The organism is Micromonospora sp. LOL_013 (assembly GCF_048060315.1).
Classification (GTDB): Bacteria; Actinomycetota; Actinomycetes; order Mycobacteriales; family Micromonosporaceae; genus Micromonospora_E.
The window spans coordinates 53856-110260 of record NZ_JBHMIQ010000015.1; the positions used below are offsets into that span (position 1 = coordinate 53856).

Annotated in this window: 55 protein-coding genes and 1 pseudogene (2 of these 56 cut by a window edge); 29 read left to right on the plus strand and 27 right to left on the minus strand. The window is 70.3% G+C overall.

Translation table 11 applies throughout. The features are described from left to right. The 4 genes from ACFHWS_RS12160 to ACFHWS_RS12175 form a co-directional block, all read left to right on the plus strand. Nucleotides 1-97 carry the 3' end of a DM13 domain-containing protein gene (locus ACFHWS_RS12160; protein ID WP_416555311.1) on the plus strand. Its footprint begins 518 nt before the window's first position, so only the last 97 of its 615 coding nucleotides appear in the window; its start codon lies off the left edge, out of view; its stop codon occupies nucleotides 95-97. Nucleotides 98-102: 5 nt separating this feature from the next. After that, nucleotides 103-834, plus strand: coding sequence for a response regulator transcription factor (locus ACFHWS_RS12165; protein ID WP_416555313.1), 732 nt, complete (start codon nucleotides 103-105; stop codon nucleotides 832-834). Next, a complete protein-coding gene (locus tag ACFHWS_RS12170; RefSeq protein WP_416555315.1) occupies nucleotides 827-1933 on the plus strand; it encodes a sensor histidine kinase in 1107 nt (368 codons plus the stop codon). Before ACFHWS_RS12165 ends, ACFHWS_RS12170 begins: the two co-directional genes overlap by 8 nt. Before the next feature lie 83 nt (nucleotides 1934-2016). After that, on the plus strand, nucleotides 2017-2802 hold the full coding sequence (locus ACFHWS_RS12175) for a ThuA domain-containing protein (RefSeq protein WP_416555317.1): 786 nt from the start codon (nucleotides 2017-2019) through the stop codon (nucleotides 2800-2802). A gap of 104 nt (nucleotides 2803-2906) precedes the next feature. Here the strand turns inward: ACFHWS_RS12175 and ACFHWS_RS12180 are convergent. Then, nucleotides 2907-3305, minus strand: a pseudogene (locus tag ACFHWS_RS12180) (ADP-ribosylglycohydrolase family protein); the annotation flags it as partial. Between the two features lie 436 nt (nucleotides 3306-3741). Between ACFHWS_RS12180 and ACFHWS_RS12185 the strand changes: the two are divergent. Further along, nucleotides 3742-4758: a glycoside hydrolase family 11 protein gene (locus ACFHWS_RS12185; RefSeq protein WP_416555319.1), complete on the plus strand. Its 1017-nt coding sequence runs from the start codon at nucleotides 3742-3744 to the stop codon at nucleotides 4756-4758. Nucleotides 4759-4910: 152 nt separating this feature from the next. Here ACFHWS_RS12185 and ACFHWS_RS12190 read toward each other — a convergent pair whose 3' ends face one another. The 3 genes from ACFHWS_RS12190 to ACFHWS_RS12200 all read right to left on the minus strand — a co-directional run bounded on the left by ACFHWS_RS12190 (nucleotide 4911) and on the right by ACFHWS_RS12200 (nucleotide 7392). Next, a complete protein-coding gene (locus ACFHWS_RS12190) occupies nucleotides 4911-6110 on the minus strand; it encodes an RtcB family protein (protein ID WP_416555321.1) in 1200 nt (399 codons plus the stop codon). Nucleotides 6111-6306: 196 nt separating this feature from the next. Continuing rightward, a complete protein-coding gene (locus ACFHWS_RS12195; RefSeq protein WP_416555323.1) occupies nucleotides 6307-6993 on the minus strand; it encodes a phosphodiesterase in 687 nt (228 codons plus the stop codon). Nucleotides 6994-7023: 30 nt separating this feature from the next. Next, nucleotides 7024-7392: an ArsR/SmtB family transcription factor gene (locus ACFHWS_RS12200; protein ID WP_416555325.1), complete on the minus strand. Its 369-nt coding sequence runs from the start codon at nucleotides 7390-7392 to the stop codon at nucleotides 7024-7026. Nucleotides 7393-7683: 291 nt separating this feature from the next. Between ACFHWS_RS12200 and ACFHWS_RS12205 the strand changes: the two genes are divergently transcribed. After that, complete coding sequence (locus tag ACFHWS_RS12205; RefSeq protein WP_416555327.1) at nucleotides 7684-9102, plus strand: GH1 family beta-glucosidase; 1419 nt, start codon at nucleotides 7684-7686, stop codon at nucleotides 9100-9102. A 92-nt stretch (nucleotides 9103-9194) separates the two neighbouring features. Then, on the plus strand, nucleotides 9195-10175 hold the full coding sequence (locus ACFHWS_RS12210) for a sulfite exporter TauE/SafE family protein (protein WP_416555329.1): 981 nt from the start codon (nucleotides 9195-9197) through the stop codon (nucleotides 10173-10175). 19 nt (nucleotides 10176-10194) lie between these two features. Here the strand turns inward: ACFHWS_RS12210 and ACFHWS_RS12215 are convergent, their stop codons facing one another. Continuing rightward, the gene (locus tag ACFHWS_RS12215; protein ID WP_416555331.1) at nucleotides 10195-10371 is read right to left on the minus strand and encodes a DUF3152 domain-containing protein; all 177 of its coding nucleotides are present in this window, start codon (nucleotides 10369-10371) and stop codon (nucleotides 10195-10197) included. 196 nt (nucleotides 10372-10567) lie between these two features. Between ACFHWS_RS12215 and ACFHWS_RS12220 the strand changes: the two genes are divergently transcribed. From ACFHWS_RS12220 to ACFHWS_RS12240, 5 genes are all read left to right on the plus strand, one after another. Then, nucleotides 10568-11470: a nucleoside hydrolase gene (locus ACFHWS_RS12220; RefSeq protein WP_416555333.1), complete on the plus strand. Its 903-nt coding sequence runs from the start codon at nucleotides 10568-10570 to the stop codon at nucleotides 11468-11470. A gap of 23 nt (nucleotides 11471-11493) precedes the next feature. Continuing rightward, on the plus strand, nucleotides 11494-13719 hold the full coding sequence (locus ACFHWS_RS12225; RefSeq protein WP_416568204.1) for a glycosyl hydrolase family 95 catalytic domain-containing protein: 2226 nt from the start codon (nucleotides 11494-11496) through the stop codon (nucleotides 13717-13719). A gap of 3 nt (nucleotides 13720-13722) precedes the next feature. Continuing rightward, on the plus strand, nucleotides 13723-14793 hold the full coding sequence (locus ACFHWS_RS12230) for a FecCD family ABC transporter permease (RefSeq protein ID WP_416555337.1): 1071 nt from the start codon (nucleotides 13723-13725) through the stop codon (nucleotides 14791-14793). Further along, on the plus strand, nucleotides 14790-15905 hold the full coding sequence (locus ACFHWS_RS12235; protein ID WP_416568205.1) for a FecCD family ABC transporter permease: 1116 nt from the start codon (nucleotides 14790-14792) through the stop codon (nucleotides 15903-15905). The genes ACFHWS_RS12230 and ACFHWS_RS12235 overlap by 4 nt, the downstream gene beginning before the upstream one ends. A gap of 73 nt (nucleotides 15906-15978) precedes the next feature. After that, a complete protein-coding gene (locus ACFHWS_RS12240; RefSeq protein WP_416568206.1) occupies nucleotides 15979-17016 on the plus strand; it encodes an iron-siderophore ABC transporter substrate-binding protein in 1038 nt (345 codons plus the stop codon). A 47-nt stretch (nucleotides 17017-17063) separates the two neighbouring features. Here ACFHWS_RS12240 and ACFHWS_RS12245 read toward each other — a convergent pair whose 3' ends face one another. After that, nucleotides 17064-18446: a PQQ-binding-like beta-propeller repeat protein gene (locus ACFHWS_RS12245; protein WP_416568232.1), complete on the minus strand. Its 1383-nt coding sequence runs from the start codon at nucleotides 18444-18446 to the stop codon at nucleotides 17064-17066. Nucleotides 18447-18521: 75 nt separating this feature from the next. On the opposite strand from ACFHWS_RS12245, the gene ACFHWS_RS12250 reads away from it, so the two are divergent. Both ACFHWS_RS12250 and ACFHWS_RS12255 read left to right on the plus strand, forming a co-directional pair. Further along, nucleotides 18522-19214: a SanA/YdcF family protein gene (locus ACFHWS_RS12250; protein ID WP_416555343.1), complete on the plus strand. Its 693-nt coding sequence runs from the start codon at nucleotides 18522-18524 to the stop codon at nucleotides 19212-19214. A gap of 137 nt (nucleotides 19215-19351) precedes the next feature. After that, nucleotides 19352-20494 carry a GDSL-type esterase/lipase family protein gene (locus tag ACFHWS_RS12255; protein WP_416568207.1) on the plus strand — a complete coding sequence of 381 codons (1143 nt, stop codon included), beginning with the start codon at nucleotides 19352-19354 and terminating at the stop codon, nucleotides 20492-20494. A 91-nt stretch (nucleotides 20495-20585) separates the two neighbouring features. Here the strand turns inward: ACFHWS_RS12255 and ACFHWS_RS12260 are convergent, their stop codons facing one another. After that, on the minus strand, nucleotides 20586-21587 hold the full coding sequence (locus tag ACFHWS_RS12260; RefSeq protein ID WP_416555347.1) for an acetylxylan esterase: 1002 nt from the start codon (nucleotides 21585-21587) through the stop codon (nucleotides 20586-20588). A 38-nt stretch (nucleotides 21588-21625) separates the two neighbouring features. Beyond that, nucleotides 21626-22618, minus strand: coding sequence for a LacI family DNA-binding transcriptional regulator (locus ACFHWS_RS12265; RefSeq protein ID WP_416555446.1), 993 nt, complete (start codon nucleotides 22616-22618; stop codon nucleotides 21626-21628). A 391-nt stretch (nucleotides 22619-23009) separates the two neighbouring features. Between ACFHWS_RS12265 and ACFHWS_RS12270 the strand changes: the two genes are divergently transcribed. The 7 genes from ACFHWS_RS12270 to ACFHWS_RS12300 all read left to right on the plus strand — a co-directional run bounded on the left by ACFHWS_RS12270 (nucleotide 23010) and on the right by ACFHWS_RS12300 (nucleotide 32968). Further along, nucleotides 23010-24008: an ABC transporter permease gene (locus ACFHWS_RS12270; RefSeq protein WP_416555349.1), complete on the plus strand. Its 999-nt coding sequence runs from the start codon at nucleotides 23010-23012 to the stop codon at nucleotides 24006-24008. Then, nucleotides 24005-24931, plus strand: coding sequence for a carbohydrate ABC transporter permease (locus ACFHWS_RS12275; protein WP_416568208.1), 927 nt, complete (start codon nucleotides 24005-24007; stop codon nucleotides 24929-24931). The genes ACFHWS_RS12270 and ACFHWS_RS12275 overlap by 4 nt, the downstream gene beginning before the upstream one ends. 59 nt (nucleotides 24932-24990) lie before the next feature. Further along, nucleotides 24991-26634 carry an extracellular solute-binding protein gene (locus ACFHWS_RS12280; RefSeq protein WP_416568209.1) on the plus strand — a complete coding sequence of 548 codons (1644 nt, stop codon included), beginning with the start codon at nucleotides 24991-24993 and terminating at the stop codon, nucleotides 26632-26634. 128 nt (nucleotides 26635-26762) lie between these two features. After that, on the plus strand, nucleotides 26763-28289 hold the full coding sequence (locus ACFHWS_RS12285) for a GH39 family glycosyl hydrolase (protein ID WP_416568210.1): 1527 nt from the start codon (nucleotides 26763-26765) through the stop codon (nucleotides 28287-28289). After that, entirely contained in the window at nucleotides 28286-28975 is a 690-nt protein-coding gene (locus ACFHWS_RS12290; protein ID WP_416555357.1) for a hypothetical protein, read from the plus strand. Before ACFHWS_RS12285 ends, ACFHWS_RS12290 begins: the two co-directional genes overlap by 4 nt. Then, complete coding sequence (locus ACFHWS_RS12295) at nucleotides 28972-31008, plus strand: beta-galactosidase (RefSeq protein WP_416555359.1); 2037 nt, start codon at nucleotides 28972-28974, stop codon at nucleotides 31006-31008. The genes ACFHWS_RS12290 and ACFHWS_RS12295 overlap by 4 nt, the downstream gene beginning before the upstream one ends. 250 nt (nucleotides 31009-31258) lie before the next feature. Then, nucleotides 31259-32968, plus strand: a complete 1710-nt coding sequence (locus ACFHWS_RS12300; protein WP_416568211.1) for an FAD-binding oxidoreductase — start codon at nucleotides 31259-31261, stop codon at nucleotides 32966-32968. A gap of 72 nt (nucleotides 32969-33040) precedes the next feature. Here the strand turns inward: ACFHWS_RS12300 and katG are convergent, their stop codons facing one another. From katG to ACFHWS_RS12335, 7 genes are all read right to left on the minus strand, one after another. After that, the gene (katG, locus tag ACFHWS_RS12305; RefSeq protein ID WP_416555363.1) at nucleotides 33041-35317 is read right to left on the minus strand and encodes a catalase/peroxidase HPI; all 2277 of its coding nucleotides are present in this window, start codon (nucleotides 35315-35317) and stop codon (nucleotides 33041-33043) included. Then, nucleotides 35314-35769 carry a Fur family transcriptional regulator gene (locus ACFHWS_RS12310; protein ID WP_416555366.1) on the minus strand — a complete coding sequence of 152 codons (456 nt, stop codon included), beginning with the start codon at nucleotides 35767-35769 and terminating at the stop codon, nucleotides 35314-35316. The genes katG and ACFHWS_RS12310 overlap by 4 nt, the downstream gene beginning before the upstream one ends. Before the next feature lie 84 nt (nucleotides 35770-35853). Further along, complete coding sequence (locus ACFHWS_RS12315) at nucleotides 35854-36426, minus strand: dihydrofolate reductase family protein (protein ID WP_416555368.1); 573 nt, start codon at nucleotides 36424-36426, stop codon at nucleotides 35854-35856. Between the two features lie 256 nt (nucleotides 36427-36682). After that, nucleotides 36683-37579, minus strand: coding sequence for an ADP-ribosylglycohydrolase family protein (locus ACFHWS_RS12320; protein ID WP_416555369.1), 897 nt, complete (start codon nucleotides 37577-37579; stop codon nucleotides 36683-36685). 63 nt (nucleotides 37580-37642) lie between these two features. Beyond that, nucleotides 37643-38791, minus strand: coding sequence for an RNA polymerase sigma factor (locus ACFHWS_RS12325; RefSeq protein ID WP_416555371.1), 1149 nt, complete (start codon nucleotides 38789-38791; stop codon nucleotides 37643-37645). Then, nucleotides 38788-39195, minus strand: a complete 408-nt coding sequence (locus tag ACFHWS_RS12330) for a YciI family protein (protein WP_416555372.1) — start codon at nucleotides 39193-39195, stop codon at nucleotides 38788-38790. The genes ACFHWS_RS12325 and ACFHWS_RS12330 overlap by 4 nt, the downstream gene beginning before the upstream one ends. A 125-nt stretch (nucleotides 39196-39320) precedes the next feature. Further along, entirely contained in the window at nucleotides 39321-39995 is a 675-nt protein-coding gene (locus ACFHWS_RS12335) for a DNA polymerase beta superfamily protein (protein WP_416555374.1), read from the minus strand. 72 nt (nucleotides 39996-40067) lie between these two features. Between ACFHWS_RS12335 and ACFHWS_RS12340 the strand changes: the two genes are divergently transcribed. Then, a complete protein-coding gene (locus ACFHWS_RS12340; protein ID WP_416555376.1) occupies nucleotides 40068-40493 on the plus strand; it encodes a hypothetical protein in 426 nt (141 codons plus the stop codon). Here ACFHWS_RS12340 and ACFHWS_RS12345 read toward each other — a convergent pair. Next, a complete protein-coding gene (locus tag ACFHWS_RS12345; RefSeq protein WP_416555378.1) occupies nucleotides 40478-41038 on the minus strand; it encodes a GNAT family N-acetyltransferase in 561 nt (186 codons plus the stop codon). The two genes, ACFHWS_RS12340 and ACFHWS_RS12345, sit on opposite strands and share 16 nt — an antisense overlap. Before the next feature lie 16 nt (nucleotides 41039-41054). Then, complete coding sequence (locus tag ACFHWS_RS12350) at nucleotides 41055-41267, minus strand: DNA-binding protein (protein WP_282233911.1); 213 nt, start codon at nucleotides 41265-41267, stop codon at nucleotides 41055-41057. A gap of 59 nt (nucleotides 41268-41326) precedes the next feature. On the opposite strand from ACFHWS_RS12350, the gene ACFHWS_RS12355 reads away from it, so the two are divergent. Continuing rightward, a complete protein-coding gene (locus ACFHWS_RS12355; RefSeq protein ID WP_416555380.1) occupies nucleotides 41327-41533 on the plus strand; it encodes a hypothetical protein in 207 nt (68 codons plus the stop codon). 221 nt (nucleotides 41534-41754) lie between these two features. Here ACFHWS_RS12355 and ACFHWS_RS12360 read toward each other — a convergent pair whose 3' ends face one another. Genes ACFHWS_RS12360 through ACFHWS_RS12370 form a run of 3 tightly spaced genes read right to left on the minus strand, consistent with a single transcriptional unit; the run spans nucleotide 41755 to nucleotide 43056 of the window. Continuing rightward, nucleotides 41755-41946: a hypothetical protein gene (locus tag ACFHWS_RS12360; protein ID WP_416568212.1), complete on the minus strand. Its 192-nt coding sequence runs from the start codon at nucleotides 41944-41946 to the stop codon at nucleotides 41755-41757. Between the two features lie 31 nt (nucleotides 41947-41977). Further along, the gene (locus ACFHWS_RS12365; protein WP_416568213.1) at nucleotides 41978-42175 is read right to left on the minus strand and encodes a DUF397 domain-containing protein; all 198 of its coding nucleotides are present in this window, start codon (nucleotides 42173-42175) and stop codon (nucleotides 41978-41980) included. A gap of 26 nt (nucleotides 42176-42201) precedes the next feature. Continuing rightward, nucleotides 42202-43056, minus strand: a complete 855-nt coding sequence (locus tag ACFHWS_RS12370) for a helix-turn-helix domain-containing protein (protein WP_416568214.1) — start codon at nucleotides 43054-43056, stop codon at nucleotides 42202-42204. A gap of 168 nt (nucleotides 43057-43224) precedes the next feature. Between ACFHWS_RS12370 and ACFHWS_RS12375 the strand changes: the two genes are divergently transcribed. From ACFHWS_RS12375 to ACFHWS_RS12390, 4 genes are read left to right on the plus strand one after another with little or no spacing between them, the layout of a single operon-like run. Continuing rightward, nucleotides 43225-43539 (plus strand): hypothetical protein, encoded by a 315-nt coding sequence (locus ACFHWS_RS12375; protein ID WP_416568215.1) that lies wholly within the window; start codon nucleotides 43225-43227, stop codon nucleotides 43537-43539. 32 nt (nucleotides 43540-43571) lie between these two features. After that, nucleotides 43572-44189 (plus strand): ArsR/SmtB family transcription factor, encoded by a 618-nt coding sequence (locus ACFHWS_RS12380; protein ID WP_416568216.1) that lies wholly within the window; start codon nucleotides 43572-43574, stop codon nucleotides 44187-44189. A gap of 6 nt (nucleotides 44190-44195) precedes the next feature. Then, nucleotides 44196-44954, plus strand: coding sequence for an SRPBCC family protein (locus ACFHWS_RS12385; RefSeq protein ID WP_416568217.1), 759 nt, complete (start codon nucleotides 44196-44198; stop codon nucleotides 44952-44954). A gap of 32 nt (nucleotides 44955-44986) precedes the next feature. Then, on the plus strand, nucleotides 44987-45595 hold the full coding sequence (locus tag ACFHWS_RS12390; RefSeq protein ID WP_416568218.1) for a dihydrofolate reductase family protein: 609 nt from the start codon (nucleotides 44987-44989) through the stop codon (nucleotides 45593-45595). Between the two features lie 229 nt (nucleotides 45596-45824). On the opposite strand, the gene ACFHWS_RS12395 is transcribed toward ACFHWS_RS12390, so the two are convergent. From ACFHWS_RS12395 to deoC, 3 genes are read right to left on the minus strand one after another with little or no spacing between them, the layout of a single operon-like run. After that, the gene (locus ACFHWS_RS12395; protein ID WP_416568219.1) at nucleotides 45825-46667 is read right to left on the minus strand and encodes an aldehyde dehydrogenase family protein; all 843 of its coding nucleotides are present in this window, start codon (nucleotides 46665-46667) and stop codon (nucleotides 45825-45827) included. Beyond that, complete coding sequence (locus ACFHWS_RS12400) at nucleotides 46660-48090, minus strand: aldehyde dehydrogenase family protein (protein ID WP_416568220.1); 1431 nt, start codon at nucleotides 48088-48090, stop codon at nucleotides 46660-46662. The genes ACFHWS_RS12395 and ACFHWS_RS12400 overlap by 8 nt, the downstream gene beginning before the upstream one ends. A 5-nt stretch (nucleotides 48091-48095) precedes the next feature. After that, the gene (gene deoC / locus ACFHWS_RS12405; protein WP_416568221.1) at nucleotides 48096-49061 is read right to left on the minus strand and encodes a deoxyribose-phosphate aldolase; all 966 of its coding nucleotides are present in this window, start codon (nucleotides 49059-49061) and stop codon (nucleotides 48096-48098) included. A gap of 142 nt (nucleotides 49062-49203) precedes the next feature. On the opposite strand from deoC, the gene ACFHWS_RS12410 reads away from it, so the two are divergent. Together ACFHWS_RS12410 and upp are read left to right on the plus strand one after the other, a co-directional pair. Then, complete coding sequence (locus ACFHWS_RS12410) at nucleotides 49204-50505, plus strand: glycosyltransferase (RefSeq protein WP_416555392.1); 1302 nt, start codon at nucleotides 49204-49206, stop codon at nucleotides 50503-50505. Beyond that, on the plus strand, nucleotides 50486-51118 hold the full coding sequence (gene upp, locus ACFHWS_RS12415; protein WP_416568222.1) for a uracil phosphoribosyltransferase: 633 nt from the start codon (nucleotides 50486-50488) through the stop codon (nucleotides 51116-51118). The genes ACFHWS_RS12410 and upp overlap by 20 nt, the downstream gene beginning before the upstream one ends. A 9-nt stretch (nucleotides 51119-51127) precedes the next feature. Here upp and ACFHWS_RS12420 read toward each other — a convergent pair whose 3' ends face one another. The 4 genes from ACFHWS_RS12420 to ACFHWS_RS12435 form a co-directional block, all read right to left on the minus strand. Then, on the minus strand, nucleotides 51128-51619 hold the full coding sequence (locus ACFHWS_RS12420; protein WP_416555394.1) for an NUDIX hydrolase: 492 nt from the start codon (nucleotides 51617-51619) through the stop codon (nucleotides 51128-51130). A gap of 28 nt (nucleotides 51620-51647) precedes the next feature. Further along, complete coding sequence (locus ACFHWS_RS12425) at nucleotides 51648-53609, minus strand: hypothetical protein (RefSeq protein WP_416568223.1); 1962 nt, start codon at nucleotides 53607-53609, stop codon at nucleotides 51648-51650. Between the two features lie 56 nt (nucleotides 53610-53665). Further along, entirely contained in the window at nucleotides 53666-55390 is a 1725-nt protein-coding gene (locus ACFHWS_RS12430; protein WP_416568224.1) for a phospho-sugar mutase, read from the minus strand. A 490-nt stretch (nucleotides 55391-55880) separates the two neighbouring features. After that, nucleotides 55881-56405, minus strand: partial view of a protein kinase domain-containing protein gene (locus ACFHWS_RS12435; RefSeq protein ID WP_416568225.1) — the end only. The gene runs 1512 nt beyond the window's last position; only the last 525 of its 2037 coding nucleotides appear in the window; its start codon lies off the right edge, out of view; it ends in the stop codon at nucleotides 55881-55883.

A 56405-nucleotide genomic window follows, 5' to 3' on the forward strand; every position in this document is an offset into this window, starting at 1 on the left:
GATCCCTGCCGACCTCGATTTGACCAGCCTGACCAGCGTCTCCATCTGGTGCAAACGCTTCTCGGTGTCGTTCGGGGCAGCCGAGTTGGCCGCCTGACAGCCATGGCCGTGCCCACCACCGGCCGACCGTCCCTCCGGGTGCTCGTCGTCGACGACGATCCCACCGTGTCCGATGTGGTCCGCCGGTACCTGGAACGAGCCGGCTACCAGGTCACCCGCGCCGCCGACGGGGTCGCCGCGCTGGCCGCGGTCGACCAGTGCCGGCCCGACCTGGTGGTGCTGGACCTGATGCTGCCCGGGTTGGACGGTCTGGAGGTGTGCCGGCGGCTGCAGCGGCAGGCCAGCGGCGTACCCGTGATCATGCTGACCGCACTCGGGGAGGAGGCCGACCGGGTGATCGGCCTGCAGCTCGGTGCCGACGACTACGTCACCAAGCCGTTCTCGCCCCGGGAGCTGGTGCTGCGGGTGCAGTCGGTGCTCCGCCGCTCCGGGCCGCCCCCCGGCCCGGTCGGCGGTGAACCGCCGGTGGTCCGCGACGGCGAGCTCGCGCTGGACACCGGCCGGCGGTCGGCCCGGCTCGGCGACACCGAACTCGCGCTGACCACCCGTGAGTTCGACCTGCTGCTGCACCTGGTCCGCCACCCGGCGAAGGCGTTCCGCCGGGAGGAACTGCTCGCCCAGGTGTGGGGCTGGAACTTCGGTGACCAGTCCACCGTCACCGTCCACGTGCGACGGCTGCGGGAGAAGGTCGAACGGGATCCGGCCCGACCCCGACGGATCGTCACCGTCTGGGGCGTCGGCTACCGCTACGAACCGGCGGCCGGCAATGCCTGATCTGCCCACCGGCGACGTCCTCGCCGTGCTCGCCATCGGGCTGGGCGCGTCGCTGCTGATCGGCGTGCCGGGCGCGGTCGCGCTGCGGCTGCTACGCCGGCACAGCATCGTCGTGCACCTGACCGTCCTGCTCACCGTCACCGTACTGGCGGTCCTCGCCGGCGTCGTCGGCGCGGCCCAGGCGATGTTCCTGTCCGTCCACGACCGGGACGTGGTGCTGCTGGTGCTCGCCGCGTCCGGAGCGGTCAGCCTGGCTGTCGGCTGGTGGCTGGGCGCCCGGCTGGCCCGGCAGGCGGTCTGGGCCGACCAGCTGCGCCAGCGGGAACGCCAGGCCGAGGCGAACCGGCGGGAACTGGTCGCCTGGGTGTCGCACGACCTGCGGACGCCGTTGGCGGGGCTGCGGGCCATGGCCGAGGCGCTGGAGGACGGCGTCGTCGCCGACCGGGCCACCGTCGCCGACTACCACCGGCGGATCCGGGCCGAGACCGACCGGATGACCCAACTCGTCGACGACCTGTTCGAACTGTCCCGGATCAACGCCGGCGCGTTGCGGCTGTCGCTGCGCCGGGTGCCCCTCGCCGAGGTGGTCTCCGACGCCCTGGCGTCGGCCGAGCCGCTGGCCCGGGCGCGGGGCATCCGGCTGGTCGCCGCCGAACGCGGCTGGCCGTCGGTCACCGCCAGCGAGCCGGAACTGGCCCGGATCATCGGCAACCTGCTTCGCAACGCGATCCGGTTCACCCCGTACGACGGGGTGGTGCAGGTCAGTGCGGGCCGCGACGGCGGCGCCGCCTGGCTGGCGGTGCACGACACCTGCGGCGGCATTCCCGAGGCGGACCTGCCGAGGGTGTTCGACGTGGCGTTCCGGGGCGAAACGGCGCGCAGCCCCGCTCCCGCCGGCCCGCCCCGAGCGGCGTCGCAGGTCGGGGCGGCGTCCCTATCCGGTTGGGCCGTTCCGGGCCGTCCCGAGCCACCACCGGCCGGCGGTGGACTCGGCCTGGCGATCGTGCGCGGCCTGGTCGAGGCGCACGGCGGTCGCGTCGAGGTGACCAACGCCGGCTCAGGCTGCCGGTTCCTCGTCCACCTGCCCGCCGCCGGTTGACCAGCCGCCCGTGGGCCTCGATCATGAGATGTGCCTGATGCACTCGCCGTCCTGCCGTCCGCCGCTGCTCTGCAGCCGGCCCGATGATCGGCGTGCCGGTCCGGCCCGGTTCCGAGCTCACCCGACGGACGGTCGGCACCGGCCTGCTCGGCGGTATCGTGGCGCTGGTGACCACCGGCTGCACCGAGTCGAGCAGCGAGAAGAACCGGTACCGGGTGCTGGTGTACAGCCGCACCACCGGGTACCGGCACGACTCCATTCCGGCCGGGGTCGAGGCCGTCCGCGAACTCGGCGCGGAACACGGCTTCGCCGTCGATGCCACCGAGGAGCCGACCGCCTTCACCCCGGACAACCTGAGTCGGTACGCCACCGTTGTCTTTCTTAACACCACCGGCGAGGTGCTCGACGATGCCGGCCGGGCGGCGTTCGAGGACTACATCAACGGCGGCGGCGGATTCGTCGGTGTGCACGCGGCCGCCGACACCGAGCACAACTGGCCGTTTTACGGTGATCTGGTCGGCGCGTACTTCGCCCAGCATCCGCCGGTGCAGCCGGCCACCGTGGAGGTCGTCGACCGGACCCACCCGGCCACCGCCCACCTGCCGGCCCGCTGGGAGCGCACCGACGAGTGGTACGACTACCGGACCCGACCGACCGACGCCCGGATCCTCGCCGAGCTCGACGGGACCAGCTACACCGGTGGGCAAATGGGGCGCCCGCACCCGCACGCCTGGTGCCGCACGTATGCCGGTGGCCGCACCTTCTACACCGGCGGCGGCCATACCGTTGAGGCGTACGCCGAATTGGCGTTCCGCACCCACCTGCTCGGCGCGATCCGCTGGGCCGCCGACCGGGATGCCACAGGGTGACGGCGGGGCCCCGGGCTCATCCGTACGGTCAGCGCTGACCTCCGAAGGTCGGTAACTATCCAATATGTGATTGAACACGGAGTGTGCCGTGGTGCACGCTGCGGGCTCGCGGCCAGCGCGGTCGGGTGGCCGTGGGTCAGCCCGGCATGCAGCTGCGCGACGCCGGCCGATGTGTCGTCGTCGTAGGCGTCGACCAGACCGACCGGGGCGCCCCGCATGTTCGCCCCGCAGCCCTTCGGCCCGCCGACGGTGGCCTGCTGCCACGGTACGTCGGACAGCCGGCCGCAGGCCCGCAGACAGGTCATGCCGGATGCCCGGTTGTTGTCCGGGCTGGCCACCCAGACCAGGAATCGGGCCCGGAGCAGCGGTTCCAGCCCGTCCGGGGTGGTAGCCGGGGCGTCGTGCAGCGCCCAGCCGACCGCGAGGGTCATCCGGGTGTCGTCGGTGACCAGCGCCGGCTCCCGGCCGTAGACCCGGGCGAGTCCGAGCGCGTGGTCGAGCACGACGTCCGCGTCCGGTGCGTCGGCCGCCGCCTCGGCCGCCGGCAGTCCTCGGCTGCTCCGGCCGTACCCCGAAATACTTCCGGAAGTTCAGGTTGCCGCCTGGGCGGCCCATGCACCCGATTCGCCATGCGGTGTGGAGTGTGCACTGATCGCGCCGATCTTGCGATCTCCCGGGCAGTGCTGCTGGCCAGCTTGAACGGCCACCATGCCGCGAATGCGTGGGCTGGCACTGTGTTTCCGCAATGTTTCCGAAATTTGTTGACAGCCGACCAACTGCCTCCTACCGTCGATTCCATCGACATGTCTCTATGGTTGTCGATCCCCGCCACCACGCGGTACGACGCCGATCCTCGACGGCGGTCGCCGTCCACGACTGGCTGTCGGGTCGTACCGCACCGCTGGCTCCCGCCAGCCACCAAGAGGAGGAAGCACCTACATGAAAGACACTCTCGTCAAGCCGAGGAGTCGCGGCCGTATGCGGCTGCTGATCGGCACCGCGTGCGCCGCCGCGCTGGTCGTCAGCGGCATGATGGTCGCCCCCAGCGCGCACGCCGAGGCTGACCGGACCCTCAGCCAGAACGGCACCGGCACCCACAACGGGTACTACTACTCGTTCTGGAAGGACAGCGGCAACGCCAGCATGACGCTGCGCGAGAACGGCCGGTACTCCAGCCGGTGGGACGGCAGCACCAACAACTGGGTCGGCGGCAAGGGCTGGGCCACCGGCACCCGGCGAACGGTCAGCTACTCGGGCAGTTACCAGCCGAACGGAAACAGCTACCTCGCGCTGTACGGATGGACGCGCAACCAGCTTATCGAGTACTACGTGGTGGAGAACTTCGGCACCTACAACCCGAGCAGCGGTGCCACCCGGATGGGTTCCGTCACCACCGACGGCAGCGTCTACGACATCTACCGCAGTCAGCGGGTCAACGCGCCTTCGATCGACGGCACTCGAACCTTTTATCAGTACTGGAGCGTCCGGCAGCAGAAGCGCACCGGTGGCACCATCACCACGGCGAACCACTTCGACGCCTGGGCTCGGGCCGGTATGCAGCTCGGCTCCAACCACAGTTACCAGGTGATGGCGACCGAGGGCTACCGAAGCAGCGGCAGCTCCGACATCAACGTCTGGGAGGGCGGCGGCAACCCCGGACCTTCCCCGACCAGCAGCCCCGGCAACCCGGGCCAGGGCAACTGCACTGCGGTGTTGTCGGCCGGCCAGCAGTTCGGCGACCGGTTCAACCTCAACGTCTCAGTGCAGCATGTCAGCAATTGGACCGTCACCCTCACCCTGAACGGCAGCCAGTGGATCCAGAACAGCTGGAACGCCTCGGTCAGCGGTACGAGCGGTACCGTCACCGCCAGGCCGAACGGCAGCGGTAACACTTTCGGCGTGACGATCATGGCGAACGGAAACTGGACCTGGCCGACGGTCACCTGTCGAACATGAGCCCGACCAACTGAGCAACGGGACCATCCTGCATGAGTGGGTCGACCTGCTGGGGGTCGGCCCACTCGACGATCGTGTACCTATCGACGGACAATGCGGACATATCCTCTCGATATGTGCAAGATCGTCGAGGGTGGCGGGCGGGGTGGGGGTCAGCCCTTGACGCAGACCACCTGCCGCAGGTGTGCCACCACCTCGACCAGGTCGGCCTGCTCGGCGAGCACCTGGTCCAGGTTCTTGTACGCCGCCGGGATCTCGTCGACCACACCAGCGTCCTTGCGGCACTCCACCCCGGCGGTCTGCTCGGCCAGGTCGTCGACCGTGTAGGTCTTCTTCGCCTTCGACCGCGACATCCGTCGACCCGCGCCGTGCGACGCCGAGCAGTACGCCGCCTCGCTGCCCCGACCCCGCACGATGTAGGAGCCGGTCCCCATCGACCCGGGGATGATGCCCAGCTCGCCCCGCCCGGCCCGGATCGCCCCCTTGCGGGTCACCAGCAGCGGCACCCCGTCGTAGACCTCCTCGGCCACGTAGTTGTGGTGGCAGGAGATCGGCTCGTCGAAGCGGACCGCCGGCACCGCCGTGCGCAGCACCCGGCAGAGCAGCGCCAGCATGACCGCCCGGTTGCGGGCCGCGTACTCCTGCGCCCAGGCCAGGTCCCGCCGGTACGCCGCCATCTCCGCCGTGTCGGCGAGGAAGACCGCCAGGTCGCGGTCGGGCAGGCCGGCGTTGTGCGGCAGCTTCCGGGCCGCCGCGATGTGTCGCTCGGCCAGCTCCTTGCCGATGTTGCGGGAGCCGGAGTGCAGCATTAGCCAGACCCGGCCGGCGTCCGGACCGCCCTGCTCGACGCAGACCTCGATGAAGTGGTTGCCACCGCCGAGGGTGCCGAGCTGACGCTGCGCCCGGGACTCCAGCGCGGCGACCCCGGGATGCAGGTCGGCAAAGCCGGACCAGAACCGGTCCCAGCCGGCGGTGGGCAGGCCGTGCACCCGGCGCGGGTCGACCGGGGTGTCGCGGGCCTGGAAGCCGACCGGGACCGCGGCCTCGATCGCGGTACGCAGCGCGCCCAGGTCGTCCGGCAGCTGCGCGTCGGTCAGGCTGGTCCGCACCGCGGACATGCCGCAGCCGATGTCGACGCCGACGGCGGCTGGGGCCAGCGCCTGGCGCATCGCGATCACCGAGCCGACGGTGGCGCCCTTGCCGTAGTGCACGTCGGGCATCACCGCGACGCCGTGCACCCACGGCAGCGTGCCGATGTTGCGCAGCTGCTGGCTGGCCTGCGGCTCGATGGTTGCCGGATCGGTCCAGACCTTGACCGGGGCCCGGGTGCCGGGCAGCAGCGTATGACTCATGGAAACTCCTGGGTTCGGTACGGGGAGCGTGACGGTGACCCGGTGCCGGCTGCGGTACCGGGGAAGACCAGCGTGGATCGTCAGAAGGATCGGCGAGGGTCAGCGGGACTGCTGGTGGGCGCGGCTCAGCCGCGTCGGGTGGTGGCGAATCTCGCCAGCGCTCGCATCGGTGGCTCCTCGGTCGTCACGGTGCCGTTCACGCTAAAGGCCGCTGACCGGTGGCGGCAATCGGATTGTCGTCGGTGCGGGCGCCCCGGGCGCGCCGGGAGGCGGCATAGGTGACCGTACGGAGCCGTTGGATCAGCCCGCCGGTACGCAGCCGCAGCGGAGGGTGACCGGTCGGATCGAAGGCGAGCGCGGCGTCGACAGCGGACGGCAGTGGCTCGCCGACGTCGATCCGACCGAACGTCCGCCAGTGGCCGGTGCCGGTGGCCGCCGCCAGCCGCAGCACGATCGGGCGACGGGCGGCGGCATCGGCTAGCTGCTCGACCGCGCCGCCGAGGCGGCCCGGGGTGGCCGGAGACACGGCCAGGTAGATCCGGTGCCGACCGTGCCGCAATGACAGGATGCTGCCGTACGTGGTGGCGAAATCGCGCCGGAGTAGTGGCAGGTGACGCAGTACCGGTGCTCGGCCGGCACTGGACACCAGCAGGTCGACCGGGCGGTCCGGGGCGTGGACGCGGACCGCAAGGCCGAGAATGTCCGGCCAGCCGGGCGGGGTCGGGGTGCCCCGGGAGAAGCGGATGACGGCCGGCCAGCGCCCCGCCGGCAGGAACCATTCGGCGAGTGGTCCCCAGAGCTGGACCGCGCCGGTGAACGAGCAGCCGCGCGGGTGCAGCAGCCGACCGCCTCGCACGTGCGCCAGCCAGGCTCCGAAGGTCACGGCGCAAGGCGTACCCAAGTTCGGGGTGATTTACCGCCGATGGTCGGCGTCGGTGCCGTTCTGCTGTGGTTCTCGGCGCTGATCCCGGCGCCCCCGGACCAGCTCGGTGGCGAGGGCGTCGAGCCGCTGAGCCCAGAAGTGCCGGTAGCGGCCGATCCATTCGTCGATCTCCCGCAGCGGTGCGACATCCACGGCATACAGCCGTCGGGTGCCGACGGCGCGTACGGTGGTGAATCCGTTGTCCCGCAGCACCCGCAGATGCTGCGACACCGCCGGCTGGGAGATGCCGAACTCGGCCTGGACGACCGCGCCGAGGTCACCGGCGGAGCGCTCGCCGTCGGCGAGTAGCTCCAGGATCCGGCGGCGGACCGGGTCGCCGAGGACGTCGAACGCGTGCACCGGTCGAACCTATCCGTGATGACTTATATAAGCAAAGGTGTCGGGTCAGCCCAGGCTACCGGTGGCCACTAGCTGCGGCGCTCACCGGCCGGCCGGGTCCATCGCCGGGTCCGGCCGCATCGAATCGGCGACCAGCAGGCATGCTGGAGCCTGTTGATCGTGCGGCGTAGCCGACGTGGGTGTCCGGTACGGGCCCTGCCCCGGAGGCCACCGAGGCGGGCGTCCGGGTCACCGCCGACCCGGGCACCAGCCAGATCGAGATCGTGCTCAGCGCGTAAGGAGAATCCCGACATGCCCGTATCATCACCGTCCGGCCCGGTCTTCCCCGGCAACTTCCTCTGGGGTACGGCGACCGCGTCGTACCAGGTCGAGGGGGCCGCTGCGGTAGACGGCCGGACGCCCTCCATCTGGGACACCTTCGCGCACACCCCCGGTCTGGTCACCAACGGCGACACCGGTGACGTGGCCTGCGACCACTACCACCGACTGGAGGAGGACCTCGACATCCTCGCCGAGCTCGGCGTCGGCGCCTACCGGTTCTCGATCTCCTGGTCCCGGGTGCTGCCGGGCGGCGGCAGCCAGCTCAACCAGCGGGGCGTGGACTTCTACTCGGCGCTGGTCGACGGGCTGCGGGCCCGGGGGATCGCACCGGTCGCCACCCTCTACCACTGGGACCTGCCGCAGGAGCTGGAGGACGCCGGCGGCTGGCCGCACCGGGACACCGCCGAGCGGTTCGCCGACTACGCCGGCCGGATGGGGGAGGTGTTCGGCGACCGGGTGCACACCTGGATCACCCTCAACGAGCCGTGGTGCTCGGCGTACCTGGGCTACGGCTCCGGGGTGCACGCCCCGGCGCGTACCGAGCCGGCCGCCGCGCTCGCCGCCGTGCACCACCTCAACCTCGGGCACGGTCTGGCGGTACGCGCGCTGCGGGCGAGCATCGACCCGGCGGCCCGGGTGAGCGTGACGTTGAACCTGCACCACGTGCGGGGTGAGTCGCCCGGCGACGCCGAGGCGGTCCGCCGGATCGACGCGCTGGCCAACCGGGCTTTCCTCGGGCCGATGCTGGGCGGGGCGTACCCACGGGACCTGATCGACGACACCGCCGCGGTGACCGACTGGTCGTTCGTGCGCGACGGCGACGAGGCGGCCGCGCACGCCCCGCTGGACCTGCTCGGGGTGAACTACTACAACCCGGTGCTGGTCCGCCAGTGGGACGGGGTGTCGCCGCGGTCGACCGCCGACGGGCACGCCGACGGGGCGGCCTCGCCGTGGATCGGCGTCACCGATGTCGAGTTCGTCACCCAGCCCGGCCCGTACACCCAGATGGGCTGGAACATCGACGAGACCGGGCTGACCGAGCTGCTGCTGCGGCTGCACCGCGACTACCCGGGGCTGCCGATGATGATCACCGAGAACGGGGCGGCGTTCGACGACGTGCTCGACGACGACGGCCGGGTCCGTGACCCGCGCCGGGTCGACTACCTGCACCGGCACCTGACCGCGGTGGCCGAGGCGATCGACGGCGGCGCCGACGTGCGCGGGTACTTCGTGTGGTCGCTGATGGACAACTTCGAGTGGGCGCACGGGTACGGCAAGACGTTCGGCATCGTGCACGTCGACCGGCAGACGATGCGGCGCACCTGGAAGGAGAGCGCGCACTGGTACCGGCGGGTGGTGGCCGCGAACGCGCTGCCGGCCGGCCGCTGACCGCGAACTGCCCGGATCCGGTTCACCTATCGACCTGGTAAATCCGATCGACATGCTAGACATTGCCGGTCCGGTCCGGCACCCTCGACAGGGTGGACTGGGTATTGGTGCTGGCCGGTTGCGGCATCGGAATCATCGTCGGGCTGACCGGCATGGGCGGCGGGGCGCTGATGACCCCGATGCTGGTGATCTTCTTCGGCGTACCGCCGCTCGCCGCCGTCTCCAGCGACCTGGTGGTCAGCGCGGTGATGAAACCGGTCGGCGGGCTGGTGCACATCCGGCGGCGGACCGTGCACTGGTCGCTGGTCGGCTGGCTCTGCCTGGGCAGCGTGCCGAGCGCGTTCGCCGGCGTCCTGCTGCTGCGCTCACTCGGCGACGGCGAGCGACTGCAGCAGGGCATCAAGGTGGCGCTCGGGGTGGCGCTGGTGCTGGCCGCCGCCGGCCTGGTCTTCCGCACCTACACCCGGATGGCCGAGCACGCCGCCCGCCGCCGGACCGGCACCGCCGGCCTGCCCGGCAGCGACACCGCGCCGGCCGAGCCGCCGCTGCGGGCCCGGCCGCTGCCGACCGTGCTGATCGGTGCCGTCGGCGGTCTGATCGTCGGGATGACCAGCGTCGGCTCCGGTTCGCTGATCATCATCGCGTTGCTGATGCTCTACCCGCTGCTGCGGCCCGCCTTCCTGGTCGGCACCGACCTGGTGCAGGCGGTGCCGCTGGTGATCGCGGCCGCCGTCGGGCACCTGCTGTTCGGCGACTTCCGCCTCGACCTGACCACCTCGCTGCTGCTCGGGGCGGTACCCGGAGCGTGGCTCGGCGCACAGCTGTCGTCGCGGGCACCCGGCGGCCTGGTCCGTCGGGCGTTGACCCTGGTCCTGCTGGCCAGTGCGATGAAATTGCTCGGCGTGCCGGACATTCCGCTGCTGATTGCCCTCGCCGCCGTCGTTGTCGCCGGGTCACTCGGCTGGATGGCTGCCCGCCGCCGGCACGGCCTGCCCGCGCTGGCCCGTACCGAGCTGCGTGAGCCGCACCGGCCAACCGACCGGGCCGAGCCGCTGCGGGTCGGCGGCCGGTGACGGCCGGGACACGTGACGGTCAGGACGGCTGCCATGGGCTGCTGACGAACCGGCCCTCCTCGTCGAACGGGTACGGGTTGGGCCGGCAACCGTCCAGATCAGTGGTCTGCAGGCCCATCACCGGAGCCAACTGCCCCGGGCCGGCACAGCCCATGTGATCGAAGCCCAGGAAGTGGCCGATCTCGTGGTTGATCACGCTGGTCTGGTACGGCCGTGGTCAGCCCGACCTGACCGCACACTCCGTCGGTGCCGTCGTCAGCGCCGCCCCCAGCCCCAAGCCTCGTAGCGGCTGACTTCGCCTCGAACGCACCTGATCTCCTCTGCCCCGTTCCGTCCACAACGGCTGCCCCGACCGGGTTACGGTCTGGGCCGCCGGCTGACACTATGTCCAGATGGACTCTCGGCGACATCCACTCACCGTGCCGCGGTCCAAGCGGATCCGGCTGGTGGTCGACAGCGACGCGCGCAATGAGGCCGACGACCAGTACGCGATCGTGCACGCACTGCTCACCCCCCGGTTCGACATGCGCGGGCTGGTCGGCGCGCACTTCGGCGTCCGAAACGGCCTGGACACCGCTGCCGCCAGCGTCGCCGAGATCCACCACCTGCTGGAGCTGATGCGACTGCCGGCTCCGCCGCCGGTAACCGCTGGGGTCAGCCGTCCGCTGCGGGACGCGGTCGGCGGAGCACCCGGGGTCGACCTGATCGTCGCCGAAGCCATGCGCGACGATCCACTGCCGCTGTTCGTGGCCTTTCTCGGGCCGCTGACCGATCTCGCCGCCGCGCTGCGGGTCGAGCCGAGGATCGCCGGGCGGTTGACCGCCGTCTGGATCGGCGGTGGCCCGTACCCGGACGGTGGTGCCGAGTTCAACCTGGGCAACGACGTCGACGCCGCCAACGAGGTGTTCGACTCCGAGGTGGAGCTGTGGCAGATCCCCAACGCGGCGTACGGCATGATGCGGGTCGGTCTCAGCGAACTCGCGGTCCGGGTGGCGCCGCGTGGGCCGGTCGGTGCGTACCTGTTCCGGCAACTCGTCGAACTCAACGACGCGATGGGTGACAATGCGAACTGGCCGGCGGGGGAGTCGTGGGTCCTCGGCGACTCCCCCGCCGTCGGGGTGCTGCTGGACGAGCACTGGATGGATCACCGTCAGGTTCCGGCGCCGATCGTCCTGCCCGATCTGAGTTATCAGCAACGGCAGGATCACTCGCGGACAATCCGGGTCTATCACCGCATAGACTCCCGGTTCGTGCTGGAGGACCTGTACGCGAAGCTGACCCTCGCGTACGGCTGAAGACCTTGACTAAGGTCGATCAAATGCACCGGATCGACGACACGGCGCCCGCGGCGCGCTGGGAAGACGCCTTCCTCACCGGCAACGGCGAGTACGGGCTGATGGTGCACGGCGATCCAACCGCCGAGCGGATCGTGGTCGACCATCACCGGTTCGTGCTACCCAACGGCACCCGCGACCTGCGGCCACCGGAGCTGGCCGGGGCCATCGAGCAGATCCGGGACCTTGTCCTGGCCGGCCGACGGGCCGAGGCCGGCCGGCTGCTCGCCGACGGCCGGCAGCTGGAGTGGACCCAGTCGTTCCACCCCGGCTACGCGCTGACCGTCGACGCGCCGGTTGGTCGGGTCGGCGAACCGGCGCCGCTGCCCGCCGACTACCTGCGTACCACGGACTTCACCACCGGCGAGATCACCGTGCGGTGGGCCGGCGACCGCACCCGGCAAGCCTTCGTCTCCCGCGCGGACCGGGTCGCCGTGGTCCGGCTGGATGCCGGCCCATGCCTGCTCGGCGCGACCGGCGACCTGCCCGGCCGGCCGGCCGACGTCACCTACGACATCACCGCCTACCGGCGCGACGGGCACGCGTTCCTGCGGGTCCGGGGCAGCTATCCGGCCGGCCTCGGGGCGTACGGCTTCGAAGGACTGGCCCTGGTGACCGGCGATACCGAGATCGCCGGCGACCGGATCCTGATTGGCGGGGACGCGCTGGTGCTGACCGCGCTCGACCGCTACGACGCGCCCGGCTGGGGCACCGAGGCGCTGCACGCGCGACTCGCCGGGCTGGCCGGTCAGCAGCCGGACGCCGACTACCAGCGGCTGCTGGCCCGGCACGTCGCCCTGCACCGGCCGATGTACCAGCGGGTCGAGCTGCGGTTGCGGATCGACGAGGCCGACCGGCATCGTCCGATCGGTGAGCTGCTCGACGCCCAGCGCGTCGCCGACGAGCGGCTGCTCCCCACGCTGCTGGAACGGTTGTTCCACGCCGGCCGATACCTGCTGATCAGCTCCAGCGGGGTGCTGCCACCCCGGCTGACCGGGCTCTGGCTAGGTTCCTGGGACGCGGCCTGGGCTGGCGACTTCACCACCGACGCCAACCTGAACCTGCAGTTGGCCGGGGCGAACATCGGCGCGTTGCCGGAGGTGACCGCAGCGCACCGACGGTTGGTCGCCGGCCAGGTCGACCACTGGCGACGCAACGCGCGATCGGTGTACGGCGGCCGTGGCCTGCTCGCGCCGGGGCGTACCGACGGCGAGCACGGGCATCTGTTCCACTTCTGTGACGAGTGGCCCTGGCCGGCCTGGCTGCCCGGCGCGCACTGGCTGCTGTACCCGCTCTGGGAGCACCACCTGGTCACCGGGGAGCCGTTGGGGGAGGTGGCCGGCTGGCTGGTTGAGGCGGCCGAGTTCTTCGAGGATTTTCTGACCCGGGTAGGCGACGACGGCCGGTACGTCATCGTGCCGTCGTTCTCCGCCGAGACCGGTCCGCTGGACGAGCAGGGCGAGCCGGTCTACCTGGCGGTGAACGCCACCATGGACATCGCCGTCGCCCGCCATGCGATGCGGGTCGCGGGCGGCTTGACCGGTACGTCCCGGTGGGCCGACCTGATTGCGCGGTTGCCCGGGTATCTGGTGGACGAGCGGGGCGCGCTGGCCGAGTGGGCCTGGCCCGGTTACCGCGCCGATGACGACCACCGGCATATCAGCCACCTCTACCCGGTCTGGCCGCTGCGCGAGATCACCCTGGACCGCACCCCGGAACTGGCCCGCGCGGCCCGCCGGGCCTTGGCGGTGCGCGGCGACGAGAACCTGTCCGCCCACGGCAGCCTGCACCGGGCGTTGGTCGCCGCCCGGTTGCGCGACGCCGACCTGGCCGTCGCCAACCTGCGGAACATTCTCTGCGCGGACATGTTCTTCCGGTCGTTGATGAGCGCCCACAACCCGGGTCTGCAGACCTACAACGCCGACGCCGTGCACACGTTGCCTGGCGTCCTGATCGAGATGCTGGTCGATTCGTGCCCGGGGTCGCTGCACCTGCTGCCGGCGTGGCCGGGCGAGCTGCCCGGCGGCACGCTGCGCGGGGTGACCTGCCGGGGCCGGGTCACTGTCGAGGAGCTGACCTGGGACGCCACGACGCTAGGGGTCCGGCTCCGCTCGGCGGTCAGCCAACAGGTGACGGTCCGCAGCCCGTACGGTGCGAGGGTGGTGGACCTGCCCGCCGATGAGCCGGTGGAGCTTTCCCTGCATACTTAGGCGATGCTTACCTCACTCCGGGCCGGTCGGGGTGAGCGTGCCGGACGAAATGTGACCCAGGGTGGTCGGACGTTCACGATAGGTCGGCGGCTTGGTGGGCTGCTCGTCGCCGTACTGCTGCTGGCCCTGACCGTCTTCGCCAGCCTCGCCCTCGGATCCCGTGACATCGCGCTGCCGGTGGTGGTCGAGGCGCTGGTCGACCGCGACCCGGCGGTCAACGACCACGTCGTCATCTGGGACCTGCGGCTGCCCCGGACCGTGATCGGGCTGCTCGCCGGTCTCGCGCTCGGCTTGTCCGGCGGGCTCATGCAGGGATTGACCCGAAACCCGATCGCCGACCCCGGCCTGCTCGGCATCAATGCTGGCGCGTCACTTGCCGTCGTCGTCGCGATCACCTGGCTCGGCATCGGCACCACCGCCGGCTACATCTGGTTTGCGTTCGGCGGGGCGACCCTCGCCGCGCTGCTCGTCTACGGCATCGGGTCGATGGGCGGCGACGGCGCGACCCCGGTGAAACTCGCCATCGCCGGCTCGGCGCTCACCGCCGTGCTCACCTCGCTGATCACCCTGGTGCTGCTGACCAACCTGCAGACCCTGGAACGCTACCGGTTCTGGCAGGTCGGCTCGCTGGTCGGGCGGGACCTCGACACCGCCCGTACGGTGCTGCTGTTCATCGCAGTCGGCACCCTGCTGGCGCTGGTCTCCGGCCGGGTGCTCAACGCGCTCAGCCTCGGCGACGACGTCGCCCACGGGCTCGGCCAGCACGTGGTTCGGGACCGGGCGGTCATCATGACCGCGACCGTGCTGCTCTGCGGCTCGGCGACGGCGCTCACCGGACCGATCGTCTTCGTCGGGCTGGTCGTGCCGCACGCCGCCCGTTGGGTGACCGGGCCGGACTACCGGTGGATTCTCGCCTACAGCGCGGTGCTCGGTGCCGCCCTGCTGGTCGCGTCCGACGTGCTCGGTCGGCTGATCGCGCCGCCCGGCGAGGTCGAGGCCGGCCTGGTCGTGGCGTTCCTCGGCGCACCGGTGCTGATCGCCCTGGTCCGCCGCTCTCGATTGGCCAGCGTATGACCGGCACCGATACCCGCGATCCCGACCGGAGCAACGCCGACCGGTACGCCGCCGACCGTACCGCCGATCTCGGGCTTCCCACGCTGAGCCGGTTGCGGCGTCGCCGCCGCCGCCGGGCCACCGTCGTGCTGGCCGGGTTGGCCGGGGTCGTCGCGATCTTTGCCCTGCTCAGCCTCAGTCTCGGCGCCTACCAGATCTCGTTGGACGGGGTGCTCCGCACCTTGATCGGGCAGGGCAGCGGCCGCGACGACTTCATCATCCTCAGTCTGCGGCTGCCCCGACTGGTCGCCGGGATTTTGGCCGGCGCCGCGTTCGGCCTGGCCGGCGGCATCTTCCAGACCCTGTTGCGCAACCCGCTGGCCAGCCCGGACATCATCGGCGTCACCGGCGGGGCCAGCGCCGCCGCAGTGTTCGCACTAGTCACGCTCGGTGCCGGCAGCCTCGGCGTGTCGGTCGCCGCGTTCGTCGGCGCGGCCGGAACGGCGACCGCCGTGTACCTGCTCTCCTGGCGAGACGGGCTGACCGGGTACCGCTTCGTGCTGGTCGGCATCGCCGCCGCGTTCATGGCGCACGGTGTCCTCGGCTACCTGCTGACCCGGGGAGAGGTGCGCGAGGCGCAGACGGCGTTGTCGTGGATGGTCGGCAGCCTGGGCAGCGCCCGCTGGCCGGAGATCGCCGTCCTGGCGACGCTGCTCGGCGTGTTGACCCCGGTGCTGCTGGCGTTGCGTCCGGCACTCGGGCTGCTGCAGTTCGGCGACGACACCGCGACCGGCCTGGGGGTGCGGCTGGAACGCAGCCGGATCAGTCTGCTGGCGATCGCGGTGGCCCTCGCCGCGGTGGCGACCGCAGTGACCGGGCCGATCGCGTTCGTGGCGTTCGTCGCCATGCCGATCGCCCGGCGGATGATGCGCTCCGGGGCCCCGGTGCTGCTACCGGCGGCCCTGATCGGCGTACTCGTGGTGACCGGGGCGGACCTGGTCGCCCAGCACCTGCTGCCCGGCAACATCAAGACCCCGGTCGGCATCGTCACCGCGGTGATCGGCGGGCCGTACCTGCTGTGGTTGCTCGCCACCGCTGGCCGGAATCACGGCTCGGTAACCAGAATTACATAGGCTAGCCAAACCTAACTAAACCGTGGTTGCATGTGCTGACCTTCGCGGACGACCCGCGCTCGTAGGAGAGACAGTGATCAGCAAAAGACTCAGCCGCGTCCTTTTCGCCACCCCACTCGCCCTCACCATCGGCCTGGCCGCGTGCGGTTCCGGTGACGATTCCAGCACCGACGACGCAGCGACCGGTGGTGGCAGCTCGGCCGGCTTCCCAGTGACCATCGAGCACGCCCTCGGCGAGACCACCATCGAAGACACCCCGACCCGGGTGGTCGCCTGGGGCTGGGGCAGCGCCGACGCCGCTATCGCGCTCGACGTGGTGCCGGTGGCCATCCCGTTCCAGAGCTACGGCGGTGACGCCAACGGCGTACTGCCGTGGATCGCCGAGAAGCTCGACGAGACCGGCGCCGAGGTGCCCGCCGTACTGCCGGACGCCCAGGAGCCGCCCTTCGACGAGATCGCCGCCGCCGACCCGGACCTGATCCTCGCCGTCTACTCCGGTATCGATCAGGAACAGTACGACCTGCTCAGCCAGATCGCGCCGACGGTCGCCTACCCGGGTGAGGCGTGGGCCACCCCGTGGCGTGACCTGATCACCACCGTGGGCACCGCGCTCGGCAAGAGCGACGAGGCGCAGACGCTGCTGGACGACATCGACGCGCAGATCGCCGCCAAAGCTGCGGAGAACCCGCAGTTGGCCGGCAAGAGCGTCGCCATGGTCTGGGACTCCGCCGGCACCTTCTACGTCTACAAGGAGGCCGACCCGCGGGTCGAGTTCGCCCTCGACCTTGGGATGACCGGCGCGCCCAGCGTCAACGACCTCGGCACCGACGAGTCGACATTCTACTTCACCATGAGCTACGAGCAGCTCGACCAGCTCACCTCGGATGTGCTGGTGTCATTCGCCACCAGCCAGGAGGAACAGGACGCGTTCCTGTCCTCGCAGGCCGCGCAGACCATGCCGCAGATCCAGTCCGGGGCGGTCGCCTCACTGGTCGGTGCCGAGTTCATCGCCTCGGTGTCGCCGCCCACCGCGTTGTCGGTCACCTGGGGCCTCGACGAGTACGTCGCCGCACTCGCCGAAGCCGCCGACAAGGTCGACGCCGCTTCCTGAACGACCATCCGGCCCGGCCCGGCCCGACCGAGCCGGGTCGGGTCGGGTCAGAACTCGTAGTGCCAGATGCTGATTGCGTCGGCACCCAGCCGGCAGACGATCGTGCCGCGGTCGCCGACACAGCCGCCGACCGGTCCGGGAACGCTACCGATCATGCGCACCGTCTCCGGGCCGGCCGGCGACAGCACCGCGAGCCAGGCCGGTCCGGTCTCGGTCGGCTGCCGGTAGCCGACGAACGTGGCGTCGCCGCGCCCCTCCAACTCGGTCTCCCAGGCGCTCAACGGCAGCAGGGTCCGCCCGGTCCCCGGGTCGATGATCCGCCCGCTGCCCGAACCCGCGTCGGCGCTGGCGTCCGCCGCCGCCGCCGCGGGATATCCACGACCATCGCCGTCTGCTGCGGCGCCGGACCCGCCGTCGGCCGACACGCTGTACGCCACCAGGTAGCTGCCGAAGTCGACCACCAGGTCGGCCGGCACCCGCCAGACCGTGCGGCCGGTCCGCGGGTCGACCGCCTCGATCCGGGTGTCGTCCGGGAAGCAGATCAGCTCGCCGCAACCGGTGATCCGGCCCGGTCCGTAACGCACCGGCCGGTGCCACAGCTGCCGCAACGTCGTCGGGTCGAAGCCGGTGACCCCCAGCTCACCGCCGCGCCACTGGCGCAGCAGCAGCGCGCCGGCCATGCTGTCCGGCCGGGACACCTCACCCAGATCGGCGGTACGCAGCACCGTGCCGTCGCGCCCGTCGCGTACCTGCGCCCAGCCGTCGGTGCCGACCAGCAGCGCCTGCCCGGCGGACCCGGCCAGCACCTCGGTCGGCACGGCCAGGTCGGCCCGCCACAGCTCGTCGCCGGTCGCCACGTCGACCGCCCGCAGCGTCGACGAGGTGGCGCCGGCGTCGTCCGGCTCGTCAATCAACGCGGTACGCCCGTCGTCGGTCAGCACCAGCCCGTCCGGTGCCACCCACCGGGTCTGCCCGGTCTGCGCGTCCAGGACCACCGTGGACCCGGTGCCAGGGCCGGACCTCGGGTCGACCAGCACCACGTCACCGATCCGCCGTACCTGGCGTAGCCGCCAACTCGCCGCGTCGAACGGCACCGTCCACTGCAGCGCGCCGTCCGGTACGCCGTACGCGGACAGCTGCCAGGTGGTCGCCGAGCCCTGCGCGGCGGCCGAGGTGACCAGCAGCCGGTCCCCGGCGAGCACGATGTCGCGGGCCTTCACCTGATGACTGGCGACCTGGACGAGCAGTGGGCCGCTCGGCGGGGCCGCGCCGGCCAGGCCGGCCAGCAGCGCCAGGCCGACGACGGCGGCGAGCGGACGCGCCCGGCCGGCGGCCAGCCGTGTCCGCTGCGGCGACCGCCACCACCGCCGGCCGGCCGGCGGCGACGGTGGTGATTCGGGGTGGCGGGCCAGGCCCAGCTCGATGACCATGCGCTCCACACTCTTTCCTGTCGCGGCCGGTGTCCAGTAGCCGGGCGCGATGTGCCCGTCGACCATAATTACGGCATGGACGACGCCCTGGCTCATCCGTCCCGTCGAACCCGGTGGCTGCGCCGCAAACTGACCCTCTGCGTCGTTGCGGCGGTCGCGGTCGCGCTGCTGGTCACCGGCAGCGGATACTGGGTCCGGGCGTCGGCGGCCGAGCACGTCTACGAGCTGGCCAGCGTGCCGGCCGCGCCGGTCGCCTTGGTCCTCGGGGCGCAGGTCCGGCCGGACGGTACGCCGTCGGAGTTCCTGGCCGGTCGGCTGGAGGTGGCCCGGCGGCTGGTCGAAGCCGACCTGGTCCGGGCGGTGCTGGTCTCCGGCGACCACCGGGAGTGGGACTACGACGAGCCGGGCGCGATGCGGCGTTGGCTGATCGACCGGGGCGTGCCGGCGGATCGGATCGTGCAGGACCATGCCGGACTGGACACCTACGACTCGTGTCTGCGGGCGCACCGTGTCTTCGGCGTGGAGCGGGCAATCGTGGTGACGCAGAGCTTCCACATCGAGCGGGCGGTCACGGTCTGCCGGCGGGTCGGGGTAGACGCGGTCGGCGTCGGCGACGATTCGGTGCGCCGCTTCGAGCGCGCCTGGCGCTGGGGCGCGTTCCGGGAGCGGTTCGCCGCGGTCAAGGCCGCGTACGACGTGCTGGTGGGCCGGGATCCGGCGCTGCCCGGCCCACCCGAGACCAGCCTCGACGAAGCCCTGAGCGACTGACTGCACGGCCTGCGCCACCGTACCGCTCGGCGCAGGCCGCTGTCCGTTCGCCGCCGGGGCTCCGGCGGGTCCCGGCCTGGTCCTCCGACCGGCGTATAGATTGATGTACGTAAATGTCTTTCGGAGGGAGTTCGTTCATGACCTCGACCATCCGTCGATGTACGGCGGCGCTGGCGGCGGCATTGCTGGTCGCCGTCGTGCTTGCGGTCGGCAACGGCGCCAACGCCCAGCCGTCGGCCGCGGTGCGGATCATGCCGCTCGGGGACTCGATCACCGACGGCTACAACATCCCCGGCGGCTACCGCATCGACCTGTGGCAGAAGTTCCAGAGCGGCGGGTACACCGTGGACTTCGTCGGATCCAAGTCCAACGGGCCGGCCAGCCTGCCGGACCGGAACCACCAGGGCCACTCGGGCTGGCGGATCGACCAGATCGACGCCAACATCGTCAACTGGTTGAACGCCTCCGACCCGCAGACGATCCTGCTGCACATCGGCACCAACGACGTCCTGCAGAACCGGGACCTGCCAAACGCGCCGAACCGGCTCGCCGCGCTGATCGACAAGATCACCAGTACCGCACCGGACGCCCACCTGTTCGTGGCCACCATCGTACCGGTCAGCTTCAAAGCCGCCCAGGTCAGCGCATACAACGCGGCGATTCCGCAGATCGTGCAGAGTCGGGCGAACGCTGGCCGTCGAGTGCACCTCGTCGACATGTATCCAGCGCTCACCACGGCCGATCTGGCCGACGGCGTGCATCCGAACGCCACCGGTTACAGCAAGATGGCTACCAAATGGTACGAGGCACTGCTCTCCGTACCTGGAAGCCTGAACCCCGGCATCGGACCGAGCCCGAGCCCGACCACTCCGCCCCCGGCGACCACCCCGCCGCCGCCGACCACCCCGCCCCCGCCGACCACCCCGCCCCCGCCGACCACCCCGCCCCCGCCGACCACCCCGCCCCCGGCGACCACTCCGCCACCGGTTGGTGGCTGCACCGCCACTGTCTCGCTGAACCAGTGGAACGGCGGTTTCGTGGCGACCGTCCGGGTCACCGCCGGCTCGGCCGGACTCACCGGCTGGACCGTCGGGATGACCCTGCCCGGCGGTGCCACGATCACCAACGCATGGAACACCGACCGCAGTGGCAACAGCGGTGCGGTTCAGTTCCGCAACGTCAGTTACAACGGCCGGGTCGGTGCCGGGCAGTCGACCGAGTTCGGCTTCCAGGGCACCGGCAGCGGCTCCGGGATGACCCCGTCCTGCACCGCGAGTTGAGCCACCCGTAGCGGTCCCATCTTTACGGGACGACCGGCAGGTGCCACGGCCGTCGTACGGTCGTGGCACCTGCCGCGTCCGGGTAAGCTGATCAGGTAGCCGAGTGGAACAGTTCGCGCAGCCAGCGCAACTGTCGGCGGACCTGCTCCGCCTCGCCGCCTTCATGGCCGTTGAACGGATACGGATGAATTTCCCGACTTGGCGGCTGCGGGCGTCCATTTTCGGCTCCGTACTGGTTGTACGCGGCGAACACCGTGCTCGGTGGGCAGGTGGTGTCGCGCAGCCCGATGCCGAAATGCGCTGGAGCCACAGCGGTCCGGGCGAATGACACTCCATCGAAGTAGGACAGAGTCCGGCGTACCGCCGGCTCGGCGTCGCGGTGCACGGCGAGATACCGGGCCACATCACCGTACGGCTCGTTGTCAGTGATCTCGATCGCCCGCTGCCAGTGACAGCCGAACGGCGCGCTGCAGATCAGCGCGGCCAGGTCGTCGACCAGGCCGGCGACGGCCAGGGCGAGCCCGCCGCCCTGGCTGTTGCCGGCCGCGATCACCCGGGCCGGGTCGACGCCGGGTAGCGCGCGCACTGCGGTCACCGCGCGGACCGCGTCGGTGATCAGTCGCCGGTAGTAGTAGCCGTCGGGCTCGAGTATCCCGCGGGTCACCGGCCCTGGGCCACCGGCGGCGGCGGGGTGCGGATCCGGCGTGTCCCCGCCGTTGCCGTACTGGTCGCCCTGACCACGGGCATCCATCAGCAGATGCGCGTAACCGGCGACCGGCCAGGTCAGCCGCTCGTGCGGCAGGCCCCGGCCGCGCCCGTAGCCGAGATACTCGACGACCGCCGGCAGTGGGGTGTGTACCCCGGCTGGGCGGGTGTACCAGGCGTTGACCGGATCCCCGCCGAAACCGCGCAGCGTCACCTGCCAGGTGTCCAGCAGACGCAGGTCGGTCGGCTCCGGACGGACATTGATCAGCACTTCGCGGCTGGCGGCGTCGTCCAGGGTCGATTTCCAGAACGTCGCGAAGTCGGCCGGTTTGGCGACAGCTGGGGTGTACGTCCGAAGTTGCGGCAACGGCAGATCAACCGAGGGCATCAGATCTCCTAGGTGGACAAAAATCGGTGGACAGTTGTTCAGACGGGCGAGGGCGGGGCGGTGCTCTCCCGGATCACCAACTCGGTGACCAGGTCGATGCGGCTGGTCGACAACTCGGCACCGCGGGTCAGATCCAGCAGCATCTGCGTGGCGGTGCCGGCCATGTCGCGCAGCGGCTGATTGACGGTGGTCAGCGCGGGTACCGTCCAGGCGGCGACCGGCACGTTGTCGTACCCGATCACCGACAGGTCGTGCGGGACGTCCAGGCCGAGTTGGCGGGCGGCCCGCAGCACGCCCAGCGCCTGCATGTCCGATCCGGCGAAGATCGCGGACGGCCGGTCCGGGCGGTCCAGCAGCGCCATCCCGTGCGCGAAGCCGGCATCGACATAGAAGTCGCCGTGCCTGACGAGGTCGGCCGCGACTGGCAGGCCGGCTTCGTCGTGTGCCGATCGGAATCCGGCGGTACGGGCCTGAGCGCACAGCACGTCCCGTGGTCCGGAGATGATGGCGATCCGCCGGTGTCCGAGCTGCAGCAGGTGCCGGGTGGCGATGAGCCCGCCGTTCCAGTTGTTGGACCCGACAGTCGGCACCGACGCCGACGTGGCGCTGTCGGTGTCGATCACCACGAAGGGGATGAGCTGGCGGGCGAGCAGTTCCTGTTGACGTTCGGTGAGGTGGCACAGGACGAAGAGAACGCCGAGGGGACGACGGGCCACCGTGCTGTCCAGCCACTCCGCCGGTGGGCTGTGCCGGCCGCCCAGCTGAGTCAGGTTGAGGCCGATGCCGGCGGCGCTGGCGATGGTCTCCACTCCTTGGATGATCTCCATAGCCCAGAGCGAGTCGAACTCGTGGAAGACCAGCTCGATCTGGTCGTTGCGGATCGGCGGGCGCCGGGCCCGGCGGCGGTACTGGTGCCGGGCCAGGCTGGCCTCCACCCGGGCCCGGGTCTGTGGCGCCACGTCCGTTCTACCATTGAGAACCTTGGATACAGTGGTGATCGACACGCCGACGTCGTCGGCGATGCTGGCGATGGTTGTCGGGGCTGGCGGATCGGTGGCCGGGGTGGTTGTGGGAGTCGATGGAGCGACGGGGCCCGGCTGGGGCGGCGACGGTATCTCTGTCATCCACATCTCACGTTCAGTTACCGGAACTTTCGGTGCTGAACCTGCTAGTAGGCCAGGGTCAGCGTGTGGCAGGGGTGGTGGTGCGCGGGTCGGCGGCGGCGGCGGTGCGGCTTCAAGTGCGCGCTATGCAGTTGGGAGTCCTGGTTCGGTGACCCTTGACACACCTTGCCGGGGAGTTTAGGTTTCCCGCAAGGTAACGCACATATTTCCGAAAGTTTCGAGGGCTGTGTCCCGCGAGGCGTTCCCTGCTGCCGGCAGGGGGCCGGTGGCGGGCCGGACGTGAGGGGCGGCAACTGGGATGAGTACCCCCAGCACGGTCGATGCGTCGCCGCAGGCGCAGGTGCCCTTGCCGCCGGTCGACGGCCTGCCGCGGCGCGGCCGACGCCGGCCCCGGTCACGTACCTGGCGGCGGGCGCTGCGCCGCGACTGGCAGCTCTACTCGCTGGTCGTCCTGCCGCTGTTGTTCTTCTTGATCTTCCGCTACCTGCCGATGCTGGGAAACGTCATCGCGTTTCGCCGGTTCCAGCCCGGTGGCAGCATCTTCGGTGAGTATTGGGTCGGCCTGCGCTACGTCCGGATGTTTCTCGACGATCCGACGTTCTGGCAGGTCTTTACCAACACCCTGATCCTCGGCACGCTCACTCTGGTGGTGGTGTTTCCGCTGCCGATCGTGCTCGCCCTGCTGCTCAACGAGGTCCGCGCCCGCCGGATGAAGCGGTTCGTCCAGTCGGTGTCCTACCTGCCGCACTTTCTGTCGATCGTGATCGTCGCGGCGATGGTGATGCAGATCCTTTCGGTTGACGGCACGGTCAACTCGATGATCCGGGCGTTCGGCGGTGACGCGATCCCGTTCCTGCAGCAGCCGGGCTGGTTCCGCACCATCTACGTCTCCTCCGAGGTGTGGCAGACGGTCGGCTGGGGGACGATCCTCTACCTTGCCGCCCTCACCACGATCGACGAGGACCTCTACGAGGCCGCCCGGATCGACGGAGCGAACCGGTGGCGACAGACCTGGCACGTGACGCTGCCCGGCATCCGACCCACCATGATCACCTTGTTGATCCTCAACATCGGTACCTTCATGGCGGTCGGCTTCGAGAAGATCCTGTTGCTGTACAATCCGCTGACCTACCCGACCGCCGACGTCATATCGACGTATCTCTACCGGATGGGTGTTGTCTCCAGCAACTTCAGCTACGCCGCCGCTATCGGCCTGTTCGAGGCGTTGATTGGGCTGACCCTGGTGCTGTCGGCGAACCTGATCGCCCGTCGCGCAGTAGGAACGAGCCTGTGGTGACCATCGACTCCCCCCGCAAGCTGTTGCACTCGATCCGCCGTCGGCCCCGCCGACCCGACGACACCCGGGGCTACCGGATCTTCCAAGCGGCCAACGGGATCATCCTCACCGGCGTCGTGATCGTTACGCTCTACCCGTTCGTCAACATCATCGCCCGTTCGCTCAGCGACGAGGGTTACATCCGGTCCGGCCAGGTCAACATCATCCCGCGTGGGTTCAACTTGGACACCTACCGGCTGGTCATATCCGACTCGATGTTCTGGATCAACTACCGTAACACCGTCGTCTACACGGTCACCGCCACGGTCATTTCGATCGTGCTCACCACCTGCTACGCCTATGTGCTGTCGAAGAAGGATCTCAAGGGTCGCGGCATGCTGGTCGGCATCGCGGTCTTCACCATGTTCTTTTCCGGTGGTTTGATTCCAAACTATGTGTTGATCACCAGCCTTGGGCTCAAGAACAGCATTTGGGCGATCGTGCTGCCAAATGCCGTCAGTGTGTTCAATCTGCTGGTGATGAAGGCCTTCTTTGAGAGTCTGCCAACCGACCTGGAGGAGGCCGCCGCCGTCGACGGTCTCAGCACGTACGGCATCCTCTGGCGCATCGTGATCCCACTGTCCAAGGCGATCATGGCGACGATGGTGCTATTTTACTCGGTCTCGTTCTGGAATTCCTGGTTTTCCGCGTTTCTCTACATGGACCGCTCCGAGCTTTTCCCGGTGACCGTCTACCTGCGCAACCTGATTGCTGGCGCAACTACCGCGACCTCGGCCGGGAGTAGCAGCGACAACCTCGCCCAGGCGGCCGCGAACATTCAGGCCGTGACCATCATCCTCACCGTACTGCCGATCGTTATGGTTTACCCGTTCATTCAGCGCTACTTTGTGACCGGCATCATGCTCGGTGCGGTCAAGGGGTAGCGCTGCGGTCAGGTCCGCCCCATTCAAGTGAATGCCTTCCGCACACGAGAGGAAACCCGATGATTCATCGATCCCGGCACCGCTTTGCGGCGGTCGCCGCCGGTGTTCTCGCGCTTTCGTTCGGTGTCGTCGCCTGTGGCAGCGACGACGACACCGATCCAGAGAACCTGGATGGCAACAGGGTCGGCGCGATGGAGAGCTACGACGTCGGTGACCAGTTCAAGGCAACCGAGCCCCTGACGTTCTCGATGCTCTACAACAATCACCCCAACTACCCGATCGACAAGGACTGGTTGTTCTGGGATGAGCTGACCGAACGCACCGGGGTGACCATCGACGCCGTCGAGGTGCCGCTCAGTGACTACGAGCAAAAACGCAGTCTGCTGATCGGCGCCGGTGATGCCCCTATGATCATCCCGAAGACGTACCCCGGTCAGGAGTCAGCATTCGTCTCCAGCGGTGCCATCCTACCGGTCAGCGACTATCTCGACCTGATGCCGCACTTCCAGGACAAGGTCGCCAAGTGGAATCTGCAGGGTGACATCGACTCGCTGCGGCAGGAGGACGGCAACTTCTACGTCCTGCCGGGCCTGCACGAGGACGTGTGGACCGACTACACCATCGCGATACGCACCGACATCCTCGCCGAACTCGGCCTGGAGACCCCGTCCACCTGGGACGAGGTGCGCGACATGCTGGCCGCGATGAAGCAGGCATACCCGGACAGCTACCCGCTGTCGGACCGGTTCAACATCCCCACGCCACTCGGCTCGCTGCTTAGCATTCTCGCCCAAGCCTACGAGACCGCGGCTGGCTGGGGCTACCAGAACGCGACCTGGGACCGCGACGCTGAGGAGTTCGTCTTTACCGGAAGCATGCCAGGGTACCGGGCCATGCTGGAGTACTTGCACTCCTTGGTCGAGGACGGCCTGCTCGACCCGGAGAGCCCGACCCAGGACGACGACAGGGCGATCCAGAAGCTCGCCAACGGCAAGTCGTTCGTCATCAGCACCAACGCGCAAACACTGGTCAACGACTACCGGCCGGCGTTGGCAAAGAGCAACCCGAGCGCGACGATCGCCAAGATCCCGGTACCGTCCGGTCCGGCCGGTTCGGTCAAGGCCGGCACCCGGCTGGAGAACGGCATCATGATCTCCACTGAGGCACGGCAGAGTGAGAACTTCGTCGCGATGATGCAGTTCATCGACTGGCTCTGGTACTCCGACGAGGGCCAGGAGTTCGCCAAGTGGGGCGTCGAAGGGGTCACCTACACCAAGGACGCCGACGGTGGGTGGGTGCTCGACCCCGACATCGACTTCGTCGGCATCAACCCGGATGCCAGCAAGCACCTGCAGAAGGACTTCGGCTTCAGTAACGGGGTCTTCGCGTACGGCGGCAAGACCGAACTGCTGCAGTCGACGTTCTCCGCTGAGGAGCTGGAGTTCCAGCAGGCACAGGGGCAAAAGGAAACCTTGCCGGTGTCCCCGCCGCGGCCGTTCAGCGAGGAGGAACGGGAACAGGCCACCCTGTGGGAGACCCCGCTGAAGGACTACGTCCAGCAGCAGACCCTGCAGTTCATCCTCGGCCAGCGCGATCTCGCCGAGTGGGACACCTACGTCGAGGAGCTGAACGCTAAGAACGCCCAGCAGTACATCGACATGGTCAATGGAGCGTACGAACGTTACCAGGAGAAGTACGGCTGACCTACCGGGTACGGTCGCGTTCGTGGCAGGAACGCGGCTGGCAACGGCCGGCGCCGGCCCGAAATCCACCTTGCCCTGGCCGGCGTCGACCGGCGCCACCTGCGCCGACGCTCGACAAAGGAGACGGTATGAGCCGGATCATCGTACCCGACCAGCCCACCAGAGCGCTCTCGGAGGCCTGGCGTGCGTGTATCGGTACCGGGCGGTTCGACCTCGCACTGCACCGTGACTATCAGAACTCGCTTTCCCTGCTTCAGCGGGACATCGGCTTCCGGTACATCCGTGGGCACGGGCTGCTGAGCGACGGCACGGGCATCTACCGACCGTACACCCATGCCGGCCGAGAGGAGGTACGGTACTCGTTCACGTACGCCGACCAGGTCGTCGATGCGTACCTGGAACTCGGCCTGGCGCCCTTCGTCGAACTTGGCTTCATGCCCACCGAGCTGGCCTCTGGTGACCAGACCGTCTTTTGGTGGCGGGGCAACGTCACCCCGCCCCGCTCCGAATCCGGTTGGGCCGACTTGGTCCGCGCCACCGTGCGTAACCTGGTCGACCGGTACGGCCTGGAGCAGGTGCGGAACTGGCCGATCGAGGTGTGGAACGAACCCAACCTGACCTCCTTCTGGCGTGGCGCCGACCGGGCCGCCTACCACCGGCTGTACGAACTGGCCGCCCACGCGGTCAAGGACGTCGACGCCAGCCTGCAGGTCGGCGGACCGGCGATCTCCCCCGGCGCCGACGAGTGGCTGGCACCGTTCGCCGAATTCGTCACCGACCGCGACGTGCCGGTCGACTTCGTCAGCCGGCACGCGTACACCTCGGGGCCAGCCCAGCACGTGCCGTTCGGTACCCACCAGACCCTGCGGCCAGCGGACCACCTGCTGGAACAGTTCGCCAGCCCGCGCAGGAACCTGGCCGGCACCGCGTTGGCCGACCTGCCGGTGCACATCACCGAGTTCAACTCCTCCTACCGGCCGGACAACCCGATCCACGACACCGCGTTCCACGCCGCGTACCTGGCCCCGGTCGTCGCGGCCGGTGGCGACCTGGTCGACTCGTTCTCCTACTGGACGTTCAGCGACGTCTTCGAGGAGGTCGGGATTCCGACCGCGATCTTCCACGGCGGCTTCGGTCTGCTCACCCACCGGCAGATCAGGAAACCCACCTACCATCTGTACGCGTTCATGGCCCGGATGGGCCGTCAGGTGCTCGCCCGGGGCACCGACCACCTGGTCACCCGCGACGACGACACCGGCCGGGTCACCGTGCTGGCCTGGGCGCCGGTCGACGTCACCGACGTCGCGGCCTCCCCGGACCGGCACGTCGTCTCGCTGTCGGTCCCGGTCACCGCACCGGCCGGCTCGGCGTTCCTGCTGCGCTCGTCGGTCAGCGACGAAGCCGGCAACGCCTGGCGGGCCTGGTGCGAGCTCGGCCGCCCTCGATCACCCCGGCCGGCGCAACTCGACGCGCTGCGTACCGCCGCCGAACCGGCCCGCAGTCACCGCGCGCTGCCGGTCGTCGATGGCCGGGTAGACATCGACCTGACCCTGGCGCGGCACGAGGTCACTCTGGTTGAGATCACCCAGGTGGTCGACGAGACCCCGCCGTGGTGCGACGACCGGCGACTGCTCGGCGGAAACGGTTCATCGTGAACGACCTCGCCGCCGCGCAACGGCAGTTCGGCACCGGGCCGCTGTCGCGGGTCGCGGCGATCGTCTACCGGCTGACCGTCGTCGAGCTGCTGCTGCTCGCCGGCGTACTGCCCGGTCTGGTGCCGGCGCTGCTGCTGGCCCGCGACGCCAGCAACATCCCGCTCTACGCCGCCTGCGCCGTCCCGGTCGGCCCGGCGCTGTCCGCCGCTTTGTACGCCGTCGCCTGGCACCGCCCCGACATCACCGACCTGACCCCGGCCGTCGACTTCCGGCGCGGCTACCGGGCCAACCTCGGCGGGGTGCTGCGGATCTGGCTGCCGCTGCTGGCCGGGCTGACCCTTGTCGCGGTCAACCTGGCCTACTTCGACGCGGCCGGGGTGCCGCGCTGGTGGGCAGCGTTGCTGGTCCTCGTTGCGGTCGCGGCGACTGTCTGGGGCGGCACCGCGTTGGTGATCACCTCGCTGTTCGCGTTCCGCGCCCGCGACGTGGCCCGGCTCGCCGCGCACTTCCTGACCCGTACGCCCGGCACCTCCCTCGGTGTGCTGGCGCTCGGGGTCGTGGCGGCCGGGATCACCGCGTACACCTCGGAGGCAGTGCTGGCGCTGACCGGCTCGGTGCTGGCGTTGCTGCTGCTGCGCACCAGCCGACCGATGATCACGGCGATCGAGAAGGAGTTCACCAGGTGACGCTGCCCGACGTCGCGAAGATTCCGTACGGCGGGGACTACAACCCGGAGCAGTGGCCCGAGGACGTCTGGAAGGACGACTACCGGCTGTTCGACGCGGCGCGGATCGACACCGTCACCGTCGGCGTCTTCACCTGGGGCCTGACCCAGCCCGGTCCCGGCGTCTACGACTTCTCCACCCTGGACCGCATCGTCGAGCGGGCAGTCGTCGAGGGCCGGCAGATCTGCCTGGCCACCGGTACCGGCGCGCATCCGGCCTGGATGGCCCGCGCCCACCCCGACGTGACCCGCGTCGACTTCTCCGGCCGCCGGCACCGGTTCGGCCAACGGCACAACTCCTGCCCCAACTCGTCGACGTACCGCCGACTCGCCACGGAGCTGGCCCGGCGCGTCGCGCAACGTTACGCGCGTACCCCTGGCCTGGTCGCCTGGCACGTCAACAACGAGTACGGCGGCGCCTGCTACTGCGAGCTGTGTGCCGCCAACTTCCGGCTCTGGCTGCGCGAGCGGTACGGCAGCCTCGACGCGCTCAACGCCGCCTGGTACACCACCTTCTGGTCGCACACCTTCACCGAGTGGGGGCAGATCGAGCCGCCGTCGGCTTTGACCGAACACTGGCGCGGGCCCGACCACACCGCGTTTCAGGGCATCACCCTCGACTACCTGCGGTTCATGTCGGACGCGATGCTGGCCAACTTCGTTGACGAGAAGGCGGCGATCCGCGAGTCCAGCCCGGACACTCCGGTGACCACCAACTTCATGGGCATGTACCGGCCGATCGACTACCACCGCTGGGCCGAGCATCTTGACTTCGCCTCCTGGGACAACTACCCACCCGACGACCGGTCGGCGGCCCGGATGGCGCTCACCCACGACCTGATCCGCGGGTTGAAAGGCGGCCACCCGTTCTGGCTGATGGAGCAGACCCCGAGCGTCACCGCCTGCCGCGATGTCAACCCGCTGAAACGGCCCGGCGTCCTGCGGCTGTGGAGCTGGCAGGCGGTGGCGCACGGCGCCGACGCGGTGCTGTTCTTCCAGATGCGCGCCGGTCGGGGAGCCAGCGAGAAGTACCACGGGGCGGTCATCGGCCACGCGGGCCGATCCGACACTCGGGTCTTCACCGAGGTCGCCGAGCTGGGTGCGGAGCTGGCGCGGCTCGGCGGCGTAACGCTCGGCGCCCGCACCCCGGCCCGGGTGGCGGTGCTGTTCGACTGGGAGAGCTGGTGGGCGCTGGAGATCTCCGACGGCCCGTCCCGGCTGGTCCGTTACCAGCAGGTGGTGCTCGCCTATCACCGGGCACTGTGGGACGCCGGGATCGACGTCGACGTCGTCCCGGTCACCGCCGACCTGACCGGCTACGACGTGGTGCTCGCGCCGGCACTGCACATGGTCAAGGACGACCTCGCGGCCCGTTTGGAGGGGGTCGCCCAGCGGGGCGGCACCGTGCTGGCAACGTACCTGTCCGGGCGGGTCGACGACAACGATCAGGCGTTCCTGGCCGATGTGCCGGGGCCGCTGGCCCCACTGATGGGGATCCGGATCGACGAGTGGGACGCCCGGGACGCCGACGTGGTCAACCCGGTCACCATGACCCTCGACGGTGCCCGGTCGGTCGTTTCCGCCGCCACGCTGCTGTTCGAGCTGGTCATCCCACAGGGCGCCGAGGTGATCGGCACATACCAGGCAGACTTCTACGCCGGGACCCCGGCGGTCACCCGCAACCGGTTCGGCGCCGGTGAAGGGTGGTACGTCGCCGCCGGGCTCGACCAGGCGGGTGTGACCTGGGTGGTACGCCGGATCCTGGACCGGCACGGACTGCTCGGCCCGTACGCGCACGTGCCGGACCTGGAGTCGGCGGTACGGGTCGCGCCGGACGGCACCCGGATCCGGTTCCTGCTCAACCACGGTGAGGAGCCGGTCGAGCTGCCGGCCTGCGCCGCCGGGGTCGACCTGCTGACCGGGGAACGGGTCACCGCCGGTGCGCCGCTGCGCCTGGACCGGTACGGCGTACTCGTGCTCCGCGAGGACGCCTGACGCCGCGTCGTCGTCCGTCGGGGACGTCGTGTCACGCGGCGGGTCGAAGGTGGTGCACCCTATCGCGCCAGCTAGGGTGCACCACCCTCAGCCCGCCGCGCCGACACGATGATCCAGAACCGGTGTACGCCGGACGGGTGACGTGTGCCTGAGGGACCTGAGCGGCGCCTGACCAGTGGCAAGGTCGGTGCGGTGGCCGGGGCGGAACCGACCGGCTGATCCGGACGGTGCCAGCGGGGGAGCACGGACGATGGTGAGCAGACGTACGGCGTTGCGGGCAGGCGCGGTCGCCGGGCTGGTCCCAGCGGTCGGACTGATCGGGCGACCAGCCACGGCCGTACCGACGCCGGCCGACGAGCCGACCCGGACCCCGGCCGAACAACCGACGCAGGTCAGGCCCCAGGACCCGGACATCGGGCCCGGTGCTGGCCGGGACGATCGTCCGTGGCGGGATCTGCCGGACCGGCAGTGGGTGGAGCTGCAGGGGCAGCTGTCGGCGGATGCCACCCTGTACCGCCCCGGCGGGGCGAGCTACGAGGCACTCAGCATCCCGTACAACCACCGGTACGCCAACGTGCAACCAGCCGCGATCCTGACACCCGGCACACCCGACGACGTCGCGGTGGCGGTCAGCTGGGCACATGATGTCGGGATGCCGCTGGTGCCCCGGTCCAGCCTCGGCCACAACTACGCCGGCTACTCCACCACGACCGGCCTGCTGATGGTGATGAGCCGGCTGCGGGGGATCAAGGTCACGCCGAACCGTTGGCCGGCACCGCCGCGGCGGTACGGGTCGGTCGAGGTCACCGACGATGCCGGCACCATCACCGTGCAGGCCGGCGTGGTCAACGCCGACCTGCTGCCGCTCCTGCGTGACCAGGGTGTCTTCGTCCCCGCCGGACGGTGCCCGACGGTCGGTGTGGCCGGGCTGGTGCTCGGTGGCGGGATCGGCTTCAGCGACAAGATGTTCGGCCTGACCTGTGACCGGCTGGTATCGACCGAGGTGGTGCTGGCCGACGGCACGGTGACGGCCTGCGACGAGACCAACGACCCGGACCTGTTCTGGGCCTGCCGGGGCGGCGCCGGCAACAACTTCGGCGTCAACACCTCGTTTACCTTCCGCTACGTACAGCTGCAGGGTCTGGTGTCGTTCTTTCGGTTCCGCTGGTCGGCGGCCAGCGTCACCCCGGCCATGCTGGCCTTGCAGGACGTCGCGACCGCCTACCGCGGCGATCGGCGTCTGGACTGCCGCATCGGTGCCGGCACCACGCTGGCCGCCGGCGAGCAGCAGGTGTACGCCGACGCGCTCGGCCAGTTCTACGGCACCGTCGACGAGCTGACCGAGATCCTCGAGCCGGTGCTGCGCGTCGGGACGCCGGCCGAACGTGAAGCCAACCGGGACGGCGTCCGGGCGGTGTCGCCGGCCGAGGCGAGCGTGTTGCTGTCGGCGAACACCCCGGCGCAGCAGTTCGCGGTCAAGTCGGCGGCGCTGCCCGAGTCGTTGAACCGGCGGCAACTGCAGGCAGTGCTCGACGGCCTGCACCGGTGGCCGGGCAGCCGCAACCCGGACGGGGCCGGGATCGCGTTGTTCTGCCTGGGTGGGCAGGTGAACGAGGTACAGCCGGACGCCACCGCGTTCGTGCACCGCGACGTCACCTTCATCATGGCCGCCGAGGCGACCTGGGCAGACGACGATCCGCCGGAGGTCGCCGTCGCCAACGAACTCTGGCTGACCGAATTTTTCGACGAGGTGTTCGCCGGCTACCCTCCGGCGGGGGCGTACCAGAACTTCCCGGATCCCCACCTGGCCGACTGGCGACACGCCTACTACGGCGGGAACTACCCGCGGCTGGTCGAGGTCAAGCGCAAGTACGACCCGACCGACTTCTTCACCTACCCGCAGGGCATCGGGTCCTGCGGCGCCGTCGACGGCTACGCCAACCAGTGGTGTCCCCGCTGACCTGGGACCGGAACCCGACGTGGCCCCGCTGGCCGGTACCGGCCAGCGGGGCCACGTCTGTCGAATGCCGGCTCAGGACAGGTCGAACCGGTCCAGCTCCATGACCTTGACCCAGGCGGCGACGAAGTCGGCGACGAACTTCTCGCCGGCGTCGCTGCTGGCGTACACCTCGGAGAGGGCGCGCAGCTGCGAGTTCGAGCCGAAGATCAGGTCGACCGCGGTCGCGGTCCACTTCACCTCGTCGGTGGCAAGGTCGCGGATCTCGTAGATGTGCTCGCCTGACTCCGCCGCCTTCCACCGGGTGCCCGGGGAGAGCAGGTTGGTGAAGAAGTCGTTGGTGAGTACGCCGGGCCGGTCGGTGAGCACGCCGTGCTGCGCGCCGCCGACGTTCGCCCCGAGCGCCCGCAGACCACCGATGAGCACGGTCATCTCCGGGGCGGACAGGTCGAGCATGTACGCCCGGTCGACCAGCAGGACCTCCGGTTGGGTCTTCTCGCCCGGCCGCAGGTAGTTACGGAACCCGTCGGCGCGCGGCTCCATCACCGCGAACGACTCGACGTCGGTCTGCTCCTGGCTGGCGTCGGTGCGGCCCGGGTGGAACGGCACGGTCACCTTGACCCCGGCGTCGTGCGCTGCCTTCTCGACGGCGGCCGAGCCGGCCAGCACGATCAGGTCTGCGAGCGAGATCTGCGCGCCGCCGGCCGCGTTGAACTCCTGTTGGATGCCCTCCAGGGTGCTCAGCACGGTCGCCAGCTGCTCCGGCTGGTTGACCTCCCAGCTGCGCTGCGGCTCGAGCCGGATCCGGGCCCCGTTGGCGCCGCCACGCTTGTCGGTGGAGCGGAAGCTCGCCGCCGACGCCCAGGCGGTGCTGACCAGCTGCGCGGTGCTCAGCCCGGAATCGAGGACCTTCGCCTTGAGCGCGGCCACGTCTGCGTCGCTGACCAGTTCGTGGTCGACGGCCGGCACCGGGTCCTGCCACAGCTGGGCCTCGGGCACCCACGGACCGAGGAACCGGCTGACCGGGCCCATGTCGCGGTGCAGCAGCTTGTACCAGGCCTTGGCGAAGGCCAGTGCGAACTCGTCCGGGTTGGCCAGGAACCGGCGGGAGATCTGCTCGTACGTCGGGTCGAAGCGCAGCGACAGGTCGGTGGTGAGCATCGTCGGCTTGTGCTTCTTCGCCGGGTCGTGCGCGTCCGGGATGATCGCCTCGGCGTCCTTGGCCACCCACTGCTTGGCCCCACCAGGGCTAGTGGTCAGCTCCCACTCGTACCCGAACAGGATCTCGAAGAAGCGGTTGCTCCACTGCGTCGGCTTGTCGGTCCAGGTGACCTCCAAGCCGCTGGTGATGGTGTCGCCGCCCTTGCCGCTGCCGTGCGTGCTCAGCCAGCCCAGGCCCTGCGCCTCAATCGGCGCGCCCTCCGGTTCCGGGCCGACGTGAGCGTCTGCGTCACCGGCCCCGTGGGTCTTGCCGAAGGTGTGGCCACCGGCGATGAGGGCGACGGTCTCCTCGTCGTTCATCGCCATCCGGGCGAACGTCTCCCGGATGAAGTGGGCCGCCGCGAGGGGGTCCGCGTTGCCGCGCGGGCCCTCCGGGTTGACGTAGATCAGGCCCATCTCGGTCGCGCCGACTCCAGCCGACATCTCCTTCTCGGAGAGGTAGCGGGCGTCACCCAGCCAGGTGTCCTCCGGGCCCCAGAAGATCTCCTCCGGCTCCCAGACGTCCTCCCGGCCGAAGGCGAAGCCGAAGGTCTTGAAGCCCATCGACTCCAGGGCGACGTTGCCGGCCAGCACCAGCAAATCGGCCCAGGAGACCTTCTGGCCGTACTTGGCCTTGACCGGCCACAGCAACCGCCGGGCCTTGTCCAGGTTGGCGTTGTCCGGCCAGCTGTTCAGCGGGGCGAAGCGCTGCCCGCCGTCGCCGGCGCCGCCCCGGCCGTCCTCGATCCGGTACGTGCCGGCGGCGTGCCAGCTCAGTCGGATCATCAGCCCGCCGTAGTGGCCGAAGTCGGCCGGCCACCAGTCCTGCGAGGTGGTGAGCACCTGGACGATGTCCTGCTTGAGGGCCTCGACGTCGAGCTTGGCGAACTCCTTGGCGTAGCTGAAGTCCGCGCCCAGCGGGTTGCCCTTGGGCGAGTGGGCGTGCAGCACCGACAGGTCGAGTTGGTTGGGCCACCAGTCCCGGTTGGTACGCGGTCGACCGCCCGTTTTGGGAGTCGGTGAGTCGATCGCCGGGTTCTCGCTCTCGCTGCCGTGCGAGGTGACCGAGTCGTGGGCGACCGGGCAGCCGGCCGCCGACATCTTTTCCACACCCTGGGCGCTGGTGGGAGCGTTGTCCTGCATGTCGCTCATCTGTTCCCTTCCGGATTGGTCGATAACGTAGTGGCGTTGTCGGTCGTGCAGCCGGGGCAGGTGCCCCAGTAGACGACCTCCGCCTCGTCGACCATGAACCCGTGGTCATCGGAGGCGGTGAGACAGGGGGCGGATCCGGTGGCGCAGTCGACGTCGGCGATCACACCGCAGGAGCGGCAGACGACATGGTGGTGGTTGTCCCCGACCCGCCGCTCGTAGCGGGCGGTCGCGCCGGCCGGCTGGATGCGCCGCACCAGCCCGGCGTCGGTGAGGACCCGCAGCACATCGTAGACCGCCTGATGGGACACGGTCGGGTGGTCGGCGCGCACCAGGTCGAGCACCGTGTCGGTGTCGACGTGCGGGCGGTCGTGTAGCGCCGCGAGGACCGCCAGCCTCGGCCGGGTCACCCGCAACGAGGCCGCCCTCAACTGCGCCTCGAGGTCGGATGTCACCGGGCCACGATAGGCCGTTTTCTGGAATCATTCAAGTTTCGGCACGGAGGTGTCGCCGACCTGCTGTGACAGTAAATCCGCAGGTCATGCCAGTTGGCGGGCGCCTCGAACGGCGTACCGGTGCAGGGTGACGCCCTGCTCGAAGGCACGGTTCTCCAGCAGGTCGAGTTCGACCGGGGCATCCTGGTCGTCGAACAGAGCCCGGCCGGTGCCGAGGACCACCGGGTGGACGAACATCATCACCTCGTCGAGCAGGCCGGCCCGCAGCAACTGGGTGGCGACGGTGGCCCCACCGACGCCGATGTCACCGTCGGCCCGCGCCCGTAGCTCGGCGAGCGCCGCCACGGCGTCACCGTCGCGGCCGACGATACGGGTGTCGTGTCCGGCGTCGACGCGGGTACGCGACACCAGCACCTTCGGGGTCGACGTCCAGATTTCGCCGTACTCGCGCAGGAAACCCGGCAGCGACGCGTCGTCGCGCGCGCCCGGCCAGAACGCCTCCATGATCTCGTAGACCTTCCGCCCCTGCACCATCTGGGACAGCGCCCGCGCCCGCGCGTTGAACTCCCGGTGCAGCGACTCCCCGATACGCATCCAGTCGCCGCCGCCGTTCTCACCCGGGGCGTGCTCGATCTTCATATCCACGGACACGTTCATCCAGTACACGAACCGGCCCGACACACGCCCTCCCAGCGACTGCGGTGCGCATGGCCGCCCGGATCAGCCCGTTCGACCCGACGGGACCGTACACCACAGCGCTACGCCGACGGCCCGAACCTGTACGCGACGGCGGCAACGGACCCGGCCCCTGGCCGCGTCGATCTGCCGGCACCCTCCTCGCCGGTGACGAGGACGAGATCGTTGACCGCCGTGGCGGCCGGATCCGCTGCTCGCCGTGTGACAGGCAGGCCCGTCACCGGCGTACGCGGTCGGGGAGCGGTTCGCGGCGGGCCAGCCACCGCGCCGGGATCCCGCCCGGTCCGGATCCGGTGTACGCGGCCACGATGCCGCCGACGATCGCCGCGGTCGTGTCGACGTCGCCGCCGGCCTCGACACAGGCGTGGATGGCCGCCGGGTAGTCGTCGAGCCGGGTCGCGGCGACCCACAGTGCGAACGGGACGGTGTCGAAGGCCAGCACCTGCGAGCCGTTGCCCAGCTCGTACGCCGCCTCGGCGACGCCGACTGCCAGCAACCGTCTGGACCGGACGATCCCCGCGTGTAGTCGGCCGTCGATCAGGTGGGCCAGCACCACGTCGAGCAGCTCGGCAGGCTCGGGCCGGGACCGGGTCAGCCGGGACCAGCCGGCTTCCGCCGCCGCGACGGCGACGGCGACCGCGCCCAGGATGGCTTCCGGGTGGGCGTGGGTGACCTCCGCCGAGCGCCAGGCCTGTAGCGCGGCGGTACGGTTATCGCCAGCGTGGAACGCGCCGAGCGGGGCGACCCGCATCGCGGCGCCGTTGCCCATCGACCCCTGGCCGTCGAACGCCGCACCGGCCGCGTCCCGCCAGGGAACGCCCTGCCGGATCTGGCGTAGCAGGACCACCGCGCCGGCACCGTAGCCACGGTACGCCTCGAAGTGCCCGGCGAACCGGGCCGCCAGGCAGTCCTGATCGACGCCGTCGCGCTCGCGCAGCTCGGCGACGATCGAGCAGGCCATCTCGGTGTCGTCGGTCCACGGCCACGGCCCGGCCGGCGGATCCCCGTCGAGCAACGCGGCAAGGCTGGTGCCGGGGACGAAGAACTGGGCGCCGAGGGCATCACCGACGGAAAGCCCGTCAAGACTGTCGTAGCAGAGGTCGAGCATCGTCATGTCGGGGCAGACTCTGCCAGTTGCGGCGGCGGTTCGGAAGGTCGGAGCCACCGTGGATCATCGTCAACTTCGCAGCTGCGTGTTGAGTCGGGCGGCCTGCCGCATGAGATGGTCGCGCTCGGGCAGGTTGGGCGCTGACCGGGCAGCCTGGGCGTAGAGCCGCGCTGCGGTCACCGGGTCACCGTCGCGCTCGTGCAGGTGCGCCGCGACGGCGGCGTACCGGGGCAGGGCCGGGTCGAGGTCCGCCAGGGCGGCCAGACCAGCTCGCGCACCGTCGGCCTCGCCGAGCGCGACGGCGCGGTTGAGCCGGGCCACCGGGCTGCCGGTGCGGCGCACCAGTTCGTCGTACCACCCGACGATCTGCACCCAGTCGGTCTCCTCGACGGTCCGGGCGTCGGCGTGCAGCGCGGCGATGGCGGCCTGGGCCTGGAACTCGCCCAGCCGGTCGCGGGTGAGGGCGGTCTGGAGCACGTCGATGCCCTCAGCGATGAGTCCGCTGTCCCACCGGCTGCGGTCCTGCTCGGCGAGCGGCACGAGCCGGCCGTCGGGGCCGGTCCGTGCCGGACGCCGGGCGTGGTGCAGCAGCATGAGCGCCAGCAGGCCGGCGACCTCCTCGTGGTCGATCATGGTCACCAGCTGGCGGGTGAGCCGGATCGCCTCGGCGGCGAGGTCGACGTCGCCGGAGTAGCCCTCGTTGAAGACCAGGTAGAGCACGCGAAGCACGGTGGCGACGTCACCGGGCTGGTCGAACCGGACGCCGGCGACGGTCCGTTTGGCCCTGCTGATCCGCTGGGCCATGGTCGCCTCCGGCACCAGGTATGCCTGCGCGATCTGCCGCGTGGTCAGGCCGCCGACCGCGCGTAGCGTGAGCGCGACCGCCGAGGCGGGGGGCAGGGCCGGATGCGCGCACAGGAAGTACAGCGCCAACGTGTCGTCTGCTGCCGTCGCGCCCTGCTCGGGTACGGGTTCGGCTTCGGCCAGTTCCTCCCGCCGCCGCCGGGAGGTGTCGGCGCGCACGGCGTCGAGGAACCTGCGCCAGGCCACCGTCACCAGCCAGCCCTTGGGATCGCGCGGTGGGTCGTCCGGCCACGCACGTACCGCCTCGACCAGGGCGTCCTGCACGGCGTCCTCGGCCGCCGCGAAGTCAGCTCCGCGACGGACGAGGAAGCCGGTCACCGCGGGCACCAGCTCCCGCAGCAGGGACTCGTTCACTCGGCGGCCGTGGGCTGCTCGCCGTAGAACGGCCGCACCTCGATCCACTCGTGGATCGGCTTGCCACCCGAGCCGGGAGCCGCGGACAGTTCACCGGCGAGCTCGATCGCGCGCTCGTAGTTCTCCACGTCAATCACCATCCAGCCGGCGATCAGGTCCTTGGTCTCGGCGAACGGGCCGTCGGTGACCGGTGGCCTGCCCTCGCCGTCGTAGCGGACGAAGGTGCCCTCCGGGGAGAGCGCCTGACCATCGACGAACTCGCCGGTGCCCTCCAGCCGGGCGGCGAAGTCATTCATGTACTGGATGTGAGCCGTGACCTCCGCCGGCTCCCACTTGTCCATCGGTACGTCGTTGACCGCCGCCGGCGCGCCCCGGTAGTGCTTGAGCAGCAGGTACTTGGCCATCATGTCTCCTTGGTGAGGTACGGCCCCATTGTGGTCGTGTTCGCACCTGGGACGGAGCCGCTCCCGGGTTCTCGACATGCCGGCGCGAGGTTTCTCCACGAAACTTCAACGACTCCGCGCGCCGGTCACCGCAGGTTCCTTTTCCGGACGGCGACGAGCAGCCGGTCCACGGCGGCCCGGTCAGGTTGATCCGGCAGTACGGTGCCGGCCGCCGCGTCGTCGAGCTCGGCCAGCAGGTCCGCCGCCCAGGCGGTGACCACCGCCCACGGCAGCTCGCCGCGCCGGAGGGCGAGCAGCCGGCCCCGCAGCTGCCCCACGTCGACCAGGATCTCCCCGGTACGCAGCACATGCGTACCGGCGGTCAGCAGCCGGATCATGTGCATCGCCTGCTTGTGGTTGGTCTCACCGGTACGTTCCCGGCGGGCCGCCACCCGGTCGAGCTGGTCCCGGGCGTAGCCGCCGTAGGTCTGGGCCAGCCGGGTCGACAGGAACGCCTGCCGGGCGGCCAGCAACTGCTCGCCGTCTTCGCGCAGCGTCTCGACCAGCGGGGACCAGAGCACCTCCAGGACGGTCGGATTGCCCTGCAGCGCCAGGGCGCAGAAGCGTTCGAACTCCCAGGAGAACTGCTCCGGCGCCGGCCCGTCGAGGTGGGTGGGCGGCTTGTCCAGCCGCCAGAACGCTCGGGTCGGGGCCACGTACACGCCGCGCCGGTCGTAGTCGGAGTCCGGTTCGTGCAGCCCGTACGCCCGGGAGCCGACGACGACGGCGAGGACGGTGTGCCGCTCGACGAGCTCGTTCACGCCGGGCACGTTACTCCTGGCCGTGTGATGTCCCGGCGGACCCGGGTTGCTCGACCGGGCGAGGATGGGGCGGTGGTGGATTCGTCCTGGGCGGCGGTCGGCCCTCGGCCGGATCTCGACCGTTTCCTGCGCGAGTACGGGCTGACTGAGGCAGGCCTGGGCGATCGGCTCCGTACTCGTCCGGTGCGGTCCTGGATCGACGGCGAGACATTCGACGACGAGTATCTGGTGCACGATTCGGTGTTGCGTCCGCATGGCGAGTTCCCGTGCGCCGGTGACGCGGAGGCTCTTGCCTTCTGCGAGGAGATCGCGAACCTGATGGTTTCCCGGTACGGGTCGACGCGGGACGCGGCGGTGGCAGTGGTCAACCGGCAGTGGTCCGAGGCCGAACCCGGGGAGCGTTCACCACGGGTGTGGATCGTCGGCTCCGACATCGTCTACCACGAGACGCCGGAGTACTGGGCCGAGTTCATCGTCAACCGTCACAGCGTGAGCTGAAAATAGCGGTATCGGGTGTCGCCCGGGCCGGGGCGGCTGTGGCCGTCGGCCTGCCAGCCCCGAGCGGCGTAGAAGCGCTGGCCACGATCGTTACGTTCCCACGCCTCCAGCACCCCGCCGGACCGACCGGTCCGCCGCAGGTACGTGACGAAGGCGTCGTGCAGCAGCCCGCCGATTCCTCGGCTCCAGCAGTCGGGGAGCACGTGGATCTGGTGCAGTTGGCCAATGTGGGCCGGGTTGACGTGACCGGTGGCGGCGGGTCCCATCGCGGCGCAGCCGACGATCCGGCCATCGAGGACAGCGGCGACGGTGAACCGCTGCGGCGAGGTGACCGCGTTCGCCCAGGCGGCACGGCGTTCGGCGTACGCCTCGGGCGACGACAGCGACGGGTCGGCCGGGTCCAGCCCACCTGCCGCCGTGTAGTAGGCGGTGCGGGCCAGCGTGTGCACCTCGGTCAGCTGATCGACATCGGCGAGAGTCGCCTTGCGTACGTGGGCCGGTGCGGGCTGGCGGTGGGGAAGGTCGACACCGTCAGGCGAGGTCATCCGGTGTCTCCTCTGGTCAGTCGGCGAAGGTGAGGCCGCGTTCGGCCAGTGCGGTGGCCAGGATGCCGACGGCCTTCGGGCCGATGCCGTGCATGGCCAGCAGGTCGTCGCGGCGGTAGGTGGCGACCTGGGCGAGGGTGGTGACGCCGGCCGCGAGCAGGGCACTGTTGGCGGGTCGTCCGATTGGCGGCAGGTCACCGATCTGGGCAGGCAGATGGCGAGTGCTCATCCGCCTACGGTAGCCGGTGTGGCCGTGCTCGGGCCTTGGTCGTTGATAGCGGCGGCGGCATGACCGTGAGCATTCCGATCACGCCCGACGATGACCTCGGCGAGAGACCGGTCGCTGCTGTTGCCGGGGGCAACCGGTTCGCTCCGATCGCATGGGCGATCCGTGAGTACCTGGATCGGCGCGCCGTCGATGCTGCTGCTGCCTGGCACGCCACCCTCGCCGGCGAGGACGCTGCGGCGTACGCCGAGTTCAACGCCACGCGGTAGCTGCAGCAGGATCGCCTGCACGCGGCGATGTTGTCGACTACACCCTAAGTAGCCGACGAGTTCGTGTTCGGGTGGTCAGCGCCAGCGCCTGCAGCCGTGCCTACCCGGTGATCGTGTTGATCCACGATCGCGCCGACGGAGACGTTCCCGGCATCCTTGTTCCGCTGCCCAGCGATGTGAGGCTCAGATACCTTACGACGCGGTCGTAAGGTATCTCAGCCTCACATCGACGCGGCTTTGCCGCCGTCGACTGCGAGCCACTGGCCGACGGTGGAGAAGTCGGCGTCGGTGAGGCCGAGATGCGGGTCGACGCGGTGCAACAGGGCCTTGCCTGGGTGGTGCGTGGCACGGGCGGCGAAGGGAATCAGCACTCCGTCGACGTCGAGGAAGACGTACGAGCGGTCGGCGGGCACGGGCGTCGTAGCGGAAGGCGGACCGGCCGAGTCAGCGGCTGGACACCGTGGTGAGGAACGCCGTCCATGCGTCGGCCGGGAAGAGCAGCGCCGGGCCGTGTGGGTCCTTGGAGTCGCGTACGCCGATCGTGCCGCCGGCCAGCGTGGCCACCTCGACGCAGTCTGACCCGCTGGCGCTGCTGCGGCTGCTTTTGCGCCAGTGAGCGTGGGACAGTTCTGGTGCGGTCATCCCGCGTCTCCTCTGGCCGGTCGGGGTCAGTCGGGAAGCTCCTCTGCCGCCCGAGCCAGGAACCTGCCGGACTCGTCCGGGTCCATGGCCTTGGCGCACAGATGATCGAACATGAGTTTATATCGCGCCACGTGGGTGTCCTCCTCCAGCAGCAGGGTGTTCGCATCGTTCTCGATGTAGACGATGGGCGGGTCGAGGATCGGGTCGGCGTAGCCGAGGATGGTGAACGGGCCGGCCATGGCGGCGTGCGCGCCTGCCCCGAACGGCACGATCTGCAGCTCGATCGACGGCTGGGCGCAGGCATCAATGAGCCGGGTGAGCTGAGTGCGCATCACCTTCGGGCCACCGACGACCCGGCGGATCGCCGCCTCGTCGAGGACGATCCAGAGTCTCGGCGGCACGTCCCGCGACAGCAGCGACTTGCGGGCGAGCCGGGCGGCGACCCGCCGGTCGATCTCGTCCGCGTCGGCGGTGCTGCGGCCGGCGTGGATGATGGCGCGGGCGTACTCCTCGGTCTGCAACAGTCCCGGCACGTACAGGCTCTGGAAGCTGCTGATCGCGGTGGCCTCCGCCTCGAAGCCGACGTAGTCGTCGGGCAGTACGTCGCCGTACGCGCTCCACCAGCCCTTCTGCCGGGCCTGCTTGGCGAGCGCGGTCAACGACTCGCGGTCCTCGTCGGACGCCTCGTAAAGGCCCAGCATTTGCTCGGTGTCCTTGAGCGTTATCCGTGAGTGGCCGTGTTCGAGCCGGATGACCTTGGTGCGGTGCCAGCCCAAGCGGCGGGCGACCTCCTCGGCGGTCAGACCGGCCGAGTCGCGGAGCCGACGTAGCTCCCGGCGTAACCGGCGAGCGCGGATCGTCGGGCTCGGAACCTGTGCCACGAGAACACCTCCGGGTGCATCCGGGTCTGGCAGCGGGGCGACGTGAGTTCGATCGAAGTATGTACTACAGATCTCTCGAACGGAAGTTCATTGCGACGTTGTATTTTTGTGTACGTGGACGCATGCTGAGGGCAGGATGACGACGTCGCCACTGCCCTGGAGGTGTCCGTGACCGACAACCGTTCAGCACGCTGGACCGACCCGCCCCTCGATCCGACCCAGCGAAACCGGGACCTGTTCGCCGTACTCGATCGGGCTGACCTGTCCGAACCGGCGCGGGCCGCTGTGGCGCACGCCCTCGGCCCTGACGCCGGCCCGGCCGGACACGCCGAAGCGCTAATCAACCGCTACCTCAACGAGCGCGAGCGCCGCCGGCCGGTGGCGCAGACCAACGGCAGCGGCGACGGTCCGGGTGGGATCGGCAACCTGCCGGACTGGAAGGGCCCAACGCTGCCAGGTCGTCCGGCAGCCACCCGAACATAAGATCTGTCTTGACAAAAATAATCGTCGGTGAGATGTTGATCGGCATGTTGGACGTAGCGGTGATCGAAGACCCGGCCGCCGCCGAGGCCTCACTCGACCCGATCCGGGCACGGCTCCTCGCCGAGCTGGCCGAACCCGCCTCGGCGACCATGCTCGCCGGCCGGGTCGGGCTGGCCCGGCAGAAGGTCAACTACCACCTGAAGGCGTTGGAGCAGCACGGCCTCATCGAGCTCGTCGAGCAGCGGCGCAAGGGCAACGTCACCGAGCGGGTCATGCAGGCCACCGCCGGTTCGTACGTGATCTCACCGGCCGCCCTCGCCACCGTCGCACCGGATCCGGCCCGCGCACCGGACCGGCTCTCCGCCCGCTGGCTGCTCGCCGTCGCCGCCCGCCTGGTCCGCGACGTCGGATCCCTGATCACCGGCGCGGACCGGGTGGACAAGCGGGTCGCCACCTTCGCGATCGACGGCGAGATCCGCTTCGCCTCGGCTGCCGACCGGGCCGCGTTCGCCGAGGAGTTGGCCAACACGGTCACCGCGCTCGTCGGCAGATACCACGATGAGACGACCCCCGGCGGCCGGCCGCACCGGCTGGTCGTCGCTCTGCACCCCAGCACCAGCACCAGCACCGACGAACCGCAGGAAGGCTGACCCGCGATGGGACACGAGTTCGAGGTACGCAAGGAGATCGAGCTGCCGGCAACGCCGGAGCAGGTCTGGGACGCCATCGCCACCGGCCCCGGACTCGACTCCTGGTTCATGGGCCGCAGCGAGATCGAGCCACGCGAGGGCGGCACCACGCGACTCACCCTCGCCGGGCACACCGACGAGGCGACCATCGTCGGCTGGGAGCCGGGCAAGCGCTTCGCCGACCGGACCCCGACTGCGGACGACGGATCCTTCATGGCGATCGAGTACCTCATCGAAGGCCGCGACCATGGCAGCACGGTGCTGCGCATGGTGCAGAGCGGCGTGCTCGGCGACAACTGGGAGACCGAGTACGAGGCGATGAAGGTCGGTTGGGACCTCTACCTGCGCACGCTCGCCGCGTACCTGCGGCACTTCCCGGGGCGGACCGCGACCCCGGTCACGGTCGTCCGACCGGGTGCCGGCGACCCGGAGCAGATCTGGCCGGCGGTCGCCGCGGCCCTCGGCGTGACCCACCCGATAGCCGAGGGCGCGCCGGTGCGGCTCACCGTGCCCGGCGCCGCGCCGATCGACGGCGTCGTCGACCTCAGTACGCCGTCGGCTTTCCTCGGCGTACGCACCGCCGGCGGGCTCTACCGCTTCATCCACTCCGGCCCGGAGCGGGACAACGTGCTGTTCCTCAGCCACCACATCTTCGACAGCGTCGCCGAACCGGTCGACACCGAGCCGTCCTGGCAGCAGTGGCTGGACCAGCTGCCAATCTCCTGACCGCAACTAGCTATCCGAAAGGCTGTCACCAGATGCGCAAATTGATCGTCAACACATTCCTCACCCTAGACGGGGTCATGCAGGCCCCCGGCGGACCGGGTGAGGACGAGACCGGCGACTTCGCCCACGGCGGCTGGTCGGTGAACTACTGGGACGAGCTGATGGGCCAGGCCATGGGCCAGACCATGGGCGTCCCGTTCGACCTGGTGCTCGGCCGGCGTACGTACGACATCTTCGCCGCTCACTGGCCGAACGCCCCGGAGGAGGAGGCCAAGCCGCTCAACGACGCGACCAAGTACGTGGCCTCCCGCAGTCGGCCGACGTTGAGCTGGCGCAACTCGGTGCTGATCGACGGCGACGCGGCTGAGGGTGTCGCCGCGCTCAAGCGCGCCGACGGCCCCGAACTGCAGGTGCACGGCAGCAGCGATCTCCTGCAGACCCTGCTGCGGCACGGACTGGTCGACCAGTTCCGGACCTGGACCTTCCCGGTGCTGGTCGGGGGCGGCAAGCGGCTGTTCGGCGACGGCATCGCGCCTACCGCGCTGAAGCTGGTCGCCAACTCGGTCTCCACCACCGGCGTGGTGCTGAGCACCTACGAACCGGTCGGCGAGATCGCGACCGGCACCTTCGCCCTGGAGTGACCTGCCTCTGAGCCTCTGCTGACCGGTCGAAGCTCCGCTCGATCGAGCGGAGCTTCGAGCCCGGGCGGGGCGGCCGACGCGACAAGGGCGCGCAACCGGCCCGACAGTCCGCCCCAGGCAGGGCGATTACCAATGGGCGGAATCGGGCAAGGCAACAGCATGATGCAGCCTGCGGCTCCTGAGACGTACCAGCCGATGGATCCGACCGAGCCGGTGCCGGCCGGCCCGGTCAGCTGCCCTTGGGATGCCAGACGGTCTTGGTCTCCAGGAAGGTGGTCATCCGTCGGGTGCTCGGGTCGGCCAGCCAGTCGACCGACCCGACGGCCGGGCGCAGCACCCGCTTGAGGTTGCCGGCGGCGGCCTGCTCCAACTCGACGGCCAACTGCGGATCGGCCACCCCGGTCAGGTCGAGCGCGTCGACGTCCAGATGCGACGCCAACCACGGCGCCGTCTCGGCGATCCTGCCGGTCAGCACGTTGACCACTCCGGCGGGCAGGTCACTGGTGGCCAGCACCTCGGCCAGGGTGACCGCCGCCAGCGGGCGGGTCGGCGAGGCCAGCGCCACCGCCGTGTTGCCGCTGACGATCACCGGGGCGACGACGCTGACCAGGCCGAGCAGCGACGGCTCGGCCGGCGCGACGACCCCGACCACTCCGGTCGGCTCCGGTGTCGACAGGTTGAAGTACGGGCCGGCGACCGGGTTGACGCCGCCGTACACCTGGGGGAGCTTGTCGGACCAGCCGGCGTACCAGACCCAGCGGTCGATCGCCGCGTCGACCTCGGCGGCCGGCTCGCCGAGCGCGACGAACTGCTCGCGTCGGCCCTCCAGCATCTCGGCGACCCGGTAGAGGATCTGACCCCGGTTGTACGCGGTTGCGCCCGACCAGCCTTTAACCGCCGCCCGGGCGGCGACGACGGCGTCGCGGAGGTCCTTGCGGGAGGCGAGCGCCACGTTGGAGTCCTGCACCTGGTACGTCCGTCCCGACTCGCTGCGCGGAAACTTCCCGCCGATGAACAGCTTGTACGTCTTGCGTACGGCCACCCGGGTAGTGACGCCGCTACTGTCAGACATCGAGGTACGCCTCCAGCCCGTGCCGGCCGCCTTCGCGGCCGTAGCCCGACTCCTGGTAGCCGCCGAACGGCGACGTCGGGTCGAACTTGTTGAACGTGTTCGCCCACACCACCCCGGCGCGCAGCCGGTCGGCGGCCCACAGGATCCGGGAACCCTTCTCCGACCAGATGCCGGCGGACAGCCCGTACGGTGTGTTGTTGGCCTTGGCGATGGCCTCGTCCGGGGTGCGGAAGGTCAGCACGGACAGCACCGGGCCGAAGATCTCCTCGCGGGCGATCCGGTGCGCCTGGCTGACCCCGGTGAACAGGGTCGGCGCGAACCAGAAGCCCTGCTGCGGCAGGTCACACGGCGGCGACCAGGCCTGCGCGCCCTCGTCGGTGCCGGCGGCCGCCAGGGTACGGATCCGGTCCAGCTGGGCGGCCGAGTTGATCGCCCCGACGTCGGTGTTCTTGTCCAGCGGGTCGCCGACGCGCAGCCGGGCCATCCGCCGCTTCAGCGACTCCAGTAGCGGCTCGGCGATCGACTCCTGGACCAGTAGCCGGGAACCGGCGCAGCAGACGTGGCCCTGGTTGAAGAAGATGCCGTTGACGATGCCTTCGACGGCCTGGTCGATCGGGGCGTCGTCGAAGACGATGTTGGCGGCCTTGCCGCCCAGCTCCAGGGTGAGCTTCTTGCGGCTGCCGGCGACCGCGCGGGCGATCTGCCGACCGACCTCGGTGGAGCCGGTGAAGGCGATTTTGTCGACATCCGGGTGGGCGACGACGGCCTGCCCGGTGGCGCCGGCACCAGTGACGATGTTGACCACGCCCGGCGGCAGGTCGGCCTGTTGGCAGATCTCGGCGAACAGCAGCGCGGTCAGCGGGGTCGTCTCGGCCGGTTTGAGCACGACCGTGTTGCCGGCGGCCAGCGCAGGGGCGATCTTCCAGGCCAGCATCAGCAGCGGGAAGTTCCACGGGATGACCTGCCCGGCGACGCCGAGCGGGCGCGGGTCCGGGCCGAAACCGGCGTACGGCAGCTTGTCGGCCCAGCCGGCGTAGTAGAAGAAGTGCGCCGACGCCAACGGCAGGTCGACGTCGCGGGACTCGCGGATCGGTTTGCCGTTGTCGAGCGACTCGAGCACGGCCAACTCGCGGCTGCGTTCGGCGAGCGCCCGGGCGATCCGGAACAGGTACTTGGCCCGGTCGCGGCCGGGCATCGGACCCCAGACCCGCTGGTACGCGGACCGCGCGGCGGCCACCGCTCGGTCCACGTCGCCGGGGCCGGCCTCGGCGACTTCGGCGAGGACCTCCTCGGTGGCCGGGTTGACGGTCTTGCGGGCCCCGCCGTCGGTCGGGTCGACGAACTCGCCGTCGATGAACAGGCCGTACGAGTCGCGGATGGTGACGACCGAGCGGGACTCGGGTGCCGGTGCGTAGTCGAACACGCTGATCAGTCCAGGGTGACGTAGTCGGGACCGGAGTAGACCCCGGTGTGCAGCTTCGACCGCTGCATCAGCAGGTCGTTGAGCAGGGTGGAAGCGCCGAACCGGAACAGGTCGGGGGTGAGCCACTCGTCGCCGGCGGTCTCGTTGACCAGCACCAGGTACTTGATCGCGTCCTTGGTGGTGCGGATGCCGCCGGCCGGTTTGACGCCGATCCGGCGCCCGGTGGCGGCGTAGAAGTCCCGGACCGCCTCCAGCATGATCAGGGTGACGGGCAGGGTCGCGGCGACCGGCACCTTGCCGGTGGAGGTCTTGATGAAGTCGCCGCCGGCCAGCATCGCCAGCCAGGAGGCGCGGCGCACGTTGTCGTAGGTGGCCAGCTCCCCGGTCTCCAGGATGACCTTGAGATGGGCGTCGCCGCAGGCCTGCTTGACCGCGAGGATCTCGGCGTACACCTGCTCGTAGCGGCCGGCGAGGAACGCCCCCCGGTTGATCACCATGTCGATCTCGTCGGCGCCGGCGGCGACCGCCGCCCGGGTGTCGGCCAGCTTCACCTCCAGCGGCGCCTGCCCGGACGGGAAGGCGGTGGCCACGCTGGCCAGGTGCACGCCGGAACCGGTGAGCGCCGCGGCGGCGGTCGGCACCATCGACGGGTAGACGCAGACGGCGGCGACCGGCGGGCAACCGGGGTCGGTCGGGTCGGGGCGGCGGGCCTTGGCGCACAACGCGCGTACCTTGCCTGGCGTGTCGGCGCCCTCCAGAGTCGTCAGATCGACCATCCGGACGGCCAGGTCGATCGCCCACGCCTTGGCGGTCGTCTTGATCGACCGGGTGCCGAGCGTCGCGGCCCGCTGCCGCGCCCCGACCTCGTCGACGCCGGGCAGCCCGTGCAGGAAGCTACGCAGGGTTGCCGCGCTCCGCCCCACCTCGGTTAGATCGTGGCGCGCGGGTGCCGGGGTGTTCACCGCTGTCATGCCGCGAGTCCTGTCATGCCCGCGAGTCTACGTCGCCAGCGGGTTCACGATCTTGGCCGTCGGTCGATCGGACGAGCAGACTTAACGGCGCCGTTGGCCTACCGTTACATCATGTTGGCCCCGGTGACCCACCGTGCCTGACGTGCGAGCAGTGCACTTCACCGACACGTACCTGCCCCGCCGCGACGGGGTGGTCACCTCGCTGCGGACTCTCGCGGCGGCGTCGGCCGCCGCCGGGCATCCCGGCCTGATCGTGGTGCCCCGGCATCCGGACCAGCCGACCGAGGCGGACGTGCTGCGGCTACGTGCGCTGCCCTGCGGAGTCGCCGACCTGCGGTTGTCGCCGTGGCTGCTGCGCGGCGCCGCCGCCACCGGCACCATCGCCGAGATCGCCGCCCACGCCCCGGACGTGGTGCACGTGCACACCCCCGGACCGGTCGGGCTGCTCGGCGTCCTCACCGCCCGCCGGCTCGGTCTGCCGCTGGTCCAGACCTACCACACCGACCTGCACGCGTACGCCGACGCGTACCGGGTGCCGGCCCGTGCGCTCAGCGCCGGCGTCCGGCTGTACGCCCGCCGGCTCGGCGTGCCCCGCCCGGCGGCGGCACCGGCCGGCCACGCCCGCGACCATCGGCCGATGGCCAGCGGTGCGGTCGCCCGTCGCCGGGCCGCGATGGACGCCACCAACACCCTGCTGCTCGGCGGCGCCGACGCGGTGGTGGTGCCGACCCGGGCGGTGCTGGACCGGATCCACCTTCCAGTGCCCGCCAACCGGGTGCACCTGGTGCCGACCGGGGTCGCGGCCCGCCGCACCACCGCCGACGAAATCAACGCCTTCCGGTACGGCCACGGCATCACGCCCAGCGACCGGGTGGTCCTCTACGTGGGTCGGATCAACCGGGAAAAGGGCATCGACCTGCTGATCACCGCGTTCGAGCGGGTGCTGGTCGGCTGCCCGACCGCCCGGCTGGTGCTGGTCGGTGCCCTGTACGAGCCGCGCTGGCTGGCCGCGCTGCTGCGGACCATCGACCCTCGGGTGGCCGCCCGGATCACTCTCACCGGTCAGCAGGGCCCGGACGTGGTGGCTGCGGCGTACGGGGCCGCCGAGGTGTTCGCGTTCGCCTCGCAGACCGACACCCAGGCATTGGTCCTGCAGGAAGCCGGCCTGGCCGGGGTGCCGGTGGTACTGGTCGACCGGGCGTTGCACGCGCACGGCGCGCTTGCCGGTGCCGCGCTGCGCACCCAGCCGCAGCCGGGTGCGCTGGCCAGCGGGGTGCTGCGGCTGCTGCTCGACCCGGACACGGCCCGCCGGCGGGCGGCCGCGGCGGCCGCCCGCTGCGCCGAACACACCCCGGCCCGCTACGCCGAGGCGATCCGTGAGGTGTATGCGTCGGCCGCCGGGCTGGCGAGTAGGTTCAACGACCGTGGACGTACTCGTCGTTGATCACCCTCTCGCCCAGTCCCGGCTGACCGCGATGCGCGACGCCCGGACCGACTCGGCGGCGTTCCGCGCCGCGCTGCACGAACTCACCACCATGCTGGTGTACGAGGCGGCCCGATCCTTCCCGGTGGAGTCCTTCCCGGTGACCACCCCGGTGGCACCGACCGACGGGACCCGGCTGGCCAACCCGCCGCTGCTGGTGCCGGTGCTGCGCGCCGGGCTCGGGATGGCCGACTCGGCGTTGGCGCTGCTGCCGGAGTCGTCGATGGGCTTCGTCGGGCTGGCCCGCGACGAGGAAACCTACGAGCCCCGGGCCTATCTGGAGTCGCTGCCGGTCGACCTGGCCGGCATCCCGGTGCTGGTGCTCGACCCGATGCTGGCCACCGGCGGCTCGCTGGAGCACTGCTGCTGGCTGCTCGCCGACCGGGGCGCCACCGAGATCACCGTGCTGTGCGTGCTCGCCGCGCCGGCCGGAATCGACCGGCTGGACCGCTCCGGGCTGCCGTTGCGACTGGTGACCGCGTCGATCGACGATCGGCTCAACGAAAAGATGTTCATCGTGCCGGGGCTCGGTGACGCCGGTGACCGCCAGTTCGGCGGGATGCCGCGCTTCTGACGGTACCGGTCAGCTGGCGGCGGTCCAGCTCCAGCTGGTCGCCACGCCGTCGGTGAACGGCATCACGCCGTGGAAGACGGTCGGCTGCTCGGCGAAGACCAGCGGCAGGAAGTGCCGGTCGCTGGGCCACATCGGCACCCGGCCGGCGAGGACGTCGGCCAGGTCGGTCCAGACCAGGGTGCCTTCCGGGCAGTCTGGCCGGGGCTCGCCGGACCAGGTCGGCACCCGGAACAGGAACCCGAACCAGTTCTCGCTGTGCCGGCCGAAGCCTGGCCAGGAGATGGTCCCGGCCAGCTCGACCCGCCCGCACTCCAACCCGGCCTCCTCCCGGATCTCCCGGCGCATGCCGGCGATGACATCTTCGCCCGGCTCCAGCTTGCCGCCCAACCCGTTGTAGTAGCCGTAGTGGATGTCGTCCGGCCGGGTGTCGCGGCGCAGCATCAGCACTTGATGTCCGTCGGGGGAGAGTACGTAGCCTAGGGTCGCGATGATCGCCTGCACCTGGTCACCATAGGTACCCGGTGGCCGGTCAGCCGCAGCGGTGTCCCACCAGCACCTCGGTGACCGGGACCGGGTCGGCCGCCGACAGCGGGCCCGGCTGTGCGGGATACCCGGTGTCGCGGTGGCGGGCCTGCCGCGGCGCGTCGGCCAGCTGTAGCTGCGGTCCGGCCGGGAACCGACCGACCGGCGGGCGCAGCAGGCGCTGCGCCAGCTCGGTCGCGGTGAACGGAGCGCGGGCCGCTGCGGTCTCCGCGTCGACCTCGAACGGTGACGGGGTCGGGAAGTAGCGGTTGAGGAACTCGACCCGTAGCCGGCGGGCGACGGAGTCGACCGCGTCGGTGAGCTCGGTGTCCAGCCCGAACGTGTCCACGTCACGCCGGTCGAGTAGTCGGTGTAGCCGCGGCGCGGCCTCGGGGGCGGCCGGGTCGACGCGGTGCAGGCGCAGCGACCCGGGGATCGCGGTGCCCCGCAGGTACGACCAGTGCTGGTGCAGCGAGCGGATCAGTGACACGTCGTCCGGTTGCCTGATCTGGTGGCCACGAATCCGGGCGACCATCTCGGGACTGCTGGCGCAGATCTCGGCCAGTGTGGAGCGGCGCACCGGCAACGGCACGCCGAGCGGGGCGCCCGGGTCGACGAGGCGGTCGAACTGGTCGGCGAAGACGCGCCGCGCGGCGGCCACCGCCGGGGTGTCTCCTGAGCCGGCCGGTTGGCTGGCTCCCCGGCCCGGCCCGGGCGGCCGGTTGAGCAGCACCTTCGGGATCCCGTTGGCCTCGAAGAACGTGGTCCGGTCGACCGGCCGGCCGAGAAAGACGTTGCCGGGCAGGTAGAGGAACCGTTCCGCCAGGCCGTCGATTTCGTGCACCGCGGATTCGACGGCGTACGGGTTGAAGGTGGGCAGCACGGTGTGGCCACCGAGCAGGTCGCGGTGGTCGACCATGGTCAACCGTGGATCGTCCACGTCGAGCCAGCCCGGCACCTGGTCTGCGGTGATCAGGAAGATCCGCCGGATCCAGGGCGCGTGCAGGTGCACCGAGCGGAGCAGGTGACGCAGTTCTTCGGTGCCGTCCCAGCCGACCCATCCGTCGCCGGCGTGGCCCGTCGGGCGGGCACCGCCGCTGCGGCGGTGCCGGTCGGCGCGCCGGGCTCGTGGCACCGGCCCGGCGGTGCGGGCTATGGCCCGCTGCCGGCGGGACCGCCACCGCGGGTCGGTCGGGTCGGTCCAGCAGCAGACCAGGTCGACCGGGAAGTCGGGCCAGGTCGCCGGCCGACGGGTGAACGGGGTACGAGTGAGGTGCCGGGCGATCCGGTCCTCCGGCGCGAAGCAGCAGGCCTCTGCCTCGGTCAGCCGTACCGGGGCCGACCGGGCCGGGACCACAGCGGTGACGTCGTTGCTGCGGGGCGCGTGCAGCCGGTCACCGTCGACCGCCCAGAACTCGATCTCGCAGGCGGCCTGCCCGCCGTATGTCAGCTCGCCGTCGACGCTGGTCACCGGCTGGAAGACCCGGATCACCGGGCTTCGGCGCAGTCGCCAGCCGGGCCGGGCCGGCAGTCGCCGGTGCCGGTGGCCGACGCGCGCCACGGCCAGGCCGCCGACGCGGCCGAGCGCCCGCAGCGCGGCGGTACGCTCGCCGGCCGGCACCCCGACCCGGCTGCGGAGCCCGGATGCGGCCGGGATGACGAAGTGGTCCACCCCGGCCCGGGCCAGTGCGTCGGTGACGAGGTGCAGGTTGCGCCGGTGGGCGTTGAGCGGGCTGATCGTATCGTCGACGACGGCCAGGACGGGGCGCCCGTCCAGTACGGACCATCGCCGGGGGAGCCCGGCGGCGGTTGGTCTGGCCGGCCGCAGGCGTCGGGCCAGCCAGCATCGGGCGACCTGGCCGGGCCGCCGGGCCAGCCGGAACAGGGCGGTCTGCCGGTGGAAGGGAAGCAGCGCGTACCGCCGGTGCGTCGCGGCGGTCAGGTAGGCGAAGCAGCGGCTAGCCAGCATAACCAGCTAAACGAGCAGCAATATGAATTGGTCGCGCCTAAAGGGCTAACCGGACATTATTTGATGTTGAGGGCGGCCGATGTCTCCGTCCGCAGCCGTGCCAACGCCCGGTCGGCCCGTTCGCGGGCCGCGGCCGGGTCGCCGTCGCGTACCGGCTGGACCACCTCCAGGTACGCCTTCAGCTTCGGCTCCGTCCCGGAAGGACGGACCACGACCCGGGCCGTGCCGGTACGCAGGATCACCACGTCGGCGTCGGGCAGCAGATCCTGCGTCGCGGTGACCGGCTCGCCGAGCAGCGTCGTCGGCAGGTTCGCCCGCAGGTACGCCATCGCGGCGGCGATCTCACTCAGCTCGTCGACCCGCACGGCGAGCTGGTCGGTCTGGTACACCCCGAACTCGCAGGCCAGTTCGTCGAGCCGGTCGGCCAGGCTCCGACCGGCCGCCTTGAGCTCGGCGGCCAGCTCGGCGAGCAGCAGCGCGGCGGTGATGCCGTCCTTGTCGCGTACCTGGTCGGGCGCCACACAGTAGCCGAGTGCCTCCTCGTAGCCGTAGACCAGCGGCACCTCGGCGGTGTCCGCGAGGTCGCTGCCGGCCCGGACGATCCACTTGAAGCCGGTGAGGGTCTCGGCGTACGGCTCGCCGCGCGCCGTGCACAGCGCGCCGAGCAGCGACGACGAGACGATGGTGGTGGCGTAGCGGCCGTGCCGGCCCCGCCGGATCAGCTGATCGGCGAGCAGCACCCCCAGCTCGTCGCCGCGCAGCATCCGCCACCCGTCGCCGCCGTGCGGCACCGCGACCGCACACCGGTCGGCGTCCGGGTCGTTGGCGATCGCCAGGTCGGCTTCGTGTGCCCGGGCCAGCGCGACGACCCGGTCCATCGCGCCCGGCTCCTCCGGGTTGGGAAACGCCACGGTGGGGAACTGCGGATCCGGCTCGGCCTGCTCGGCGACGACCAGCGGTGCCGGGAATCCGGCACCGACGAACGCCTCCCGCAGCACCGCCCCGCCGACCCCGTGCAGCGGCGTGTACGCCACGGTCAGCGCCCGGGGGGTGGCCGGGTCCACCACCGCCACGGCGGTCCGCAGGTAGCCGGCGACGATCTCGTCGTCCAGCGTCTTGCCGGGGCTGCCGAGCGGCACGTCGACCAGCTTTCCGACCGCCCGGATCGCCGCCTCGATTTGTTGGTCGGCGGGCGGCGCGATCTGTGCGCCGGCACCGGCCGGTCCGCCGAGCTGGGCACCGAGGTAGACCTTGTAGCCGTTGTCCTGTGGCGGGTTGTGGCTGGCGGTGACCATCACCGCCGCCACCGCGTCGAGCGCGCGGATCGCGTACGCCAGCACCGGGGTGGGCAACGGGCGGGGCAGCAGGTAGGCGTCCCGCCCGGCACCGGTGACGACCTCGGCGGTGCGCACCGCGAAGGCCCGTGACCCGTGCCGCGCGTCGTAGCCGATCACCACCGGTCCGGTGCCGCCCTGCTCGGTCAACCAGCTCGCCAGCCCGGCGGCGGCCCTGGTGACGACCTGCAGGTTCATGCCGTTCGGGCCGGCCCGCAGCGGGCCGCGCAGCCCGGCGGTGCCGAACGTCAACGGCCCGGCGAACCGGTCGGCCAGCTCGGCGGCGCTGCCCGGCAGCTGGTCCAGCAGCGTCTGCAGTTCGGCGCGGGCGGCCGGGTCCGGCTCGTCGTCGAGCCAGGCCGCCACCCGGATACGCAGAGTCTGGAGACCTGGATCGTCGTAGTCGGATGAGCTGCCGTCAATTGGCGAGGTTGCGGGCTGTGACATGAACCACTTCCGAGCTAGTGTATCCGGCATGATACTTGAGTAGTTGTTGATAATACTGGATATTTATCGTGGTCAAATTTTTGGCGTGCTGTCCTGTCTTCTTGATGGCACTTCCTCGTCTGGTGTCGCCAGCGGGATCATCTTAGTAGGGAGTTTTGTCAAGTCTCGAAGAGTTGCAGGTTTCAGGGCTTCCCGGATGCTGATCGCTGCGAGTTGGTGTTGGATGACCGTGTCGGGCGACTTTGTGTCCCAGCGTGCCCTTGCGAACTGCCGTTGCCCAGGGGCGGTGGTATCCCGGCATGCAACTACCACGATCAGGGGCAGGTCGTCTTCTGCATTCGACCTCGTCGCCGACGTCAAGCGCCTACTGCTTGCGGAACTCTGGAGACTGCCTGGTGAGTGGTCAGGTGGAGCTCTTGTAAATTGCGCTGCCCGAGGACCGGTACGCCCTGGGGAAGGGGTGCCGGTCCTCGGGCAGGAGGTCCATGCTTTAGCTGTTCGTCAAAGAGAAAGTTCGTACCATTTCTTCGAAGATCGGCTTACTTTCCTCGAACTGGGCGTCTGGAGTGGTCAGGAAGAACGAGTACGCCTTTCCGTTGGCGACCACGGCGTGCCAGATTCCGTGTCGTCGTTCCTGTCCCTCGCCGCAGGTGTACTCCAGTTCAGCTGATGGCTGGTCTGCAATCGTGGACTCATCCAGTCTGACCTCCTGATACGGCTCCTGGCAACTGCCGCGATTGTTCGACAACCGGTCGCCTGCGGCTCTGAGGAAAGACAACGGCTGAGTGGAGGGACCTGCGTTCTCGACAAGGAGTCGAACGCGACGCCCACTCTCCTCTGGGTCGGTGTAATCGACCCAGACCCCAGCTTCTGTCCTGGCCCAGTCGTCGGGTACCGCAACCGAAATGCCGCGCTCAACGTAGATTTGGGTCTCGAATGATGGGCCTGGCGGTTCAGTGTTGACAGGCGCAACGATAGACGGGGTCTGCGGCGCGTCGTCGTCGCCACTAAACAG

Excerpts from the sequence above, each read along its gene's own strand:
- ACFHWS_RS12165 (WP_416555313.1), top strand. The coding sequence starts at position 103 with ATGGCCGTGCCCACCACCGGCCGACCGTCCCTCCGGGTGCTCGTCGTC.
- ACFHWS_RS12170 (WP_416555315.1), top strand. The coding sequence starts at position 827 with ATGCCTGATCTGCCCACCGGCGACGTCCTCGCCGTGCTCGCCATCGGG.
- ACFHWS_RS12175 (WP_416555317.1), top strand. The coding sequence starts at position 2,017 with ATGATCGGCGTGCCGGTCCGGCCCGGTTCCGAGCTCACCCGACGGACG.
- ACFHWS_RS12185 (WP_416555319.1), top strand. The coding sequence starts at position 3,742 with ATGAAAGACACTCTCGTCAAGCCGAGGAGTCGCGGCCGTATGCGGCTG.
- ACFHWS_RS12190 (WP_416555321.1), bottom strand. The coding sequence starts at position 6,110 with ATGAGTCATACGCTGCTGCCCGGCACCCGGGCCCCGGTCAAGGTCTGG.
- ACFHWS_RS12205 (WP_416555327.1), top strand. The coding sequence starts at position 7,684 with ATGCCCGTATCATCACCGTCCGGCCCGGTCTTCCCCGGCAACTTCCTC.
- ACFHWS_RS12220 (WP_416555333.1), top strand. The coding sequence starts at position 10,568 with ATGGACTCTCGGCGACATCCACTCACCGTGCCGCGGTCCAAGCGGATC.
- ACFHWS_RS12225 (WP_416568204.1), top strand. The coding sequence starts at position 11,494 with ATGCACCGGATCGACGACACGGCGCCCGCGGCGCGCTGGGAAGACGCC.
- ACFHWS_RS12230 (WP_416555337.1), top strand. The coding sequence starts at position 13,723 with ATGCTTACCTCACTCCGGGCCGGTCGGGGTGAGCGTGCCGGACGAAAT.
- ACFHWS_RS12235 (WP_416568205.1), top strand. The coding sequence starts at position 14,790 with ATGACCGGCACCGATACCCGCGATCCCGACCGGAGCAACGCCGACCGG.
- ACFHWS_RS12245 (WP_416568232.1), bottom strand. The coding sequence starts at position 18,446 with ATGGTCATCGAGCTGGGCCTGGCCCGCCACCCCGAATCACCACCGTCG.
- ACFHWS_RS12250 (WP_416555343.1), top strand. The coding sequence starts at position 18,522 with ATGGACGACGCCCTGGCTCATCCGTCCCGTCGAACCCGGTGGCTGCGC.
- ACFHWS_RS12255 (WP_416568207.1), top strand. The coding sequence starts at position 19,352 with ATGACCTCGACCATCCGTCGATGTACGGCGGCGCTGGCGGCGGCATTG.
- ACFHWS_RS12260 (WP_416555347.1), bottom strand. The coding sequence starts at position 21,587 with ATGCCCTCGGTTGATCTGCCGTTGCCGCAACTTCGGACGTACACCCCA.
- ACFHWS_RS12270 (WP_416555349.1), top strand. The coding sequence starts at position 23,010 with ATGAGTACCCCCAGCACGGTCGATGCGTCGCCGCAGGCGCAGGTGCCC.
- ACFHWS_RS12280 (WP_416568209.1), top strand. The coding sequence starts at position 24,991 with ATGATTCATCGATCCCGGCACCGCTTTGCGGCGGTCGCCGCCGGTGTT.
- ACFHWS_RS12285 (WP_416568210.1), top strand. The coding sequence starts at position 26,763 with ATGAGCCGGATCATCGTACCCGACCAGCCCACCAGAGCGCTCTCGGAG.
- ACFHWS_RS12300 (WP_416568211.1), top strand. The coding sequence starts at position 31,259 with ATGGTGAGCAGACGTACGGCGTTGCGGGCAGGCGCGGTCGCCGGGCTG.
- katG (WP_416555363.1), bottom strand. The coding sequence starts at position 35,317 with ATGAGCGACATGCAGGACAACGCTCCCACCAGCGCCCAGGGTGTGGAA.
- ACFHWS_RS12315 (WP_416555368.1), bottom strand. The coding sequence starts at position 36,426 with ATGAACGTGTCCGTGGATATGAAGATCGAGCACGCCCCGGGTGAGAAC.
- ACFHWS_RS12320 (WP_416555369.1), bottom strand. The coding sequence starts at position 37,579 with ATGACGATGCTCGACCTCTGCTACGACAGTCTTGACGGGCTTTCCGTC.
- ACFHWS_RS12330 (WP_416555372.1), bottom strand. The coding sequence starts at position 39,195 with ATGGCCAAGTACCTGCTGCTCAAGCACTACCGGGGCGCGCCGGCGGCG.
- ACFHWS_RS12345 (WP_416555378.1), bottom strand. The coding sequence starts at position 41,038 with ATGACCTCGCCTGACGGTGTCGACCTTCCCCACCGCCAGCCCGCACCG.
- ACFHWS_RS12350 (WP_282233911.1), bottom strand. The coding sequence starts at position 41,267 with ATGAGCACTCGCCATCTGCCTGCCCAGATCGGTGACCTGCCGCCAATC.
- ACFHWS_RS12355 (WP_416555380.1), top strand. The coding sequence starts at position 41,327 with ATGACCGTGAGCATTCCGATCACGCCCGACGATGACCTCGGCGAGAGA.
- ACFHWS_RS12365 (WP_416568213.1), bottom strand. The coding sequence starts at position 42,175 with ATGACCGCACCAGAACTGTCCCACGCTCACTGGCGCAAAAGCAGCCGC.
- ACFHWS_RS12380 (WP_416568216.1), top strand. The coding sequence starts at position 43,572 with ATGTTGATCGGCATGTTGGACGTAGCGGTGATCGAAGACCCGGCCGCC.
- ACFHWS_RS12385 (WP_416568217.1), top strand. The coding sequence starts at position 44,196 with ATGGGACACGAGTTCGAGGTACGCAAGGAGATCGAGCTGCCGGCAACG.
- ACFHWS_RS12390 (WP_416568218.1), top strand. The coding sequence starts at position 44,987 with ATGCGCAAATTGATCGTCAACACATTCCTCACCCTAGACGGGGTCATG.
- ACFHWS_RS12395 (WP_416568219.1), bottom strand. The coding sequence starts at position 46,667 with ATGTCTGACAGTAGCGGCGTCACTACCCGGGTGGCCGTACGCAAGACG.
- deoC (WP_416568221.1), bottom strand. The coding sequence starts at position 49,061 with ATGACAGCGGTGAACACCCCGGCACCCGCGCGCCACGATCTAACCGAG.
- ACFHWS_RS12425 (WP_416568223.1), bottom strand. The coding sequence starts at position 53,609 with ATGCTGGCTAGCCGCTGCTTCGCCTACCTGACCGCCGCGACGCACCGG.
- ACFHWS_RS12430 (WP_416568224.1), bottom strand. The coding sequence starts at position 55,390 with ATGTCACAGCCCGCAACCTCGCCAATTGACGGCAGCTCATCCGACTAC.